Origin of the sequence: Shewanella sp. SR44-4, assembly GCF_014163715.1 — a bacterium.
In the GTDB taxonomy this organism is placed as follows: domain Bacteria; phylum Pseudomonadota; class Gammaproteobacteria; order Enterobacterales; family Shewanellaceae; genus Shewanella.
On the sequence record NZ_JACJDU010000007.1, the window covers coordinates 57,672 to 115,342 of the forward strand.

Annotated in this window: 52 protein-coding genes and 3 tRNA genes (2 of these 55 cut by a window edge); 34 read left to right on the top strand and 21 right to left on the bottom strand. The window is 40.9% G+C overall.

Annotated elements, in window-relative coordinates; genetic code table 11:
- The 6 genes from H5125_RS05380 to glnS form a co-directional block, all read left to right on the top strand.
- A protein-coding gene (locus tag H5125_RS05380) for a DUF885 family protein (RefSeq protein ID WP_182743728.1) crosses the window boundary here: on the top strand, window positions 1-879 show its 3' portion. The gene continues 951 nt to the left of window position 1, outside the view; only the last 879 of its 1,830 coding nucleotides appear in the window; its start codon lies off the left edge, out of view; it ends in the stop codon at window positions 877-879.
- Between the two features lie 95 nt (window positions 880-974).
- Window positions 975-1,253, top strand: coding sequence for a peptidylprolyl isomerase (locus H5125_RS05385; RefSeq protein WP_101087820.1), 279 nt, complete (start codon window positions 975-977; stop codon window positions 1,251-1,253).
- A 70-nt stretch (window positions 1,254-1,323) separates the two neighbouring features.
- The gene (locus H5125_RS05390) at window positions 1,324-1,860 is read left to right on the top strand and encodes a GNAT family N-acetyltransferase (RefSeq protein WP_162022717.1); all 537 of its coding nucleotides are present in this window, start codon (window positions 1,324-1,326) and stop codon (window positions 1,858-1,860) included.
- 199 nt (window positions 1,861-2,059) lie between these two features.
- On the top strand, window positions 2,060-2,299 hold the full coding sequence (locus tag H5125_RS05395; protein WP_011638067.1) for a FeoA family protein: 240 nt from the start codon (window positions 2,060-2,062) through the stop codon (window positions 2,297-2,299).
- Window positions 2,292-4,604 carry a Fe(2+) transporter permease subunit FeoB gene (gene feoB / locus H5125_RS05400; RefSeq protein ID WP_101087824.1) on the top strand — a complete coding sequence of 771 codons (2,313 nt, stop codon included), beginning with the start codon at window positions 2,292-2,294 and terminating at the stop codon, window positions 4,602-4,604. Before H5125_RS05395 ends, feoB begins: the two co-directional genes overlap by 8 nt.
- 159 nt (window positions 4,605-4,763) lie before the next feature.
- Window positions 4,764-6,434: a glutamine--tRNA ligase gene (gene glnS / locus H5125_RS05405; RefSeq protein ID WP_162022719.1), complete on the top strand. Its 1,671-nt coding sequence runs from the start codon at window positions 4,764-4,766 to the stop codon at window positions 6,432-6,434.
- Window positions 6,435-6,524: 90 nt separating this feature from the next.
- Here glnS and H5125_RS05410 read toward each other — a convergent pair whose 3' ends face one another.
- Window positions 6,525-7,121, bottom strand: coding sequence for a Yip1 family protein (locus tag H5125_RS05410; protein ID WP_011638064.1), 597 nt, complete (start codon window positions 7,119-7,121; stop codon window positions 6,525-6,527).
- Window positions 7,122-7,480: 359 nt separating this feature from the next.
- On the opposite strand from H5125_RS05410, the gene miaE reads away from it, so the two are divergent.
- Window positions 7,481-8,248, top strand: a complete 768-nt coding sequence (gene miaE / locus H5125_RS05415) for a tRNA isopentenyl-2-thiomethyl-A-37 hydroxylase MiaE (protein WP_182743729.1) — start codon at window positions 7,481-7,483, stop codon at window positions 8,246-8,248.
- Between the two features lie 65 nt (window positions 8,249-8,313).
- Here miaE and H5125_RS05420 read toward each other — a convergent pair whose 3' ends face one another.
- Together H5125_RS05420 and H5125_RS05425 are read right to left on the bottom strand one after the other, a co-directional pair.
- Complete coding sequence (locus H5125_RS05420; RefSeq protein ID WP_182743730.1) at window positions 8,314-9,039, bottom strand: UDP-2,3-diacylglucosamine diphosphatase; 726 nt, start codon at window positions 9,037-9,039, stop codon at window positions 8,314-8,316.
- A gap of 2 nt (window positions 9,040-9,041) precedes the next feature.
- Complete coding sequence (locus tag H5125_RS05425) at window positions 9,042-9,536, bottom strand: peptidylprolyl isomerase (protein WP_011638050.1); 495 nt, start codon at window positions 9,534-9,536, stop codon at window positions 9,042-9,044.
- 143 nt (window positions 9,537-9,679) lie between these two features.
- Between H5125_RS05425 and cysS the strand changes: the two genes are divergently transcribed.
- Window positions 9,680-11,062 carry a cysteine--tRNA ligase gene (gene cysS, locus H5125_RS05430; RefSeq protein ID WP_182743731.1) on the top strand — a complete coding sequence of 461 codons (1,383 nt, stop codon included), beginning with the start codon at window positions 9,680-9,682 and terminating at the stop codon, window positions 11,060-11,062.
- 98 nt (window positions 11,063-11,160) lie between these two features.
- Here the strand turns inward: cysS and folD are convergent, their stop codons facing one another.
- A complete protein-coding gene (folD, locus tag H5125_RS05435) occupies window positions 11,161-12,015 on the bottom strand; it encodes a bifunctional methylenetetrahydrofolate dehydrogenase/methenyltetrahydrofolate cyclohydrolase FolD (protein ID WP_162022723.1) in 855 nt (284 codons plus the stop codon).
- Between the two features lie 291 nt (window positions 12,016-12,306).
- Here folD and H5125_RS05440 point away from each other — a divergent pair.
- The 11 genes from H5125_RS05440 (at window position 12,307) to H5125_RS05490 (ending at window position 23,287) form a co-directional block, all read left to right on the top strand.
- Window positions 12,307-12,383: transfer RNA gene (locus tag H5125_RS05440), tRNA-Pro, on the top strand.
- Window positions 12,384-12,468: 85 nt separating this feature from the next.
- A tRNA-Arg gene (locus H5125_RS05445) sits at window positions 12,469-12,545 on the top strand.
- Between the two features lie 8 nt (window positions 12,546-12,553).
- Window positions 12,554-12,629, top strand: a tRNA-His gene (locus tag H5125_RS05450).
- 394 nt (window positions 12,630-13,023) lie between these two features.
- Window positions 13,024-14,328 (top strand): trigger factor, encoded by a 1,305-nt coding sequence (gene tig / locus H5125_RS05455; protein WP_162022724.1) that lies wholly within the window; start codon window positions 13,024-13,026, stop codon window positions 14,326-14,328.
- Window positions 14,329-14,420: 92 nt separating this feature from the next.
- On the top strand, window positions 14,421-15,032 hold the full coding sequence (clpP, locus tag H5125_RS05460; protein ID WP_101087838.1) for an ATP-dependent Clp endopeptidase proteolytic subunit ClpP: 612 nt from the start codon (window positions 14,421-14,423) through the stop codon (window positions 15,030-15,032).
- A 130-nt stretch (window positions 15,033-15,162) separates the two neighbouring features.
- Window positions 15,163-16,443 carry an ATP-dependent protease ATP-binding subunit ClpX gene (clpX, locus tag H5125_RS05465; RefSeq protein ID WP_101087840.1) on the top strand — a complete coding sequence of 427 codons (1,281 nt, stop codon included), beginning with the start codon at window positions 15,163-15,165 and terminating at the stop codon, window positions 16,441-16,443.
- A 131-nt stretch (window positions 16,444-16,574) separates the two neighbouring features.
- A complete protein-coding gene (lon, locus tag H5125_RS05470) occupies window positions 16,575-18,926 on the top strand; it encodes an endopeptidase La (RefSeq protein ID WP_101087842.1) in 2,352 nt (783 codons plus the stop codon).
- Between the two features lie 261 nt (window positions 18,927-19,187).
- Window positions 19,188-19,460, top strand: coding sequence for a nucleoid-associated protein HU-beta (hupB, locus tag H5125_RS05475; RefSeq protein ID WP_059745462.1), 273 nt, complete (start codon window positions 19,188-19,190; stop codon window positions 19,458-19,460).
- 220 nt (window positions 19,461-19,680) lie between these two features.
- On the top strand, window positions 19,681-21,558 hold the full coding sequence (locus tag H5125_RS05480) for a SurA N-terminal domain-containing protein (RefSeq protein ID WP_101087844.1): 1,878 nt from the start codon (window positions 19,681-19,683) through the stop codon (window positions 21,556-21,558).
- A gap of 78 nt (window positions 21,559-21,636) precedes the next feature.
- Window positions 21,637-22,260, top strand: a complete 624-nt coding sequence (locus H5125_RS05485; protein ID WP_182743732.1) for a pentapeptide repeat-containing protein — start codon at window positions 21,637-21,639, stop codon at window positions 22,258-22,260.
- Between the two features lie 121 nt (window positions 22,261-22,381).
- Window positions 22,382-23,287: a GyrI-like domain-containing protein gene (locus tag H5125_RS05490; protein WP_182743733.1), complete on the top strand. Its 906-nt coding sequence runs from the start codon at window positions 22,382-22,384 to the stop codon at window positions 23,285-23,287.
- Window positions 23,288-23,405: 118 nt separating this feature from the next.
- On the opposite strand, the gene H5125_RS05495 is transcribed toward H5125_RS05490, so the two are convergent.
- The 3 genes from H5125_RS05495 to H5125_RS05505 form a co-directional block, all read right to left on the bottom strand.
- On the bottom strand, window positions 23,406-24,638 hold the full coding sequence (locus tag H5125_RS05495) for a DUF819 domain-containing protein (RefSeq protein WP_101087850.1): 1,233 nt from the start codon (window positions 24,636-24,638) through the stop codon (window positions 23,406-23,408).
- 77 nt (window positions 24,639-24,715) lie between these two features.
- On the bottom strand, window positions 24,716-25,615 hold the full coding sequence (locus H5125_RS05500) for a LysR family transcriptional regulator (protein WP_101087852.1): 900 nt from the start codon (window positions 25,613-25,615) through the stop codon (window positions 24,716-24,718).
- A gap of 200 nt (window positions 25,616-25,815) precedes the next feature.
- On the bottom strand, window positions 25,816-26,871 hold the full coding sequence (locus tag H5125_RS05505; RefSeq protein ID WP_101087854.1) for a porin: 1,056 nt from the start codon (window positions 26,869-26,871) through the stop codon (window positions 25,816-25,818).
- Between the two features lie 270 nt (window positions 26,872-27,141).
- Between H5125_RS05505 and H5125_RS05510 the strand changes: the two genes are divergently transcribed.
- Window positions 27,142-28,911 (top strand): flavocytochrome c, encoded by a 1,770-nt coding sequence (locus H5125_RS05510; RefSeq protein ID WP_101087857.1) that lies wholly within the window; start codon window positions 27,142-27,144, stop codon window positions 28,909-28,911.
- Window positions 28,912-29,149: 238 nt separating this feature from the next.
- Here the strand turns inward: H5125_RS05510 and fabV are convergent, their stop codons facing one another.
- From fabV to pspF, 7 genes are all read right to left on the bottom strand, one after another.
- Complete coding sequence (gene fabV, locus H5125_RS05515; protein WP_182743734.1) at window positions 29,150-30,352, bottom strand: enoyl-ACP reductase FabV; 1,203 nt, start codon at window positions 30,350-30,352, stop codon at window positions 29,150-29,152.
- Window positions 30,353-30,457: 105 nt separating this feature from the next.
- Window positions 30,458-31,243, bottom strand: a complete 786-nt coding sequence (locus H5125_RS05520) for an ATP-binding cassette domain-containing protein (protein ID WP_011638034.1) — start codon at window positions 31,241-31,243, stop codon at window positions 30,458-30,460.
- The gene (locus tag H5125_RS05525; RefSeq protein WP_101087861.1) at window positions 31,224-32,231 is read right to left on the bottom strand and encodes an oligopeptide/dipeptide ABC transporter ATP-binding protein; all 1,008 of its coding nucleotides are present in this window, start codon (window positions 32,229-32,231) and stop codon (window positions 31,224-31,226) included. Before H5125_RS05525 ends, H5125_RS05520 begins: the two co-directional genes overlap by 20 nt.
- Before the next feature lie 3 nt (window positions 32,232-32,234).
- The gene (locus H5125_RS05530; protein WP_101087863.1) at window positions 32,235-33,125 is read right to left on the bottom strand and encodes an ABC transporter permease subunit; all 891 of its coding nucleotides are present in this window, start codon (window positions 33,123-33,125) and stop codon (window positions 32,235-32,237) included.
- Window positions 33,112-34,143 (bottom strand): ABC transporter permease subunit, encoded by a 1,032-nt coding sequence (locus H5125_RS05535; protein ID WP_101087865.1) that lies wholly within the window; start codon window positions 34,141-34,143, stop codon window positions 33,112-33,114. The genes H5125_RS05530 and H5125_RS05535 overlap by 14 nt, the downstream gene beginning before the upstream one ends.
- Window positions 34,144-35,769, bottom strand: a complete 1,626-nt coding sequence (locus H5125_RS05540; protein WP_182743735.1) for an ABC transporter substrate-binding protein — start codon at window positions 35,767-35,769, stop codon at window positions 34,144-34,146. It lies immediately after the preceding gene.
- Window positions 35,770-35,852: 83 nt separating this feature from the next.
- Complete coding sequence (gene pspF, locus H5125_RS05545; protein WP_101087869.1) at window positions 35,853-36,932, bottom strand: phage shock protein operon transcriptional activator; 1,080 nt, start codon at window positions 36,930-36,932, stop codon at window positions 35,853-35,855.
- 192 nt (window positions 36,933-37,124) lie between these two features.
- Here pspF and pspA point away from each other — a divergent pair, with 192 nt between their 5' ends.
- The 6 genes from pspA (at window position 37,125) to H5125_RS05575 (ending at window position 41,549) form a co-directional block, all read left to right on the top strand.
- Window positions 37,125-37,808 carry a phage shock protein PspA gene (gene pspA / locus H5125_RS05550; RefSeq protein ID WP_011638028.1) on the top strand — a complete coding sequence of 228 codons (684 nt, stop codon included), beginning with the start codon at window positions 37,125-37,127 and terminating at the stop codon, window positions 37,806-37,808.
- 19 nt (window positions 37,809-37,827) lie between these two features.
- The gene (gene pspB, locus H5125_RS05555) at window positions 37,828-38,067 is read left to right on the top strand and encodes an envelope stress response membrane protein PspB (protein WP_086019761.1); all 240 of its coding nucleotides are present in this window, start codon (window positions 37,828-37,830) and stop codon (window positions 38,065-38,067) included.
- Window positions 38,054-38,449 carry an envelope stress response membrane protein PspC gene (gene pspC / locus H5125_RS05560; RefSeq protein WP_101087871.1) on the top strand — a complete coding sequence of 132 codons (396 nt, stop codon included), beginning with the start codon at window positions 38,054-38,056 and terminating at the stop codon, window positions 38,447-38,449. Before pspB ends, pspC begins: the two co-directional genes overlap by 14 nt.
- 53 nt (window positions 38,450-38,502) lie before the next feature.
- A complete protein-coding gene (locus H5125_RS05565) occupies window positions 38,503-39,945 on the top strand; it encodes a YcjX family protein (protein ID WP_101088204.1) in 1,443 nt (480 codons plus the stop codon).
- 35 nt (window positions 39,946-39,980) lie between these two features.
- Window positions 39,981-41,072: a TIGR01620 family protein gene (locus H5125_RS05570; RefSeq protein ID WP_101087873.1), complete on the top strand. Its 1,092-nt coding sequence runs from the start codon at window positions 39,981-39,983 to the stop codon at window positions 41,070-41,072.
- 141 nt (window positions 41,073-41,213) lie between these two features.
- On the top strand, window positions 41,214-41,549 hold the full coding sequence (locus tag H5125_RS05575; RefSeq protein WP_101087875.1) for a helix-hairpin-helix domain-containing protein: 336 nt from the start codon (window positions 41,214-41,216) through the stop codon (window positions 41,547-41,549).
- Between the two features lie 103 nt (window positions 41,550-41,652).
- Here the strand turns inward: H5125_RS05575 and H5125_RS05580 are convergent, their stop codons facing one another.
- Window positions 41,653-42,390: a YciK family oxidoreductase gene (locus H5125_RS05580; protein ID WP_011638022.1), complete on the bottom strand. Its 738-nt coding sequence runs from the start codon at window positions 42,388-42,390 to the stop codon at window positions 41,653-41,655.
- A 259-nt stretch (window positions 42,391-42,649) separates the two neighbouring features.
- On the opposite strand from H5125_RS05580, the gene H5125_RS05585 reads away from it, so the two are divergent.
- A complete protein-coding gene (locus tag H5125_RS05585; protein WP_182743736.1) occupies window positions 42,650-45,139 on the top strand; it encodes a VolA/Pla-1 family phospholipase in 2,490 nt (829 codons plus the stop codon).
- A 122-nt stretch (window positions 45,140-45,261) separates the two neighbouring features.
- Window positions 45,262-46,272 (top strand): protease SohB, encoded by a 1,011-nt coding sequence (gene sohB / locus H5125_RS05590; protein ID WP_162022732.1) that lies wholly within the window; start codon window positions 45,262-45,264, stop codon window positions 46,270-46,272.
- An 87-nt stretch (window positions 46,273-46,359) separates the two neighbouring features.
- On the opposite strand, the gene H5125_RS05595 is transcribed toward sohB, so the two are convergent.
- Together H5125_RS05595 and H5125_RS05600 are read right to left on the bottom strand one after the other, a co-directional pair.
- Window positions 46,360-47,427 carry a DUF3083 family protein gene (locus H5125_RS05595; RefSeq protein ID WP_101087882.1) on the bottom strand — a complete coding sequence of 356 codons (1,068 nt, stop codon included), beginning with the start codon at window positions 47,425-47,427 and terminating at the stop codon, window positions 46,360-46,362.
- A 175-nt stretch (window positions 47,428-47,602) separates the two neighbouring features.
- Window positions 47,603-48,160 (bottom strand): arylesterase, encoded by a 558-nt coding sequence (locus H5125_RS05600; protein WP_162022733.1) that lies wholly within the window; start codon window positions 48,158-48,160, stop codon window positions 47,603-47,605.
- Window positions 48,161-48,221: 61 nt separating this feature from the next.
- Here H5125_RS05600 and H5125_RS05605 point away from each other — a divergent pair, with 61 nt between their 5' ends.
- Window positions 48,222-48,971 (top strand): ABC transporter ATP-binding protein, encoded by a 750-nt coding sequence (locus tag H5125_RS05605; RefSeq protein ID WP_162022734.1) that lies wholly within the window; start codon window positions 48,222-48,224, stop codon window positions 48,969-48,971.
- On the top strand, window positions 48,971-51,454 hold the full coding sequence (locus H5125_RS05610; RefSeq protein ID WP_182743737.1) for an ABC transporter permease: 2,484 nt from the start codon (window positions 48,971-48,973) through the stop codon (window positions 51,452-51,454). The genes H5125_RS05605 and H5125_RS05610 overlap by 1 nt, the downstream gene beginning before the upstream one ends.
- 82 nt (window positions 51,455-51,536) lie before the next feature.
- Here H5125_RS05610 and H5125_RS05615 read toward each other — a convergent pair whose 3' ends face one another.
- The gene (locus tag H5125_RS05615) at window positions 51,537-51,791 is read right to left on the bottom strand and encodes a TIGR03643 family protein (RefSeq protein ID WP_101087889.1); all 255 of its coding nucleotides are present in this window, start codon (window positions 51,789-51,791) and stop codon (window positions 51,537-51,539) included.
- Between the two features lie 499 nt (window positions 51,792-52,290).
- Here H5125_RS05615 and H5125_RS05620 point away from each other — a divergent pair, with 499 nt between their 5' ends.
- Both H5125_RS05620 and H5125_RS05625 read left to right on the top strand, forming a co-directional pair.
- The gene (locus H5125_RS05620) at window positions 52,291-53,154 is read left to right on the top strand and encodes a DUF4010 domain-containing protein (RefSeq protein WP_182743738.1); all 864 of its coding nucleotides are present in this window, start codon (window positions 52,291-52,293) and stop codon (window positions 53,152-53,154) included.
- 148 nt (window positions 53,155-53,302) lie between these two features.
- The gene (locus tag H5125_RS05625) at window positions 53,303-54,010 is read left to right on the top strand and encodes a pseudouridine synthase (protein ID WP_162022737.1); all 708 of its coding nucleotides are present in this window, start codon (window positions 53,303-53,305) and stop codon (window positions 54,008-54,010) included.
- Between the two features lie 42 nt (window positions 54,011-54,052).
- Here the strand turns inward: H5125_RS05625 and H5125_RS05630 are convergent, their stop codons facing one another.
- Window positions 54,053-54,502 carry a hypothetical protein gene (locus H5125_RS05630; RefSeq protein WP_101087898.1) on the bottom strand — a complete coding sequence of 150 codons (450 nt, stop codon included), beginning with the start codon at window positions 54,500-54,502 and terminating at the stop codon, window positions 54,053-54,055.
- Window positions 54,503-54,871: 369 nt separating this feature from the next.
- On the opposite strand from H5125_RS05630, the gene H5125_RS05635 reads away from it, so the two are divergent.
- Window positions 54,872-55,771, top strand: coding sequence for a LysR family transcriptional regulator (locus tag H5125_RS05635; RefSeq protein WP_101087901.1), 900 nt, complete (start codon window positions 54,872-54,874; stop codon window positions 55,769-55,771).
- Between the two features lie 45 nt (window positions 55,772-55,816).
- Here H5125_RS05635 and H5125_RS05640 read toward each other — a convergent pair whose 3' ends face one another.
- On the bottom strand, window positions 55,817-56,716 hold the full coding sequence (locus H5125_RS05640; RefSeq protein WP_101087904.1) for a TIGR01777 family oxidoreductase: 900 nt from the start codon (window positions 56,714-56,716) through the stop codon (window positions 55,817-55,819).
- A gap of 84 nt (window positions 56,717-56,800) precedes the next feature.
- Entirely contained in the window at window positions 56,801-57,166 is a 366-nt protein-coding gene (folX, locus tag H5125_RS05645; RefSeq protein ID WP_101087907.1) for a dihydroneopterin triphosphate 2'-epimerase, read from the bottom strand.
- A gap of 158 nt (window positions 57,167-57,324) precedes the next feature.
- Between folX and H5125_RS05650 the strand changes: the two genes are divergently transcribed.
- Window positions 57,325-57,671, top strand: partial view of an AI-2E family transporter gene (locus H5125_RS05650; protein WP_182743739.1) — the 5' end (the start) only. It continues 868 nt past the right edge of the window; the window shows 347 of its 1,215 coding nt (coding positions 1-347); it begins with the start codon at window positions 57,325-57,327; the stop codon falls past the right edge of the window.

Here is a 57,671-nt window from a genome sequence, read left to right on the forward strand (position 1 = left end):
CGCATTCTATCTGAGATGGACAAGGTCAGAGAACAAGTTGGTTTTAAAGGTGATTTAACTGCATTTTTTGCTTCTTTATCTTCAGAGCCGCAGTACTTTTTTACTGACCGACAAGATTTAATTGATGGCTATATGACGATTAAAGAACATATAAATCAAGTATTGCCTCAGTATTTTAATGTGATGCCCAAAGCTGATTATATTGTTAAGCCTGTAGAGAGTTTTCGTGAGAAATCTGCCGCTGGCGCATCGTATGAATCTCCAGCAGTTGACGGTTCACGCCCAGGTGTTTTTTATATCAATACTTACAACTTAAAAGCACAACCCAAATGGGGTATGACAACCTTGTCATTGCACGAAGCTGCTCCCGGTCATCATTTTCAGATTGCGATTAAGCAAGAGTTAACTGATGTTCCACAGTTTCAGCGCTTCCAGGGTTACACTGCATTTGAAGAAGGTTGGGCGTTGTATGCAGAGTACTTAGGGATTGAGATGGGCGTATTTAACGACCCATATCAGTATTTCGGCAAGTTATCTGATGAAATGTTAAGAGCAATGCGCTTAGTCGTAGATACAGGACTTCATGCGAAAGGCTGGAGTCGTGAACAAGCTATTCAATACATGAAAGACAATTCTCCAATGGCGGAGTCTGATATTGTTGCAGAAGTGGAGCGTTACATGGCCATACCAGGCCAAGCACTATCTTACAAAGTCGGTCAGTTAACTATTTTGCGCTTACGAGCGGATGCAGAAAAGGCCTTGGGTGAAAAATTTGATTTAAAAGGTTTTCATGATCAATTACTCACGTCAGGATCATTACCAATGGCGGTGATGGAAAACAAAATTGCTGATTGGATAAAAGCTGAACTAGCCAAATAAATGCCGTAAAAATGACGGTGACTTATGTATGTCATCGTTCTGTCATTATGTTAGTGTTACATTTTTATTTTATATTATATTTTAGGAGCCAAATTATGGTACAAGCAACTGCTAGACACTTACTCGTAAGCACTCAGGAACAATGCGAATCACTCAAGCAACAGATCGAAGCTGGTGCTGATTTTGCTGACGTAGCCAAGGCAAATTCTTCTTGCCCATCTGGTGCGCAGGGTGGCGAGTTAGGTTCTTTTGGACCAGGCATGATGGTTAAAGAATTTGACGAAGTGGTATTTAGTGCACCATTAAATGTTGTTCAAGGCCCAGTAAAAACTCAATTTGGTTTTCATTTACTTGAAGTGACCAGTCGCGGCTAGTCATTATTGAGTCCGTGATAAATAATGGCAGCTTAGGCTGCCATTTTTATTGAAAAAAACTAGAGGGTATATGGACATAAATCTTTATAGTGATCGGCTGAAATTACGAAATTTGCACAGTAGAGATTGGGCATTTTTTTTACGTTTACATCTTGATAAAGGTGTTAATCAGCATATTAGAAACATTGAATCTGAATCAGATATTGTCGCTAAATTTGAGCAGCGTAAAGCGGTATGGCTTTTTGAGTCAGGAGATTGGTTAACGCTTGTTATTGAGCGAATTGATAATAGTCAGGCCGTGGGACTTATTGGTTTTAGATGTGATGATGCACAGCTAAGGCGGGCAGAAGTAGGCTATCTCATTGCGCCAGAACAGCAAGGATTAGGGTTCGCTAGTGAAAGCTTACGCGCGGTAACTGATTGGGGTGCTCTACAATTCAGTATGCATAAATACATTGGCCTTTGTGCTCAAGAAAACATTGCTTCACGTAATGTATTAGAGAAGGTGGGGTTTGTTTTGGAAGGGGTGCTAAAACAGAATAACTGTATAGATGGTAAATGGACCGATGATTGTTACATGGGGTTGTTGACCGCACAGAGAACGTGACCAATTTTTAGTCCGTTTAGCCTCAAAACAAAATAAAATCTTTGTCGCACTATATTCTAACGGGCATTTGTCACATAATACGTAATACAACTGAAAACTATTCTCGTTAACAAGTGAAACTTTGATCTAGATTTGAGTTTAACTTGTTTAGTTCCGATAAAATTTTTAACGTTATTAATGTTGTTGAAGGTAGTGTTACATGAAGCTGAGTGAACTTAAGCCTGGTGATCAGGCGATTATCTCTGAAATAGGTCAATTAACGTTACCGCAAACTGTTAAACGTAAATTGTTATCCATGGGCATTACACCCAATACTCGTTTTCATTTTATACGAAGAGCCCCTATGGGCTCGGGTGTTGAATTAGATTTACGTGGCAGTAAATTATGTATGCGTTGTGATTTAGCCGATATCATCGAGGTAGTGCTCAAAAATGACTAAACAATTTCATTGTGTCACCGTGGGTAATCCCAATGCTGGTAAATCGACTCTTTTTAATGCACTTACTGGTGCAAGCCAGCAGGTTGGCAATTGGTCGGGTGTTACCGTCGAAAAGAAAACGGGTAAGATAAATTATTCAGGGACGGATATTTTTCTTACCGATCTCCCTGGCATCTACGATTTACTTCCCGCAGGCAATAGCTGCGATTGTTCATTAGACGAACAAATTGCTCAAGCTTATCTTTCTAATCAACAAGTCGATGCAATCATCAACCTAGTTGATGCCACAAATGTTGAACGTCATCTGTATTTAACCACCCAATTACGTGAGTTAGGTATTCCGATTATTGTTGTTATTAATAAAATTGATGCAGCTAAAAAGCTGGGGATCAACATTAATGTTGATGACATGTCAGTACGTTTAGGTTGTCCTGTTGTTGCAATTTGCTCACGAAATCAAGCAGATGTAGAACAACTACAAGCTGAATTAATGTCACTGTTGGAAAAAGGTGACTCTGTACAATCATTAATGTTGCAGTACCACACTGATATTGAAGCAAGTGTAACTGCACTGCAGATGCAAAATGATAGCCAAGGTCTTACTGAGCTGAGCCGTGGGCAGGCACTTGCTATTTTAGCCAATAGCCATGGAGATGGCTGTGGAACAAGTGAAGTACAATTACACGACACAGTAAAACAGTGCACTTTACGAGTAGAGCAAGCCGGCGAAGACATCGATATTATGATCGCCACAACCCGATACGATTTTGTGCAACAGGTGTTTGAAGCATCAGTAAATCAAGGTAAACACATAAGCGCCACAGATAGGCTTGATAAAGTAGTGTTACACCCGGTGTTGGGTATTCCTATTTTCTTATTTGTTATGTACCTAATGTTTTTATTCAGTATTAACGTGGGTAATTCTTTTATCGATTTCTTCGATATTACCGCAGGAGCTATTTTTGTTGACCATTTTGGCGCCTTGTTGTCATCAATTGGAGCGCCTGATTGGCTGGTGACTATTTTAGCTGGCGGTGTTGGACAGGGCATCCAAACTGTCGCGACGTTTATTCCTGTTGTCGCTGCATTATTTCTGGCCCTTTCAGTATTAGAAGCATCTGGATACATGGCTCGTGCAGCATTTGTGGTTGATGGCTTGATGCGCCGTATTGGCTTACCTGGTAAAGCCTTTGTGCCAATGATTGTTGGTTTTGGTTGTTCGGTTCCTGCCATTATGGCAACCAGAACATTAGGCAGTGAGCGTGAACGTATCGTTACCGGTATGATGGCGCCTTTCATGTCTTGTAGTGCTCGATTGCCTGTTTATGCCTTATTTGCAGCGGCCTTTTTCCCTCAATCAGGCCAGAATTTGGTGTTTTTACTGTACATCATTGGTATTTTTGCCGCTATTGGCACCGGTTTGCTACTGCGCAAAACGGTATTGCCGGGCACAAGCAGTGCCGTTGTTATGGAATTGCCAAGCTACGAAATGCCTAAGTCTAAAGCTGTGTTGTCTCGTACGACTAAACGAACTAAAAGCTTTATTATGGGCGCCGGTAAAACCATCATTATTGTGGTGACACTGCTTAACTTTGTTAATGCTATTGGCACAGATGGATCTTTCGGTCATGAAGACAGTAAAGAGTCTTTGCTCAGTGTTGCTAGCCAACAAATCACACCGCTGTTTTCTCCTATGGGAATAGAACAAGACAATTGGGCTGCAACGGTTGGTATTATTACCGGCATTTTTGCTAAAGAAGCCGTAGTCGGTACATTAAACAGTTTATACAGCACCTCAGCAGGTGATGATGAAGAGTTATTGTCTATTTGGGACAGTGTTAAAGTCGGCTTAGCGACAATTCCAACAAACTTATTAGGTATTGAACCTGGTGACCCATTATCAATTGCGATAGCAGGTATCACAGATTTAGATGAAGCAGCAATGGAGTTATCTGTTGATACCTCTACCTTCAGTGCGCTTCAAACAGGCTTTAAAAGCCAGATCGCCGCATTCTCATACTTGTTGTTCATCTTGCTTTATACGCCTTGTGTGGCAGCAATGGGAGCTTTGGTACATGAGTTTGGTGCTAAGTGGGCCCGTTTTGCTGCTATTTGGACATTTTCATTAGCCTATGGTTCTGCAACGGTGGTTTATCAGGGGGCTACATTTACTCAGCATCCGGTGCAGTCTGCTGGTTGGATCTGTTTCTTTGCCGCGGCCTTGGTTGTGTTTTATTTCTGGTTGAATAAGAAAGGTCGCAAAGCACAACAAATTATTCCTGGAATACGTATTGTCACGGAATAGTTAACCGTATTGATGATTGATTTAAACAATAAACCCGGCTTTGCTGGGTTTATTTGCTTTAACAAGCTAACTTTTTCAGTGCTAGCAGTTGTAACTACTTAAGATCTGTAGGATCATCTATTTTTATTCATATTGCCATTGTGCGCCAAGAGGAATTCCATGAGTCATGTGGACACCGAAGTACGTCCAAGTAACTTCATTCGTAATATCATAGACGAAGACCTAAAAAGCGGTAAGCACAGCCAAGTACATACACGTTTTCCACCAGAACCTAACGGGTATTTACATATTGGCCATGCTAAATCTATTTGCTTAAATTTTGGTATTGCAAAAGATTATCAAGGTCAATGTAACTTACGTTTTGATGATACAAACCCTGAAAAAGAAGACATCAATTATGTTAAGTCTATTCAGGAAGACGTGCGTTGGTTAGGCTTTGAATGGTCTGGCGATATCCGTTATTCATCAAACTATTTTGATCAACTACATCAATATGCAGTTGAGCTCATTACCAAAGGGTTGGCGTACGTTTGTTTCTTAAATGGCGAACAAACCAGAGAGTACCGAGGTTCATTAAAAGAGCCAGGTAAAAACAGCCCATACCGTGACACCAGTGTTGAGGAAAACCTCGCGTTATTTGAGAAAATGCGTAAAGGTGAGTTCAAAGAAGGTGAGTGTGCACTGCGTGCCAAAATTGATATGGCATCACCTTTCATGTGTATGCGCGATCCTATTATTTATCGTATTCGATTTGCTCATCATCATCAAACAGGCGACAAGTGGTGCATTTACCCAATGTACGATTTTACTCATTGTATCTCTGATGCTATTGAGAATATCACTCATTCGATTTGTACTTTAGAGTTTCAAGATAACCGTCGTTTATATGACTGGGTATTAGATCATTTAAATGATTTCCAAGCACCAAATCGCACTCGTCAATATGAGTTTTCACGCTTAAATCTTGAATACACCTTGATGTCTAAGCGTAAACTAAACGATTTAGTCACACGCAAACTGGTTGATGGCTGGGACGATCCCCGTATGCCAACTATCGCTGGGTTACGTCGTCGTGGTTACACATCAGCTTCTATTCGCGAGTTCTGCTTACGTATTGGTGTTACCAAGCAAGAAAACTTAATTGAAGTCGGCATGTTAGATGCGTGTATTCGTGAAGAATTAAACGAACATGCACCTCGTGCGATGGCCGTGTTAAGACCGATAAAAGTTATCATTGAGAACTATTCAGATACTGAAACCGAAACCATTATTGCTGCAGCTCATCCAAACAATGAAGCCATGGGCACTCGTGAGCTGACATTTGGACGTGAGTTATTCATTGATGTTGAAGATTTTAAAGAAGAAGCTAATAAGCACTTTAAACGACTTGTTTTAGGTAAAGAAGTCCGTTTACGTAATGCCTATATCATCAAAGCTGAACGTTGTGACAAAGATGCAGATGGTAATATTACCACCGTCTATTGTACTTACGATGCTGATACATTAGGTAAAAACCCTGCAGATGGACGTAAAGTTAAAGGGGTGATTCATTGGGTTGAAGCATCAACAGCGAAACCTGCTGAGTTTCGCTTGTATGATCGTTTATTTACCAGTGAAAATCCTGCAGCTTTTGAAACTGTTGATGAAGTGCTAAATCCCAATTCACTCACAGTAGTGAAGGGACTCGTTGAACCTGGCTTAGTCAATGCGCCGGCTGAGAAAGCGTTTCAATTTGAGCGAGAAGGTTATTTCTGTGCAGACAGTAAAGATTCAAGCGCTGAACATTTAGTGTTTAACTTAACGGTACCGTTAAGAGATACCTTTGCGTAATCAGCATTATGAATAACAAAAAGGCGCTGAATGCGCCTTTTTTGTTTTATTTTTTCAATAATCAATAATCAATAATCAATAATCAATAAATTATTGCATCATTGGCCCAAAACCAATGCTCCATAAAATAACACTACTGGCCATCAGCGCAACTAATAACACAAGTCCCGCAGTAACCACTGAGCTAGCGTAAATGAAACCCTTTTCTTCCGGGATATTCATAATAATAGGGACACCGGCATACAGCAGGTAAACCGAATAAGACAAGCCAATCAAGCCGACGATCATAATGAACCATAACACGGGGTAGAGTGCTGCCAAACCAACCATAAATAATGGGGTTGCAGTATAAGACGCTAATTCGAGAGCTTGAGTATAAGTTGGATCCGCATCAAATGTTTTGCCCATCCAATATGCTAAATACGCGAGAGCCATAACACCAATAATTAAGCCGAAATACATCCCAACTGACATGAATAGTGCGCTTTTTGAGGTTAGGAATAGAAGTTCTCCAGCTCCGGGATGCCATCCAATGTGTGCGGTTGCAAAATAAGCACAAATTGCAGGGATCAGTGCGATAAGCAATACATGACTCAAGCTGCTCTTTAGCGCTTCGTGATTCTTTTCAATTGTGTGCCACTCTTTTTTTGGATGAGTGTAAAGTCCCATTAAGTGATTCAATACCATTATAGTTATCCTTGTTTAGCATTTTTGACCTAGCTCGCCAAACAACGACGAACTGACTACAGCTTTTTACCAATCGCCTTAATCAGTCCACATCTACTTATCAACAGGGGAATGGTGTTGGCATAACACTGAGATCGTTCTATTGCCAACATCTATGTTGTTAAGTTATGACTCTATCCCAATTTAGAATCATCATTTAAGGTGATCGATGGCATCTGTTATTAAATCGTTAAATTAGATGCTCAGCTTATTTATTGAACATAAATAGACTTTCGTCAAGTTGTATTACGTTTTTGGTTTCAGAAAAGATCGCTCTAAAGGTAAAATGAACATAGATTTTTGAGAGGATTATCCATTTTATGCAGCAATTACTTGTCCCTATTTACGACTTTTTAGGTTGTGAGACACCAAACCGTTGGGTCGAACAAGCTAAACAACCTGAACAACTCACCGCGTTGCTGATTGACCATTGCAACTGTGAGCTTAAAGCTGCGCAAACTGCAATGTTAATGATCCGCAAATATGCGATTGACAAGAGTAGTTCACATCTATTGAAGACCTGGGCTAAGCCTTATGAAGATTTTGTTTATCAACAAGACCGTAATGCCCTCGAGTTTTTAGCCCGCGACAGTAAAAAGAACGACATCACTAGTGAATTAATAGCCAATAAAAACCTCACTAACAGCACTGATTTAATGAGTAAAATGGTTCGTTTGATTAAAGAAGAGTTTCATCACTTCGAACAAGTTTTACAGATTATGACGGCGCGTGGCATTGATTACAGTAATATTCGTGCCGGTCGTTACGCCAAACAGTTAATTATTCATATGCGGACTCATGAGCCACTTACGTTAATTGATAAGTTAATAATTGGCGCGTTTATTGAAGCGCGGTCATGTGAACGATTTGCCAAACTTGCGCCGCACTTAGATGATGAACTCGCTAAGTTTTATACTTCATTACTTCGATCAGAAGCGCGACATTTTCAAGATTATTTGGCTCTTGCTGAGGATATTGCCGGTGAAGATATCAGTGAACGCATTGATTATTTTCGCGAAAAAGAAATGGAATTAATTTTGACAGAAGATAGCGAGTTTCGTTTTCACAGTGGTTTACCGCCACAATAGCCAACAATTGCGAGATATAAACCAAGACTCACTGATGATATCAACGTTGATACTGTTTAGTGAGCCTAGTTTGTTTCGGAAAAGGGTAATGTTACTAACTCGCAACCTTTCTCGCTGACGTTTAGCACGCTGCCTTGAGTATACCAATCACCGACCACAACACGTTGTTCTTGTGCAGTGAGTTGATGTATAGCAGGGCGATGAGTATGACCATGGATCATTCTTTGACAATCAGTACGAGCCAGTAGCGCGGTTACCGCACTTGACTCAACATCCATGATTTCATAATGTTTTTGCTGATTACCTTGAACACTTTTTTGACGAATTTTTGCGGCAATGTTTAAGCGTGTTTTTTTAGGTAGGTGAGAGTAGACCCAACGCACTATATCAAGACTTCTAAAGCGCCTGAATCGCTGGTAAGCAATATCAAGGGTACAAAGGCTATCACCGTGTAAAATCACAGTATTAACACCGTACAAGTTGATACAATAGACTTCAGGTAATATTTTCATGCCTGCTCGTAGGCAAAATTGTTTGCCAACCATAAAATCACGATTACCATGAATAAAATATACAGGTATTGAGTTCGATACTGTTTTGATTGCTTCAGCAATGGCAATGGTAAAGGGTTCTGCAATATCATCACCCATCCAAACTTCGAATAGGTCACCGATGATATAAAGCGCTTCAGTATTGTCTAAACCATGGCTTAGAAAATAGATGAAGGCTTGTGTAATATCTGGGCGATCTGCACTTAAGTGCAAATCGCCTACGAAGATTGTTTTCTTCAAAATTACGCTTTAACGCTAACGCTTTTGATCACAATGGCTTCTAATGGTACATCTTGATGCATACCATTATTACCAGTGGCAACATTTTTGATTGTTTCAATAATGTCTAAACCTTCAACCACTTCACCAAATACACAGTAACCCCAGCCCTGTGAAGTTTCTGATTTAAAATCAAGGAAAGTATTGTCTTTCACGTTAACAAAAAACTGTGCTGTCGCTGAATGCGGATCAGAAGTACGTGCCATGGCAACAGTGCCTTTTCGGTTAGATAAACCATTGTTGGCTTCATTTTTGATTGATGCTTTAACACTTTTTTGGCTCATATCTTCAGTGAAACCACCACCTTGGATCATAAAGCCGTCAATAACACGGTGAAAAATAGTACCTTCAAAAAAACCATCTTCAACATACTGCATAAAGTTAGCCGCGGTAATTGGCGCTTTTTCTTCATTTAGCTGTAAAGTAATATCGCCCATATTGGTATGTAAAGTAATCATGTTGTCTCACTTGAAAATAATAATTTGCGCGATTCTAACTTATCTTAACTGCCGCATAAAGTGCAGTGTTCAAAACAGGTGACATCATGCTAAACTCAGCATTAACATTTCCCGTTATAAATTAGTGTAAAAGAGAACAATCGATGTTAAAGATTTACAATAGTATTAGCCGTGATAAACAAGAATTTAAACCAATAAATCCAGGTAAAATCGGAATGTACGTCTGTGGCGTGACCATTTACGATTTATGTCATATTGGTCACGGGCGTACCTTTGTTTCGTTTGACATGATAGTGCGTTATTTACGTTATATCGGTTATGAGGTGAATTTTCAGCGTAACATTACCGATGTTGATGACAAAATTATCAAACGGGCCGCTGAAAACAACGAATCTTGTGAGTCGCTCACTGAGCGTTTGATCGCCGAAATGCACCAAGACTTTGATGCCTTGAACATGAAACGTCCAGATTTTGAGCCTCGAGCAACGTTACATATTGAAGAAATTATCGATATGGTTCAGCGTTTACTCGATCGCGACCATGCCTATGTAGCCAGTAATGGCGATGTATTATTCAGTGTTGCCTCATTCCCAGAGTATGGACAGTTGTCAGGTCAAAACCTAGACCAGCTTCAAGCCGGTGCTCGCGTTGAGATAGATAATGCTAAACGCAATCCTATGGACTTTGTGTTATGGAAAATGTCTAAACCGGGTGAACCAACCTGGGAATCACCTTGGGGTCCTGGTCGTCCAGGTTGGCACATTGAATGTTCTGCCATGAACAGTAAGCATTTAGGCTTACATTTTGATATTCATGGTGGCGGCTCTGATTTACAGTTTCCACATCATGAAAATGAAATTGCACAGTCTTGCTGTGCTCACGATACTCCGTATGTGAATTACTGGATGCACACCGGAATGGTGATGGTTGACCGTGAAAAAATGTCTAAATCATTAGACAACTTTTTTACCATTCGAGATGTGCTTAAGCATTATGATGCTGAAACGGTACGTTACTTCTTATTATCCGGTCATTATCGTAGTCAGTTAAATTATTCTGAAGACAATTTAAAGCAAGCTCGTGCAGCACTAGAGCGTTTATATACAGCACTTAAAGGTTTAGACTTAACTGTTGATGCTGCGCCTGCTGAACCGTTTGTAGCCAAGTTTAAGTCGGCAATGGATGACGACTTTAACACTCCTGAAGCCTATTCCGTGTTATTTGAGATGGTACGTGAAATCAATCGTCTTAAAACAACCGATATGGCAGCAGCATCGGCATTAGGTGTCAGCTTGAAGCAATTAGCAGATGTGCTTGGCCTTATCAGCCAAACGCCAGAAGCTTTCTTTAAGGGGGAGGGCAGTGACGATGAAGTGGCAGAAATTGAAGCGCTTATCGTTGAGCGTACCCGCGCCCGTACTGAAAAAGATTGGCCTGCTGCGGATGTTGCTCGCGATCGCTTGAATGAGTTAGGCGTTGAGTTAGAAGATGGTGGCCCTAGCGGCACCACATGGCGTAAAAAGTAGTTTATTTAGCGCATAAAAACAAAAGCCTGCAATAGCAGGCTTTTTTGTTATTAATCAGCATAATTTACTTATCTGAGATTTACTTATCTGAGATTTAGTTAACTATGATATTGCTCGCATGCGTATAGGGTGTTCTCTAATAAACTTGCAATCGTCATTGGGCCAACTCCACCAGGAACCGGCGTAATAAATGCAGCCTTTTCAGCGGCAACATTAAATTCAACATCACCCACTAAACTGCCGTTCTCCAAACGATTGATACCAACATCAATAACAATCGCGCCTGGCTTGATCCAGTCACCAGGAATAAACCCAGGTTTGCCAACGGCAACGACTAATAAATCTGCTTGACGCACTTTTTGTTCTAAGTTTTTGGTAAAACGATGACAGGTTGTCGTTGTGCAACCTGCTAATAATAATTCTAGTGTCATTGGTCGGCCAACAATGTTTGATGCACCAACCACAGTTGCATCCAGGCCATAGGTATCTATACCGGTTGATTTGATTAACGTCATAATGCCCATCGGCGTGCAAGAACGAAGCACTGGGATACGTTGAGCTAAACGGCCGACATTATAGGGATGAAATCCATCAACATCTTTATCTGGGCGAATACGTTCAATGACTTTGGAGTCATCAATATGGGCGGGCAAAGGCAGCTGCACTAGAATCCCATCAATGCTTGGATTGGCATTACATTCATCGATTAACGCTAAAAGCTCTGCTTCAGTTGTATTGGTGTCAAGGTCAAAAGATTGAGATTCAAAACCGACTTCCTCACAAGCTTTGCGTTTACTGCCAACATAGACTTGAGATGCGGCATCACTGCCCACTAAAATAACTGCAAGTCCTGGTGCGCGAAATCCAGCTTGTCTACGTTGTGTTACTTTTTGTTTTAGTGTGGTGCGAATAGATTGTGCAATGGCTTTACCGTCAATAATTTGAGCAGTCATGGCTATAGAGTTTCCTTTGAGTGACACAGGTGTTGAAGTCAATGGTCGATCGGCCGTTATTCTAGCAGGCGTATTGAAGAGTGTCATTTGCTAGACGTGGAAAATACAGTGAATAAACTATTCGCGCTATGATGCTAATCACGATATTTGCTGCTAAATTCGTCATATAGTAATAAGGGTTAAAAAAATCGTTGACGATAGCTAGGTGACTCGTTAATATGCGCTCCGTTCTCGAGACAACATCGTTATTGTTTATAGATAATTTCTGCCTCGAAAACAAAGCAATATTTTCGGTGATTAGCGCAGCCCGGTAGCGCATCTCGTTTGGGACGAGAGGGTCAGAGGTTCGAATCCTCTATCACCGACCAAATTAATGTTATTTGCTCTTGCAGTGAGTAACGGAACAAGTAAACTTGTTCAGCCAGACAGGATGCAGTATCTAACTGTAACCATGCGCCCGTAGCTCAGTTGGATAGAGCACCCGCCTTCTAAGCGGGTGGTCGCAGGTTCGAATCCTGCCGGGTGTACCATTTCAATGGTGATTGTAGCTCAGTTGGTAGAGTCCCGGATTGTGATTCCGGTTGTCGTGGGTTCGAGCCCCATCAGTCACCCCATTTTCTGATTAAATCAAACTATCGTGTATAACCCTTTTAACGGGTACAGATAAGTTTGATTTGATCACGATAATTATTTTGCTCCTAGTCCTTTCGAGCGTAAGTCAAAAACTCATTTCGCACATTAAACGTGCAAACACGTCAAAATTGAACATAAGTCGGCGTTTTTATCATGTAAATCGACCTTTTCAGGCTCGACTCTGTTAAAAACGGTAGCTATAATGTCGCGTCTTGATAAATATCAAAAATAAGCTACCTGTACCAACAGCGTCTTCAGCATCAATAATATCGCTGTGCTGGGTTTCAGAGCTAAATCCATGGTCAAGAAACGAATATCTAATGGTTGAGTTGTCGACCATTACAAAGAACGTCAGACATATTTCGAGGTAAAACAATGCAAGTTTCTGTTGAAACAACTCAAGGCCTAGAGCGTCGCCTAACTATTTCTGTACCTGCTGAGCAAATCGAGAAATTGGTTAAAGACAATGTATTGCGCGAAGCTAAGCGTGCGCGTCTTCCTGGTTTCCGCCCAGGTAAAGTGCCTATCGGCGAAATCAACAAGCGTTATGGCAAAGCCATTCGTCAAGACATCACTGGTGAAGTGATGCAACGCAACTTTATTGAAGCAATCGTAGCTGAAAAGTTAAATCCTGCAGGTGCACCAGTATTTACTCCTGGTTCAACTGAAGGTGATTCTTTTGAATTCGTTGCAACATTTGAAATCTACCCAGAAGTTGTTCTAACGGGTTTAGATAGCATTGCAGTTGAACAGCCTAAAGCTGAAGTTAATGATGCTGACGTTGATGTTATGATTGAAACATTACGTAAGCAACATGCCACTTTTGCCGCTGTTGAACGTGCAGCAGTTGCTGACGATAAAGTTAAAATGAACTTTATCGGTTCTATTGACGGCGAAGAATTCGAAGGCGGAAAAGCTGATGATTTCGAACTTCAATTAGGCAGCAACCGTATGATCCCTGGTTTTGAAACCGGTATCGTAGGCCATAAAGCAGGTGATGAATTCGAAATCGAAGTGACTTTCCCTGAAGATTACCACGCTGAAAACTTGAAAGGTAAAGCGGCTAAGTTCGTTATTACTTTAACTGAAGTTCAAGCGGCTAATCTGCCAGAAGTGAATGATGAATTTGCTTCATTGTTTGGTATTGCTGAAGGTGGCTTAGATGCACTTAAAGCTGAAATCCGTAAAAACATGACTCGTGAACTAGAGCAAGCGTTAAAAGCGAATGTGAAAGAACAGGTTATTACTGGTTTACTTGCAGCAAACGACATCGCTATTCCTAAAGCGCTTATTGAGGGTGAAGTGAATGTACTTCGTCAACAAGCTATGCAGCGTTTTGGTGGTCAAACTGAAAATATGCCTGAACTTCCGGCTGAACTTTTCACTGAACAAGCTGAACGTCGTGTTAAAATCGGTTTGCTATTAGGCGAAGTGATCAAGACAAACGAACTAAAAGCAGAAGATGATCGTGTTAATACATTGATCGAATCTATGGCTTCAGCGTATGAAGATCCATCTGAAGTTGTTTCATACTACAACTCAAACAAAGAACTCATGCAAAACATGCGCAACGTAGCGCTTGAAGAGCAAGCGGTGGAAGCATTGTTAAAATCATCAAAAGTAACCGTTAAAGACGTCGCTTTTGAAGAATTTATGAACAAGGCTACCGGACGAGCGTAAGCTAAGCTTGACTTAACAAGCCGTTCGCCATTTATAATGGCTCGTATGAGGTTCCTCTCATGCGGGCCATTTTTATTTTAGGGAAATGAATAATGCATAAAGCACCAGAATCAGTACTCAATGCTCTTGTACCTATGGTTGTTGAACAAACAGCTAAAGGTGAACGTTCTTATGATATCTACTCTCGTCTATTAAAAGAGCGAGTCATCTTTTTAGTTGGTCAAGTTGAAGAACACATGGCTAACCTTATTGTTGCTCAATTATTATTCCTTGAGTCAGAAAGCCCAGATAAAGATATTTATTTGTACATTAACTCTCCTGGTGGCTCTGTCACAGCAGGTATGGCTATTTATGACACTATGCAGTTCATTAAGCCTAATGTGAGTACCGTATGTATGGGCCAAGCCGCGAGTATGGGCGCATTCTTGTTAGCCGGTGGCGCTAAAGGTAAACGTCATTGTTTACCGAACTCTCGAGTGATGATCCATCAGCCATTAGGCGGTTTCCAAGGTCAAGCATCCGACATCGCCATTCATGCTCAAGAAATTCTTGGTATTAAGAATAAATTAAACCAAATGTTAGCGGACCATACTGGTCAACCGTTAGAGGTTGTTGAACGTGATACCGACCGTGATAACTTCATGAGTGCTACTCAAGCTGTTGAATATGGTATTGTCGATTCATTACTCACGAGTCGCGGCTAAAACTGGTAGCTGATTTTCTAGATACTTTCAGGTATTCTGTATTGAAAGGCGTTCAGTCATCAATGTGGTTATGATAAGTATCTACAAGCAGAGCTTAGGTTCAACCTAAGTTGTAAACAGAGGTAGAATAATGGGCGATAACAAAAATAACGGTGACAGCGGCAAACTGCTGTACTGCTCTTTTTGCGGAAAAAGTCAGCATGAAGTCAGAAAACTCATTGCTGGTCCATCAGTTTATGTATGTGACGAATGTGTTGATTTATGTAATGACATTATCCGTGAAGAAATCAAAGAGATTTCACCCAAACGTGATGAAGACAAATTGCCGACACCGCATGAATTACGCAAACATCTTGATGACTACGTAATCGGTCAGGATCAGGCTAAGAAAGTGTTAGCCGTAGCGGTATACAATCATTATAAGCGTTTACGTAATGGCGCTATTAAAGATGGCGTTGAACTAGGTAAAAGTAACATTTTACTATTAGGTCCAACCGGTAGCGGTAAAACTTTATTGGCTGAAACGTTAGCTCGCTCACTTAATGTCCCTTTTGCTATGGCAGATGCAACCACATTAACCGAAGCTGGTTATGTGGGTGAAGATGTTGAAAACATCATTCAGAAGCTACTGCAAAAATGTGATTACGACGTTGAGAAAGCGGAACGCGGTATCGTCTATATTGATGAAATTGACAAAATCAGTCGTAAATCTGACAATCCTTCAATTACTCGTGATGTATCGGGTGAAGGTGTTCAGCAAGCGTTGCTTAAGTTAATTGAAGGCACCGTTGCTTCTGTTCCTCCACAGGGCGGACGTAAGCATCCACAACAAGAATTCTTGCAAGTGGATACGTCTAAAATTCTGTTTATCTGTGGTGGTGCGTTTGCTGGACTTGAAAAAGTCATTGAGCAACGTGCACACACCGGAACCGGAATTGGCTTTGGTGCCGAAGTAAAAGGCGAAGCGGATAAAGCGACTATTTCACAAATCCTTAGCCAAGTAGAGCCTGGTGATTTAGTGAAATTTGGTTTAATTCCTGAGTTTATTGGTCGTTTACCTGTTGTTGCTACGCTAACTGAGTTAGATGAAGCTGCATTAGTACAGATTCTGTCTGAGCCAAAGAATGCATTAACTAAACAATATAGTGCATTATTTGAGATGGAAAATGTCGAACTTGAATTCCGTGACGATGCATTACAAGCCATCGCTCAAAAAGCAATGTCACGTAAAACCGGTGCACGTGGGTTACGTTCTATTGTTGAAAGCATCTTGCTCGATACAATGTATGATATTCCGTCGACACAAGGCGTGATTAAAGCCGTTGTTGATGAATCAGTAGTGAAAGGCGAGTCAGCCCCTATTTTGATTTATGAAAACACTGAGACACAGGCTGCTTCAGGCGAGCAATAATTGCACTGATAGTCAGGAAGTTGAAAAATAAGGAGTCCATTGGGCTCCTTTTTTCGTATTAGCCATTGAAACTGATAACATCACCCCAATATACTCAGTAATAAGTCAATTTCATTAAACGGAATCGAGCCATGACTAAAGAGCGTGAAGCGCATATCGAACTCCCCGTGTTACCACTTAGAGACGTGGTAGTTTACCCGCATATGGTAATTCCGCTATTCGTGGGACGGGAAAAATCTATTCGTTGCCTAGAATCGGCAATGGAACAAGACAAGCAAATTTTATTAGTCGCTCAGCGAGATGCAGATCTTGATGAGCCTACCAAAGACGATATTTTCGATATTGGTACTGTTGCCTCTATTTTACAGTTGCTTAAATTACCAGATGGCACGGTAAAAGTATTAGTTGAAGGTGGCCAGCGTGCCAAAATCAAGCAATACACCCAAGAAGAAGAATTCTTTGCCGCAACAGCTGAATACCTCGAGTCTGAAGAATTAAGTGATAAAGAAGAAGAGGTGTTAGTTCGCAGTGCTATCGGTCAATTTGAAGGCTACATCAAGTTAAATAAAAAAATCCCACCTGAAGTATTAACTTCATTGTCGGGGATTGATGAAGCCGCTCGTTTAGCAGATACCATGGCTGCACATATGCCATTGAAGCTTGAAGACAAACAATCTGTCCTTGAGATGATCAATGTCGGTGAGCGTCTGGAATATTTAATGGCGATGATGGAATCGGAAATTGACTTGCTTCATGTCGAAAAACGAATCCGTACTCGTGTTAAAAAACAGATGGAAAAAAGTCAACGCGAATACTATTTGAATGAGCAAATGAAAGCCATTCAAAAAGAGTTAGGCGATATTGACGAAAGCCACGACGAATTTGAAGTATTGGCGCGTAAGATTGAAGAAGCTGGCATGCCAGTTGAAGCCAAAGAAAAAGCCACTGCTGAGTTAAACAAACTCAAAATGATGTCACCTATGTCAGCTGAAGCCACAGTTGTGCGCAGCTATGTTGACTGGATGACTGCGGTACCTTGGAAGCAGCGCTCAAAAATAAAGCGTGACTTAGCCAAGGCGCAAGAAGTACTCGATACCGATCACCATGGGCTTGAAAAAGTCAAAGAACGTATTCTTGAGTATTTAGCGGTTCAAAGCCGAGTTAAGCAGCTTAAAGGGCCTATTTTGTGTTTAGTCGGACCTCCAGGTGTGGGTAAAACCTCATTGGGCCAGTCGATTGCCAAAGCAACCGGCCGTAAGTATGTTCGTGTTGCTTTAGGCGGCGTACGTGATGAAGCGGAAATTCGTGGTCATCGTCGTACCTACATTGGTTCTATGCCAGGTAAAGTCATTCAAAAGATGGCTAAAGTAGGGGTTAAAAACCCATTATTCTTGCTCGATGAAATCGATAAGATGAGTTCTGATATGCGTGGCGACCCATCGTCAGCGTTATTAGAAGTGCTCGATCCTGAACAGAATGCGACCTTTAACGATCACTATCTTGAAGTTGATTATGACTTATCAGATGTGATGTTCGTTGCTACGTCAAACTCAATGGATATTCCTGGCCCTTTACTTGACCGTATGGAAGTTATCCGTTTATCGGGTTACACCGAAGATGAAAAACTCAATATTGCTAAGAAGCATTTACTGACTAAGCAAATTGAGCGTAACGGCCTTAAAGAAAAAGAAATCAAGGTTGATGACAGCGCTATTTTAGGCATTATTCGCTATTACACTCGTGAAGCGGGTGTGCGTTCATTAGAACGTGAATTGTCGAAGATTTGTCGCAAAGTGGTTAAGCATATCTTGCTTGATAAAACGGTCAAAATGGTTGAAGTTAACCAGGAAAATTTAAAGTCATTCCTTGGTGTGCAACGTTTTGACTTCGGTAAAGCTGAATCGAATAACCAAATCGGTCAAGTAACCGGTCTTGCATGGACTCAAGTTGGTGGCGATTTATTAACAATCGAAGCCACCTCAGTAGCAGGTAAAGGTAAATTAACCTATACCGGTTCGCTGGGTGATGTGATGAAAGAGTCGATTCAAGCGGCAATGACCGTAGTACGTGCTCGTGCTGAAAATCTTGGCATTAACAATGATTTTTATGAAAAACGAGATATTCATGTGCATGTACCAGAAGGTGCGACGCCAAAAGATGGTCCATCTGCGGGTGCGGCAATGTGTACAGCGTTAGTGTCTAGTTTAACCGGTAACCCTGTACGTAGTGATGTAGCTATGACAGGTGAAATTACTCTACGTGGCGAAGTATTGCCTATTGGTGGTTTAAAAGAAAAGCTATTAGCAGCCCATCGCGGTGGAATTAAGCATGTATTAATTCCTCAAGAAAATGAACGCGATCTGGAAGAAATTCCTGCAAATGTGATTGCTGATTTAATCATTCATCCAGTGCGTTGGATAGATGAAGTGTTGAAATTGGCGCTTGAGCGACCAGTTGAAGGCTTTGAAGTGGTTAAAAAATAGCTTGTTAGTTAAAAAATTGCTGTAGAGCATGAAAAAAATGAAAAAAGGGGCTTAACAAAACGCTGACCTGTGGTAGCCTAGGTTTGTGGATAGTCAGACGCACCAAGCCCTTGGGGCATCTGGCGTTGAGCAGTATCCAATTTCATTTTTTGGTTTTCGTACTAAGTTTGGTGTGTTATCAAGCTTATAAAATAAAGCCTCCGCAGACCGCTCTAAACATAGATTTGGTTGCGGCGCGACAATAACATTCAAGGGGATGACATGAACAAATCTGAACTAATCGAGAAAATCGCATCTGGTGCTGATATTTCTAAAGCTGCTGCTGGCCGCGCACTAGATTCTTTTATCGCTGCGGTAACGGAAGGTCTTAAAGATGGCGATAAGATTTCTCTAGTTGGTTTTGGTACATTTGAAGTACGTCAACGTGCTGAACGTACTGGCCGTAACCCACAAACGGGTAAAGAAATTAAAATTGCTGCTGCGAACATTCCAGCGTTCAAAGCTGGCAAAGCGCTAAAAGACGCTGTTAACTAAATAGTTAATAACGTGGCCTTTGTAAGGCATTCGTAATACAAGCACTGCTTAGGCGGTGCTTTTTACGAAAAGCAATATTGTTATGCAAAGCATAATACATATTGGGAGTATTGGGTCATACCCGTGGTAGCGTCTGATAACTCCATATAATTTACAATAAGGCGCATCCACAAGGTGATGCGCCTTTTTATTTTATTAATCGCAACAAGCGAGAATTCAGATGTTAGAAAAAATTCGTGAAGGATCACAGGGGATTGTTGCTAAAACAATTCTAGTACTTGTGATACTTTCTTTTGCTTTTGCCGGTGTGAGCAGTTATTTAGGCTCAAACACGGGTGTACCTGCTGCAGTTGTTAATGGTGACGAAATTGGCGCCAACGAACTTGAACAGGCTTTTCAAAATGAACGCTCGCGTATTGAGCAACAGCTAGGCGAAATGTTTACTGCATTAGCGGCTGACGACTCCTACATGAACGGAATTAAGCAAGGTGTATTGGATCGTTTAATTGCCGATAAGCTCATTGATCAAGCTGCCAACAAGTTGGGCTTACGTGTATCAGATGAGCAAATCAAGAAAGCGATTATCGAAGAGCCTGCATTTCAAACCGACGGTCAATTTGATAACGAACGCTACCTAGCAGTATTGCGTCAACTAGGTTATCAAACCACAAGCTTTAGAAACATGATGCGTGTAGATATGACCCGTCGTCAGTTATTAAATGCGCTTGTTGGTAGTGAGTTTGTGCTGGACGGTGAAGCTAAACAGCTTGCAGAAGTTCAAGGCCAAACCCGTGATATTCGCTACTTAGTCGTCGACTCAACACCGTTTTTATCAACTGTTTCTGTCGCTGATGAAGAAGCTCAAACTTATTACGATGCTAATGTTTCGCAATACATGAGCCCTGAAAAAGTCAGCCTTGAGTATGTTGAATTGAATGTTGCCGACATGGCTAAAAACAGCGAAACCTCTGATGAAGAAGTGAAAACTTATTACCAAGAGAATCAAAAGCAATATCAAACGGCTGAAAAACGTCTTGCTGCGCATATTTTTGTCGCCGCAACTGACGATGACAGCGCAGATAAAGCCAAAGCTGATGCTATTGAAGCCAAGTTAACCGCGGGTGAAGATTTTGCTGAGTTAGCAAAAACTGATTCTGACGATCAGCTTAGTGCTCAACAGGGCGGTAAGTTAGATTGGTTTGAACAAGGCGTAATGGACCCTGCATTTGATGAAGCACTTTTTGGATTACAAAAAGATCAAGTCTCGTCAATTGTGAAAAGTGAATTTGGTTACCACATTATTAAGCTGCTTGATTTACAAGCTAGCCAAGCAACCGCTTTTGAAAACGTTAAAGCGAAAATTGTTGCTCAGCTACAAGAAAAGAAAGCCTTAGATGTGTTTTATAGCTTACAAACTAAGTTGGCTGATACCAGTTACGAAATTCCTGATACTTTAGCTGAAACTGCGCAAGCGGTTAATGCAAAAGTACAATCAACGCAGTTATTCTCGCGTGATGACGTACCGGCTAAATTTAACAATCCTGAATTTATCAAAGCCGCATTTTCTGACCAAGTGTTAGCAAGTGGTTTAAACAGCGATGTGATTGAACTTGCGCCAAACCATGTAGTGGTTATTCGCATGAAAAAACATCAGACAGCTGGCGTTATGGGATTTGCTGAAGTAAAAGCTGGTATTGTTGAACGTTTACAGCAAGATAAAGCGAATGACGGTGCTCGTGACAAAGCTGCGGAATATATGGCACAGTTAAAAGCGGGTAATAACACGCTAACAGGTGCTTCATTGACGACATTAGCTAAACTAGGTCGCTTTAATCAGGATATTGATCAAGCTATCACCAATAAAGCCTTCAAAATTGCCGCTCCTGCTGAAAATAGTGTCACAATTGATACTGCAGCGTTAGCGACAGGTTATGCGGTTATTGTGGTTGATAAAGTCAATAAAGCAGAAGGCATTAATGACAACCTCATCAATACGCTTAAACAACGTATTGCGCCTCAATACAGCGAAGCTGATTATCGAGCAGTGGTTGCCTCACTAAAAGCTGATGCTGAAATTGAGTATCCAGTTGCCGACTAGTTAAGTCGTCGCAACAGATGAAATACAAAAAGACCTAGGCTCACGTCTAGGTCTTTTTGTTTATAAGGTGCTTAAGGCATGAAAACTATCTCAAATATACAACCTAGTGAATTGTTTGGGTTATCAAATTACAGTGATGACTTATTCGAATCGATCAAGGGCGTTGCTTTACAGTTCAAACATATTACTTTTGAACGCTGTCATTTTACCCAATGTGATTTTAGTCAAACTGATTTCTATCATTGCCATTTTATTGAGTGTGTTTTTAGTCAATGTAATTTAAGCGTAATGTCAGTTGTTGCTACAGAGTTTGATGATGTGACTTTTAGCGACAGTAAAGCCATAGGTATTGATTGGACTAAAGCTCAGTGGCCACAGTTTATGGCTCAAACCACAATTAAGTTTGAACGATGTTTGCTCGATGGCAGTAATTTTTATGCGCTGCATTTACCCGAGTTTTCACTTGTTGATTGCCGCGCTCATGATGTCGACTTTAGAGAAGCTAATTTAAACAAAGCAGATTTGCGTATGACCGATTTTAATTTAAGCCAATTTAGTCATACAAATTTAACGAAGGCGAATTTTACCGATGCGTTGAATTACCAAATTGATATTACTGCTAATAACGTTAAGCAAGCCAAATTCAGTCGGTTCGAAGCCTTAAGTTTACTAGAAGGTTTAGATATTCAATTAGTCGACTAGTGTACATTGCCACATTGTTAGCACAAAATTGTGTTTTATTGCATGTGTTTAAATAACCCGTTAATTTATATTAGTTATGATAAATAATTGGCTGTAATAATTTAATCCATAAGGAGAGGGCATGAGCCACAGACTTGATCAGGCATTTGAACGTGCATTAGCCTATTTAGATCAACACTTAAATGAGCCTTTTGATCGACAAGTGTTGGCCGATATTGCCCACATCCCGTTATGTCATTTCGACCCATTATTTACTGCGCTGTACCATATGTCTATTGACGCTTATGTTGAATTGCTCAAAAGCCTAGAAGCTGCCCATTTATTAGGTTTTGGCAAGCAAGTTTCTCTGGCCACAATAGCGGCTAAATTAGCGTATCGTAACGAACAGCACTTTATCGAATCGTTTACTCGCAGTATAGGTCAAAGCCCTGAATCGTTTCAGCAAGCACCTGATTGGGGCAATTTTTTTGCGAAGCAACAACCGCTTAAATCATTTCGAGTAGATGCTAATCAGCAAGATAAGCAATCTTACTCTGTTGATATTGTATCGTTTGATGCGCAGGCATTAGCGGTGATGGAACATCATGGTGATCCGGCTTTATTACCTCAAACCATTGCGAGATTTATTGAATGGCGTCGACAGTTTGGCTTATTTCCTACAAGTTGCAGAACCTTTAACCTGCTTTACTCAACCCCTGAGTTATCTGTTAAAATGCAATATCGAATTGATCTTGGTGTATCGTTAAATGCCGAGACACAAGCTATAGTGTCTGAGTCGAGTCAGATTAAGCTCAAATCAATCCCTCAGGGACGATGTGCGATGATTAAATACAGTGGTGATGACAATGGTCTAACAGCGGCAATAGATTACCTGTATCGCGATTGGGTTAATGCAAATGATATTACACTACGAAATTACCCGGTATATTTAGAACGACTCGATATTGGCAGAACTGCCTCCGTTGAACAACAATCCGGATCACCACTCGATGCGCAACAGGTATTAATTTGTTTACCGATTGTTTAATGACAAACTGAAAAGTTAGGATGTGGACAGTAATCGGTTATTTTTTATCGTGATAAGACGCTACTGCGGTATTCATCTAGATGAAACGTAAGTGCTTTAAACCCTTATATATTGAGTGTTATGGCCTTATGTGTTTCATCATTTCAGCACAAATCCATACCATATAATTTGCCCAAGCATATCCAAAAACTGAAAACATCACTGCAACTGGGGCTAAGTGACGATTAAAAGCCATAGCGACAACCGGCGAAGATGCAGCGCCACCAATACAGCATTGGCTGCTTATCGCCATGTAAGCCACTGGCGCTTTCATCAGCACACCAGCAATAATCACCAATAGTGCATGTATTGTTAACCAAACAAACCCTATTGCAAAGTATATAGGGAAATCATTAATCATGGTTAAGTCCATTTTTAACCCCATGGTAGCAATAAGGAAATACAATAATACCGTAGATATTTTAGAAGCACCCAGTTGTTCCAAATGTCTTATTTTTGTATATGACAAACCAATGCTGGTGCTGGTGACTATTATCACTATCCAAAAAAAATGCGAGGTACAACTCCATTTCCCTGACTCTGGATAATGCAGGCTGAAAAAAGGGACTAACTCGTCAGCCCCCCAATGGGCTAAGCCTGTCACACCAAAAGCAACAGCAAAAATAAAGATATAACCTTTAAGACTGGGTAATGATGTTGGTTTTGTATTACGTAAATGGATCCCATCGACCAATAAACGGATACCATTTACATCAGCGCCTATTTTGTTATCTATTTTTTCAGCATGGGGAGCACACATGAGCAAAAATGCCATCCAAAGTGCTGAGAACACTACATTAACCGATATCATTATGGCGAACACATCATCTTCAACATTGTAGATTTCTTTCATGGCAAATTGGTTTGCAGTCCCGCCAACCCAATTACCTGCTAATGTTGCCATTGCTCGCCAAGTCGAGCCATTACCATCCCAGTTAAGCTGCTCGGGCGAAATGATTGAAAAGAGATATAAAGCCAGTGGTGCACCTAAAATAATCCCCAAAGTACCGATGAAGAATAAAATGATGATCTTAGGGCCGAGTAATAACATTGATTTAATATCAACACTGATAATCAATAATGTTAAACAAGCTGGCATAATATAACGAGAGGCAATGACATTGAGCTGGCTATTTGCCATATCGATAATATGAAAAGTGTTAAATATAGAGGGCACTACATAGCACATCACCATAACAGGTACAAAGTGATATAGGATTTTCCATGGTCTACTTGGTAATTCACTCGTATAGAAAATTAACCCTAAGGTAAGAGCTAATAATCCTAAAATAACAGGATCTTGATCAATCAACTGGTTATTCTCATGTGCTGCCTAATGTCATAAATCAATATTGCTGAAGATCTAAAATGCTTGAAGAACTAAACGAGTTAATCGTTTTCATTTAGCAGTGTAGCCGGCCGGCTAAATTCTAAAAACTCACGCGCGAGCGAACTGAGTGGATTATCGTTTCGGTATATTGCCCAGTAACGACGTGAATAATCCCAGTCTGTTAGTAATAATTCGACTAACTCTCCTCGTGCCACTTCCTCTTCTACCGCTAACAAAGGCAATACACTAATGCCTATTCCAGTACCAACGGCTCTTTTAATTGCGCCCATAGTGTTCATGGATAACTCTTGCTTAATATTTACATGTGCACTTTTTAGTAATTGAGTATTGCGGATTCTCGATACCGAAATCGTTTCATCCATTACCCAAAGTTGTTCAGATAACAACTCGGGAGTAATCATTTCTGTTACTAGTGGGTTGTCTTTGCCAGTAATAATACACAATCGGTCTTGTAACCAAGGTTCATGTAATAGATTCTTATGTCCAGGTTTTGCATCGACAAAGCCGAGATCAAGTTCTTTTTCAGCCACCATTTTCTCAATGCTGAGGCTGTTGTTAATAAATAGTTTGATATCAACAGAAGGGTGTTGTTGTTTAAATAATGGAATTTTGCGAGATAAAACATAGTTGCCCGCTGTTTTACTGCAACCCACTTTTATACTGCCTCTAATGGGGCTACCTTGAGAAAAAACATGTTCTAATTCCATGCCTTTAGACAGCATCTCATTGGCATAAGGTAATATGACAGCGCCATTATCATTAATGGTAAGCCCTGTGCTACTTCTTTCAAAAAGGCGACTGCCAAGCGAATCTTCTAAATCACGTAGGGCCATGCTCACCGCTGGCACTGACATATGTAGTTCTATCGCTGCTTTTGAAATTTGGCCGCAGGTATGAATCGCTTTAAAAATAGATAATTGTTTTAAGGTTATTCGCATAAGTAGATCAACGATGGCTGTTTTATAGAGTATATCGTGCCAAAAGGAAGCCAGCACAAAAGGGTAAGTCTAAATGTTAAAAACGTTAACAAGCGCAACTTTTATCTATATGTTTAACCAGACAAAAGCCAAGTTAGTGTATTGATAACAGCTAACTTGGCTTGGCAGTTGTTGCTTTATACTGTTTGTATAAAGTATTTTTAGAAGTTAAATCTTATGCCGACAGTTGCAATATTATCGTCTTCAAGATCGATAACGACACCTGAGTTAGCGATTTGATATTCGCCGTCATACATAGCGTAATGTGCTTGAAGCATGGTTGATTTTGATAACTGGTAATCAGCACCGAAAACAAGTGAGGTAATGTCAACGTCAGTGGCTTGATTGTAATCACCAGATGATGCTACCGCTGAATTGTATTTGAGGAACTTACCAAAGCCTGCTTCATCCTTACCGTATTCAACTTTTAAGTTTACGCCATTTAAATCATAGTTAACGGCGACAAAATAAGAATTTCCTTCTTTATCATCATAACTTTGGCTTTCAGAATGTTGATAAAGACCACCCACTTCAAATTTGCCCATTTTGATTTGGCCAACACCACGATAGGCATCAACACCACCAATTGTGTTGTATGCGCCTGCTATATAATAACGAGTGTTTTTCAATTTCTTATCACCGGCAACAACAGACAACGCATATTGTGTTTCATCATTACCTTCATAGTTGTCATCCATTAGGTAAGTACCATTAACAGTAAATAAACCGGCAATGGTGGGTGAATAATATGTAATACCGTCTGCTTTTCTGTCTTGACCGGCAATCATACGGTTATAAGCAGCGTTGGTAAGATCAAACGCTTCAACATCCCCTTTAGATGATTTCATGACGGTATCGTTACGACCAACTAACAGAGTACCAGCATCAGACGATACCCCTAAATAGGTACTTCTTGCGCTAAAAAGTTCATCGTCACCTTCGTTTGTTGCCCCATTTACCTGTACTTCCATTTGATAAACTAGTTGAAAATCATCATTGATTTTCTCGCTCCCTTTAACGCCAATTCGACTAAAGTTGTTCTCAAGTACCGTGCCTTCTTTTTTATTTTGGGTGGTGAAACCGTGCTCTGAATTAGTTAATGTGATATCTAAACGGCCATAAGCAGTGGGTGAATCAGCTAATGCATTGAGTGATGTTACCGATAATGCAGAAAGTAATACTATGGAAACTAAGTTTTTATTTGTGTTCATGATCATCTCTTCTCATTAATTATTATTACCTAAATTAGTTGCTTTCTGTATTGGGGTGAAAGCATAAATTAATGTTAATGATTAACTGACAGACGAATATTAACGTGGGTCACAGCACTCAAGTTTTTAGAGCGTTTTAAGAAAGTCTGAATAGGGTTTCACTATAACTTAACCAAAAGACAAGTTTGATATATGTCTAAGTTTTACTATCTCTTTATGAGTAACCTTTCGCTTAACAAAAGTAAGTCAATATTCAAATAAGAAAGGAATGAACAAATGAAACTAAAATATCTGGTATCAGCGATGGCATTAGTGTTGCTCTCTTCTGGTACTGCAATGGCTAAAACTCCTGACATGGGTTCATTCCATGCTGACATGGGTAGTTGCCAGTCTTGTCACACCGATCCTATTAAAGTGAGTGATAGTGAAACTCATGAAAATGCTCAGTGTAAATCATGTCACGGAGATTACGCTGAACTGGCTAATGACAAATTGCAATTTGATCCACATGCTTCACATTTAGGTGATATTAACTGTACTAGTTGCCATAAAGGCCATGAAGCACCTCAATTTTACTGTAATGAATGTCATTCATTTGATATCAAGCCAATGCCATTTTCTGATGCCAAGAAGAAAAAACCTTGGGACAACGGATGGAATCAAGAAAAAATCCAAAAAGCGATTGCTGCTGGTCCACGCGAAACAACACAAGTATTAGTTGTGGGTGCGGGTAGCGCAGGTTTCAATGCTTCTTTATCTGCTAAAAAAGCGGGTGCCAATGTTATTTTGGTAGAAAAAGCGCCATTCAGTGGTGGTAATTCTATGATTTCAGCTGGTGGTATTAATGCTGTTGGGACTCCTCAACAAGCCGCTCATGGTGTTGATGATAAAGTTGAATGGTTTATCGAAGATACGATGAAAGGCGGGCGTCAGAAAAATGATATTAAATTAGTGACAATTCTTGCTGAAGAGTCAGCTAGTGCCGTTAAATGGTTAGAAGACTTAGGCGCGAACTTAGAAGACTTAAAACGCTCCGGTGGTGCTCGTGTTGACCGAACCCACCGTCCACATGGTGGTAAAAGCTCTGGTCCAGAAATTATTGATACTTTACGCCAAGCGGCTAAAGATCAGGGCATTGATACTCGCCTAAACTCTCGGGTTGTGAAACTTGTTATCAATGATGAACGCAATGTTGTCGGTGCGGTTGTTCATGGTAAACATACTGGCTATTACATGATTGGTGCTAAATCAGTTGTGTTAGCAACAGGTGGTTACGGCATGAATAAAGAAATGATTGCTTATTACCGTCCAACAATGAAAGACATGACCAGCTCAAACAACATTACAGCCACTGGTGATGGTGTGTTGATGGCAAAAGATATTGGCGCTAGCATGACAGATATCGATTGGGTTCAAGCTCACCCAACCATAGGTAAAGACAGTCGTATTCTGATTTCAGAAACGGTACGTGGTGTGGGCGCTGTGATGGTGAACAAAGATGGTAACCGTTTTGTTAGCGAGTTAACAACTCGTGATAAAGCATCTGATGCCATCTTAAAACAACCAGGTAAGTTTGCTTGGATTATTTTTGATAACCAGTTATACAAAAAAGCCAAAATGGTACGCGGCTACGACCATTTAGAAATGCTTTATAAAGGCGATACTATTGAACAGTTAGCTAAGAGCACAGGTATGAAAGTCGCTGATTTAGCGAAAACAGTATCTGACTACAATGGTTATGTCAAAACAGGTGAAGACACTGCGTTTGGTCGTAAGGATATGCCATTAAATATGACACAAAGCCCTTATTACGCTGTAAAAGTAGCTCCAGGTATACATCACACTATGGGCGGAGTTGCTATTGACACTGATGCTTCAGTGCTTGATCTTCAAAGTAAGCCAATTGTTGGTTTGTTTGCTGCAGGTGAAGTTACTGGTGGTGTACATGGGTTTAACCGTTTAGGTGGTAATGCGATAGCTGATACTGTGGTATTTGGTCGAATTGCAGGAGATAACGCCGCCAAACATGCTCTAGAGACAAAATAGTTTAACTACATCTTTTTATCCCTTGCGTTACTTTTGGGTTAAGCCATATGGCTTAACCCTTTTTTTACGCCAAATTTGTACCAGTAGTGACAGTGAGTATCGCAATTATAATCACTATAATGGCAATAACATTAGCTATGATAATAACGCAATAAAAAAGCCGTAATGCTGGGCATTACGGCTTTTACTTGTGTAACTTAGCTTATTGTTTTCTAAAGTTTAAGCTCAGGTTCAATTGTTATAATTCAATTACATCAAATGTCACATTAGGATTCACGTCTGCTTCATAATCGATACCATCAATACCAAAACCGAACAGCTTTAAAAACTCTTGTTTGTATTCATCATAGTCAGTGAGTTCGCTTAAATTTTCTGTGGTCACTAACGGCCATAAATCACGACAATGCTGCTGGATTTCTTCGCGAAGTTCCCAGTCATCAAGGCGTAAGCGATTTTCGCCATCAACAGCTGGTGCTTGGCCATCAACACGGTATAGGCGTTCACTGAATAAACGGTATATTTGTTCAATACAGTCTTCATGTAAGCCTTCTTGGCGCATTTTCTTAAATACCATGGCGATGTAAAGTGGCATTACTGGAATTGCTGAGCTCGCTTGAGTCACTACACTTTTTAACACTGCAACGTTAGCTGAGCCACCAGTAGCTGATAATTTGCTATCAAGGGCGTGAGCTGCACGATCTAAATCCATTTTGGCTTTGCCTAAAGCGCCATGCCAATAAATAGGCCAAGTCAATTCGGTACCAATGTAACTATAAGCAACCGTTTTGCAATTGTCAGCTAATACGCCAGCGTCGCTTAGCGCACTCATCCATAATTCCCAATCTTGGCCGCCCATTACAGTGACGGTATCAGCAATTTCTTGCTCAGTCGCAGGCTCTACCGAAGTGTCGATAATGGTGTTTTTATTGGTATCAACAGCCGTGGCAGTATACGTTTGGCCAATTGGCTTAAGTGATGAACGGATAACTTCACCGGTGTCAGGCATTTTACGTACTGGAGAAGCCAGTGAGTAAACCACCATGTCGATTTGACCTAAATCTTGCTTGATAAGCTCAATCACCTGTTGCTTTGCTTGATGGCTGAATGCATCACAGTTAATGCTTTTTGAATACAAGCCTTCTGCTTTAGCAAACTTATCAAATGCCGCGGTGTTGTACCAACCCGCTGTACCGGGTTTGGTTTCAGAGCTTGGTTTTTCGAAAAACACACCAATAGTGGCAGCGTCGCTACCAAATGCTGAGGTGATACGAGATGAAAGGCCATAGCCACTTGAAGAACCGACCACTAATACTTTTTTAGGCCCATTAGCAATTTTGCCTTTGGCCTTAATGAGTTGGATTTGTTCTTTAACGTTGGCTTCACAACCTACTGGATGAGTAGTGGTACAAATAAAGCCCCGAATTTTAGGTTTAATAATCATATTTAAGCTTCTTCCTTTAACATTGGCTCTAGGATAAATAGTTCGACGGCCAAATGGCACTGATTTTTTCTAAAACGCCCTCAAAACCACAGTGGTTGGAGCAGTTTAGCGCTTTTGCATAAATTGACTTTGTTCTTGAATGAGTCGTTGGGTGTATTCATGTTGTGGTGAAGTAAATAAGGCCTCAGTAGTTGATTTCTCGACCATATGACCATTTTGCAACACCATAATTTTATCGCTTACATGACGAATAATATTCAGATTATGTGATACAAAAATATACGATAATCCCATCTCTTTTTGCAGCTTTAATAGCAAATTAATAATCTGAGACCGGACCGATAAATCTAAAGCCGTTAGTGCTTCATCTGCAATAATAATTTTAGGGTTAAGCATTAAGGCACGTGCAACAGCGACACGCTGTTTTTGGCCTTCGGAAATCATGTGTGGATAAAACTCTGCGTGTTCAGGTAATAAGCCGACTTTTCTTAAGGTTTCAATCACCAATGTTTTTCGTTCAGTTGAACTTAATTGGGTATTAAACCGTAACGGTTCTTTAAGTAAGTTACCAATCGATAAACGTGGATTAAGCGAGGTTGTCGGATCTTGGAAAATCATCCGGATCAACCGACACCGTTGTTTTAAATTACGTGTTTCTAAAGCTTCACCTTCAAAAAATATGTCGCCGCCACTGCGTTGTTCAGCACCCACTAGAATTCGGGCGAGGGTACTTTTACCCGAGCCGACCGACCCCACAATAGCCAAGGTTTCACCACGACCGAGTTCAAATGAAACCGGAGAGAGAGCCTGATAATATTGAGGTTTAAAATGCTTATAACCGGTTAAGTATTGTTTACTTAAGTCGGTTACTTTAAGCAATGGCATCGTCATCTTCTTGCTCACTTTTATAAGGGAAATGGCAGGCAAAATAGCGGTCTTTAATATGTTCAAGATTAGGCTGTTTTACACATTGGCGTTGGGCTTCTGGGCAACGTGGACCAAGCCGACAACCGGCAGGTAAATGCTGCATCGACGGCGAAGAGCCTTGCAGTGTGGGTAAGTTAGCTTTATGACGCATTTTTTCAGTATGGTCAGGTAGATTTTTTAATAATGCCCGTGTGTAAGGATGATAAGGCATTGCTACCATTTCGCTAACAGGGCCTGATTCCATAACTTGACCACTGTACAAAATCGTTAAGTTATCACACCAGTGCACCATGGTTTCTAGCTCATGGCTAACCAATAAAATAGACACGTTTTGCAGTTGATTGAGTTGCGACAATAGTCTGAAAATTTGCGCTTGGGTGTTGAGCTCCATTGAGTTGGTTGGCTCATCGGCAATCAGCAATTTAGGATGATTCGCCACAGCCATCGCAATCATCACTTTTTGGCATTCGCCCTCAGACAATTCCCATGGATAGCACTTCATCAGTTGTTTTGGTTTTTTTATACCGACTTTGTGGAGCCATTTCTGCGCGTTTAAATAGGTCGCCTTTCCACGTCGCCAAAAAGGAATATTTTTGTTGGGTACCATAGCTTCAATCAATTGACTGCCAATGGTTTTAACCGGATCTAAACTGCCAGAAGGGTCTTGGAAAATCATCGCCATTTCACTGCCCATCAGGCAGCGTCGTTGCTTGGAACTCATTTCTAATAAGTTTTTTCCATCCCACATCATACGGTCAGCAATAATATGCCAATTAGGACCTAGTACGCCTAGAATCGCTTTGGCCAATAAACTGCGCCCAGAGCCAGATTCGCCAACAAGTCCATGGATTTCACCTGGATTAATAGTCAAACTGACTTTTTCGAGCACTTTCACAGTGCCCTCAGGTGTATCTAATTCAATGGTGAGATTACGAATATCGAGTAAAGGCATAGGTTAATTTCTTATCGGTGCAAGCGCAGAACGTAAACCATCGCCGACTAAGTTGACCGATAATACAGTAAACAAAATCGCGACACCTGGGATAGTAACGGTCCAAGGCGCAAGCAGTAAATTATCAAGCCCTTGTGCGACCATTGCACCCCATTCTGGACTCGGTGCTTGTGCACCAAGGTTTAAAAAACCGAGAGCGGCAATATCGAGTATTGCGGCAGATATTGCCATAGTGACCTGAATAATCACCACATCCCATACATTGGGCATGATGACATACCAAAAAACTTGTAACGAGTTGGCACCGTCTAATTTGGCTGCGGTAACATACTCTTTTTGAAGCTCTTCATGAACCGCTAGATGGATAGCACGCACAAATTGTGGAACCATCGCAATCCCAACGCCCCAAAACACATTATTAAGCCCAGGTCCCATGACAGCAACCACTAGAATAGCCATTAATAACGATGGGATAGACAGTAATGCATCGAGCAAGTGGCTTAACACACTCGACTTTATGCCGTGCATCATTCCTGAAAGAGAACCAATAATAAAACCAAATATCAGCGATGCAGTAACAATTAATAATGACATGCCAAAGGTTAATTGTACGCCGTGTAAGATTCGACTAAAAATATCTCGTCCTAGATCGTCGGTTCCAAGGAAGTGTTCTACAGTACCAGCTGGATCCCATGATGGCGGTAAAAGTAATACTTGTTGGTCTTGCATCTCTGCTGAATAAGGCGCTATAAACGGGGCGAAAATAGTTAATATTAATAAAAAAATCACTGCCCATAGACCGATCACCGCAAATGGGTTAGCAGAAAATGTTTGCCACATTCGCCACATAGGCGAGGCTATATGGTCTTCTTGGTATATTTTAATTCGAGGCATACAATTCCTTTCTGCTCATTGGATTGATTGCGGTATGCAGTAAATCAATCAAAATGCTTAAGAAAATAATTAATAATGAAACAGATAAGATACCCGCTTGAATAACAGTATAGTCACGCTGATAAATGCCCGACACTAACCAACTGCCAACCCCTGGCCACGAAAATATCACTTCAACCACAATGCCATAGCTGGCAAATGATCCCAGCATTAAACCAATACTTTTTATTACCGGAATTAAGGCATTGGGCAAAACATGACGGAGTAGAATTTTAGCCGTGTGTAAACCGCGAGCTTCAGCGGCGCGGATATAGGTTTGATTCATCACATTTAAAATGGCTTGCCGGGTGATCCTCACTACCAAGGTAAAAGGAAGTACCGCTAAAGTGACCGCCGGTAAAATCAAGTGTAATAAAGCATCATGAAACGCCGGAATGCGATAACTAGAATCGGATAATAAAGTGTCGACCAGCATAAAACCTGTCACAGGTTCAATTTCATAAAGTAAATTGATTTGGCCTGAAATAGGCAGCCAGCCGAGATTCACCCCAAACCACATAGATAAGGTCAAGCCGAGCCAAAATACCGGAATAGAATAGCCTGTTAAGGTGATGGCTAAAATACTGCGTTGCAGTGCTTTGTTATTACCTAATGCGGCTAGCACGCCAATGGGCACGCCAAAAAACACGGCAATAAAACCAGAAAATAATGATAATTCAAAAGACGCAGGTAGTACTGCTTCAAGCTCCTCCAATACCTCTTGCTGTGAGTTACTGGAAATACCAAAGTTACCCGATAAGCGCTGGCGCAAGTAGGCGGTAAACTGCAGTAATTGGTTATCATTTAGTTGATAGTCTTGCTCTATTTGCTGTTGTTGTTCAAGCGTGGGATATTGAACCCCAGACAGAGAATATGCTTTACTGACAGGAAACTGTCCTGATGCCATAAAGAGTACGGCCACCATGACTAGCGACGTGGCCATAAACAGGGTTATGCGACTAAAAAGATAACGCCACATTTATTCAGTTCCCTCTATTGCTTGAGTTGTTTTGGCGAAGGAAATACCGCCATAAGGCCTAATTTGCATGGCGGTAATATTGCTCTTTTTCAACACCACTTTTTTGGCATGTGCGATTGTTACTAGCGGAACTTGATCGCTAATAATGGCTTCTGCGGATTGATAAAATGCTTTGCGTTCAGGTTGAGTCGATACGCTCTGAGCTTGGGTTAACAGATGTTCAAAGTCTTTGTTGCACCAACGAGAGCGATTATTATTAGAAGCTAATGCGGCGCAGCTTAATAGTGGAGTGAAAAAGTTATCAGGATCGCTATTATCCGCATTCCAACCAATAAGCACTGAATCATAATTGGAACTGGCTAACTTCTGAGTGAATACACTCCAATCATAGCTAATGATATTCAGTTTTACGCCAATACGGGCTAGATCGGCTTGAATGAGCTCCGCTGTTTTCAATGCACTCGGATTATAAATTCGCGCCACTGGCATGGCCCACACATTAATGGATAAGTTAGATACACCTGCTTGGTGCAGTAATACTTTGGCTTTTTCAGGGTTATATTCATTTGGAGATAAGTTTTTGCTGTAAGCCCAAGATGCCGGAGGTAAAACGCCTGTCGCTTCGACAGCGGTATCGTTATATACCACGTCTAGAATATTATTTTTATCGATAGCATGCGCAAGTGCGCGTCTTACACGAACATCATCTAATGGCGGTTTTTGAGTGTTAAAGGCCCAAAATGCGACGTTCAATCCAGGTTTTGCATCGATAATAATATCTTTATGTTGGTCAAGCACTGCCAGTTCACCAGCTTTAGGTAATGCTGAAACGCTGCAGTCTCCGGTAATTAATTTAGCAATACGTGCAGTGCTTCTGGGGGTGATATCAAACACTAATTGATCAAGCTCGACCTTAGGGCCCCAATAAACTGGATTCTTTTTGTAGCGAATATATTCATTTTTCACATACTGGCTAAGCTGAAAAGGTCCTGTGCCTACCGCGTAATAATCGATATCTTCAGGTGTGCCTTGCGCTAACAGTTGATAACCATATTCTGCCGACAACACTACGGCAAAGTCAGTGGCCAAATTAGATAAAAAAGAAGCGTCTTTCCGAGTTAAATGAAACATAACCTGGTAGTCGTTTACTTTTTCAATGTAGCCAATTAAATCAGCAAAACCAATGCTTTGAAAAAATGGATAACCGGTTCTACTGACTAAGTGATAGGGATGCAGTGGATCAATAATCCGATTAAACGAAAACAACACATCATCTGCATTAAAGTCTCTTGCTGGAGTAAAATTGCGGGTCTTATGAAAACTCACATGTTGACGTAAAGTAAATAGATAATTTAAACCATCATCGGACACCTGCCATGATGTCGCCAAACCAGGTGTGATTTCGGCTTTTTCTTGGCTGTAATTGACGAGTCTACTGTAAATTTGATGTGAAGTTGCATCAATAGTGGTGCCTGATGTAACAAGCTGAGGGTTAAAGCTTTCAGGGTTACCTTCACTGCAATACACAAGGCCAGAAGGCAATTGCACTTGTCCGCATGCAGCCAGCATGATGCTGGAGAGACATAAAGACATCTGCTGATACCAGCGTTTTACTATAACAGGCATAGTGTGATCATTTTTTATCGACTTTGAGTGGGTATTTTAACAGTGTTCATTGCATTGGGGCAATGAGCATATCCAAGCTTGATTCAGCTCTTGTCGAGTAAATTGTACTTTTTCAAAATACCTCGAAGCTGATGGTAGCTTAAGCCCAACAAATCGGCGGTTTTTTTCTGATTATATTGGCCTTCAGCTAATGCTCGTTGCAATAGTTCTATTTCGCTGTTTTCGGTGTATTCTTTAAAATCTATCGGGAATTCGATGCTATTAAGCACCACAGATGTTTCCGTTTTAATATTTAACTCAGCCGATTCCGTCACTGGTGTTGGTGCATGTTCTATTTGATTTAATTGACGTTCGCGGGTTTTGACGCGATTTACAGGACGATAGGGAGATGCAAAAGGATCTAAAATAATATGATCAATCTCTTGGCCATCAGCGCCTTCACGGTAAACACTTCGCTCGACGACATTCTTTAATTCCCGGATATTTCCTGGCCAGCTGTGCATCATTAATTGTTCTACCGCCAACGGACTAAAACCACTAAAATATTCCAGTGATAGTTGCCTTGCCATGCTAATAGCAAAATGTTCGGCCAATGGCATAATGTCTTCGGTTCTATGTCTTAATGGTGGCAAGGTGATCACATCAAAGGCTAAACGATCGAGTAAGTCCGCTCGGAATTCACCATTGTCAGCCAAGGTAGGTAAATCTTCATTGGCGGCACAAATCAGTCGCACATCAGATTGAACCGTTTTACTGCCACCGACTCGTTCAAATTCACCATATTCGATGACACGTAACAACTTTTCTTGGATTAATCCAGAAGTGTTGGCTAATTCATCTAAAAACAGTGTTCCGCCATCGGCGCGTTCAAAACGGCCTTCGTGTCGTCCTTTCGCACCCGTAAATGCACCAGATTCATGGCCAAAGAGTTCACTTTCGAGTAAGTTTTCACTTAATGAAGAACAATTGAGTTTAATAAAGCTTTGATCCCAACGAGGGGATAAGTAATGTAGTCGTTCGGCAATTAATTCTTTACCCGTACCGCGTTCACCAATAATGAGCACCGGCTTAGATAATGGCGCGACTTTAGACACATGTTCTAATACTTCAAGCAGTGCATTAGATTGGCCGATGAGATTGTCTTGCTGGAATTGTTTGCTCACAGTTAGCTTACTCGCAAAATTGTTAGTGAATTAGACTAATAATTGGTGAAAATCATAATAAATGGCTTGAGTGTTAAAAGAAAGCAAAAGTTAAATATTTGTTTAAGTATATGATGTTGTTGCATTTGTAAATGTTGGCACGTAATGTGTAATACCAACTGCGACATCCACGTTAATTTTGAGGAACACATTATGGGAATTTTCTCTCGCTTCGCAGATATCGTTAATTCAAATATCAGCGCAATACTTGATAAAGCCGAAGATCCAGAAAAAATGGTCCGTCTTATCATTCAAGAAATGGAAGACACACTTGTTGAAGTACGTTCAACCTCCGCTAAAGTATTGGCAGAGAAAAAAGAATTACTTCGCCGGATTGCTCGTGTTCAAGAGCAAGTTCAAGATTGGCAGAATAAAGCTGAGTTAGCGTTATCCAAAGATCGTGAAGACTTAGCCAAAGCCGCGTTGAGTGAAAAGCAAAAAACGGTTGGTTTATTGCAAACACTTGAGATGGAACTGCAAGTTGTTGAAGAGCATGTCGCTCGTTTAAAAGATGAAATCGCTCAACTTCAAGAAAAATTGAATGATGCTCGTGCTCGTCAAAAAACCATCATTATGCGTAAGCAAACTGCCACTTCACGTTTAGAAGTCAAAAAGCAGCTTGATTCAAGCAAAATCGATGATGCAATGATGAAGTTTGAACAATACGAGCGCCGAGTTGAAGGACTTGAGGCACAAGTAGAATCATATGATTTAGGTAAAAAGAACGTTCTAGCTGACGAGTTTGCAGCATTAGAAGCAGAAGATTCTGTCAATGATGAATTAGCAGCATTAAAAGCAAAAATGAGTGCGAAAGCACAACCTAAATCTAAAGCGTAAATTTATTCAGAGGTGAGTTATGGATATGGATCTTCTTATTGCACCAATTATCATCTTTATGGTTGTTGTGGCACCTATCTGGTTGGTTCTTCATTATCGCAGTAAGCGACAAGTGAGCCAGGGGCTCACCGAGGAAGAATTTAACCAGCTTAATGGTCTCATTGCGAAAGCTGAAAAAATGAGCGGTCGCATTGAAACATTAGAAGCGATTTTAGATACTGAATCACCAGAATGGAGAGCAAAACATGGTCCCATCTAATGGTCGTACTCTATACCGCAACCCAAAAAATGGTAAAGTGGCTGGGGTGTGTTCAGGTATTGCAGATTACTTTAACTTTGAAACATGGCTAGTGCGAGTCATTGCTGTGTCGATATTCTTACTCGGTGGAACAGGGATTGTGTTTGTTGTTTATATTGCCTTATGGATGATATTAGACATCAAACCACAAAACTTAGACAACAAAGAAAATCACAAAGATATTGAAATTAAAAAGAAAATTTGGCAAGCAGGTGAACCTGCAAAGCAAGCATTGTTTGATGTTAATCGTCAATTTAACGGATTAGAACTCCGTTTAAGACGACTCGAAGAACATGTCACCTCAGACAACTTTGATCTTAAACGCCAAATCAATAGTCTTTAATCCTTCTAATGGGCGGTTATCCGCCCGTGTTTTTTGGGGAGCCATCAGCCATCATGAGATTTTTAGATCGTTCCTTGTTTAAAGTCAGCCAAACCGCTCAGTCTATTGTTAACCGCAGTACCGATCGTCATGTCAGATTAGCCGTCACTGGGTTATCCGGTGCAGGTAAAACCGCTTTTATTAGTGGCTTAGTAAATCAGTTATTGCATGCAGGAAAAGGCGCCAAGCACAATCCTTTACCATTATGGCAAGTGGCACGCGAAGGTCGGTTAATTGCTGTCAATCGCGCTATGCAACCTGATTTAGACATTGCCAGTTTTGATTATCAAGGTGCAATGAATGCATTATGTTCGTCGCCTCCTTATTGGCCTGCTTCAACCAAAAACATTACCGAATTACGTTTAGCCATTAAGTATCAGCCTCAACAAGGTTTGTTAGCTAAATTAACAGATACCGCAACCTTGTACGTAGATATTGTTGATTATCCAGGTGAGTGGTTACTTGATTTACCGATGCTTAAACAAGATTTTACTCAATGGTGTTTATCACAACAGGTTAATGTGGCATGTTTACGTCACTCGCCCTTATTTAGCGCATTCAATCAAGCTGTAGAGACATTAGAGTTAAGCCAATTAGCTGATGAACAGCACCTTAAGCACATTGCTGACTTGTATCAAACTTTATTGGTCGACTTGGTTAGACAACAGGGATTTTATCACGCTCAACCAGGGCGTATGTTGTTACCGGGCGAATACGAAAATACCCCGTTATTGACATTTTTCCCATTGCTTACCTTAAGCCCAATTCAGCACTCAGAATTATCAGCAAGCCCAAGCGATTCAAATTATCATGTCCTTAAGCGCCGTTATGAGCAGTACGTATCACAAGTTGTTAAGCCATTTTACCGCGACTACTTTTCTCGATTTGATCGCCAACTAGTGTTGGTTGATTGTTTAAACGCACTTAATCATGGTCAGGCACAGTTTAATGACATGGGGCGCGCATTAAACAGCATTATGGAAAGTTTTCAGTTTGGCCAGTCGAGCTTAATTAAACGTTTATTTTCACCGCGGATAGACAAAGTGTTATTTGCTGCCAGCCAAGTAGACAGAGTGACCCGTGATCAGCAAAGCCATGTGCTTAGTTTGTTAACCGCAATGCTGCAACAAAGCCAGCATTATGCCAACTTTGAAGGCAGTGAAGTTGAAACCATGGCGATAAGTGCTATTAAGGCTACTCAACACGGGATGGTTAATATAGAGGGTGTTCAACAAGAAGTGGTAAAAGGCACTGGGCTTGATGGTAAGCAAGTCACCGTATACCCAGGAGATGTGCCCACATCATTACCCGATGCAGAGTTTTGGCAACAACAAGGGTTTAGCTTTAGTGCTTTTCTACCGCCCAATTTGAGCCATATCCACGATAATAATCCGCAATTCGAACACATTCGTCTCGACCATCTCTTGGAGTTTCTATTAGGCGATAAATTGTCTTAATGGTTTTATTTTGAGAATAAATGTGAGCATTAGTTATGAATGAACCTACACGTAATTCGCCGATAAAAAAATCGCAAATATTTACCGAGTCAGATCTTATTGTGACAGATGAGATTCAATCGGCTGAAGAAGCAATTAAGCCGACTAAATCATTTGAAGAAGTTGACTTTATTTGTGAGCAATCGCTAACAGAATTGCCAGCAGCAATGGAAGACAGCATTAAACCTGCAAAGGCTAAGCGTTGGTCGTTATTGGCTATATTATCGGTAATTGGTTTGGTGTTATTGGTTATCGTACAAACCGTGATGGGGTTACTTGACTCTTTTCAACAAAGTCCGTGGTTATTTGGTTTTTATGCTTCTGTGTTATCCATTGTTAGCTTATGGGCCACGGTCATTACGATTAAAGAATGGCGTAAGTTGGTTAATCTTAAACAAGTCAGTGATCATCAAAGCACAGCTGAACGATTATCCCAAAGCATGCAAATGGGCGAAGCCAAAACGTTTTTGGCACCAATATTAGCCAAATACCCAAATAATCAGGCTAAACAACAATATTTACAAGCTTGTAGCCATGAACATAATGATGCAGAAATCGTGTTGTTATTCGAAGATATCGTGTTATCCGAGCGCGATTTACTGGCCAAGAAACGCGTTAACCGCTTTGCTGCTGAGTCGGCATTATTATTAGCCGCAAGCCCTTTAGCTGCGCTGGATATGGCTATTATCTTGTGGCGAAATCAAAAAATGATTAATGAAGTCGCTGCCATTTATGCCGTGGAGCTGGGTTACTGGAGCCGCATAAAACTGATTCGTAGTATTGTGACGAATATTATTTATGCTGGCAGTACCGAGGTGATTACCGATTTAGGTACCCAATTATTATCAGTAGAAATGACCGGCAAGGTGTCTGCTCGGATTGCACAAGGACTTGGTGGTGGTTTACTTACCGCAAGGTTAGGTTATCAAGCCATGAGCTTGTGCCGGCCGATTGCATTTAACAAACACAACAAGCCTAAATTATCCCACGTTCATCAACATTTACTCGGTGAATTAAAGCAGTTTACTTCGTCAATGATGTCTAAAAATAAACAGAAACAAACTCAGTCAGCTGATAATAGCGAATAAATTAGTGTTTTTTTTGTACAATTCAATTTTGTTGACTACAGTTAGCCTCCGATTCGGAAAACGTATAGCGTTCTGAATCGTTCGAGCTTGGTAATGGAGAAGGACGCATACCAGCAAACTAAGGAAAGAAAGGAGAATCTAATGAAATCATTGTCATTAACTGCATTATTAATGGGTTTATGTTGCTTGCTAAGTAGTCATTCTTACGCCGCTGAAACGGTAAAGACAATGGCAGAGCCCACAAAACAAGCCACAAAATCGATGGAGAAAAAGTCAACGGCTATGCAAAAGGTCAATATCAATAAAGCCAGCGCTGAAGAATTACAAGCGCTGAAAGGTATTGGGCAAGCCAAAGCAAAAGCGATTGTTGACTATCGAACCAAAAACGGCAAATTTACCGATCTGAAACAGTTAACCATGGTGACAGGAATTGGTGAAAAGTTAGTCAGCCAGAATACCGAGAATATGAGTTTCTAACTGAGACGCTTATTAATACAAAAACGGAAGCAATTGCTTCCGTTTTCTATTTCAGCGAACCCAAATGCAGGTTAACTAATCCAGGTTAACCAATCCAGGTTAACTATTGTGCATTAAGTGCTTGGCCATTGGTGTCGATAGATTCATTACCCATTAAGAATAAATAAGTCGGCATAATTTGTTCAGCTGTTTTTAGTGTTTGTGGATCTTCAGCAGGATAAGCTTTTGCACGCATTTCTGTACGAGTCGCGCCTGGGTTAATACTATTAACCCTTACAGAGGTATTGTCACATTCATCAGCTAATACTTGCATCATGCCTTCGGTGGCAAATTTAGAAAATGCATAAGGTCCCCAATAAGCACGACCTTTACGTCCAACACCGCTAGAAGTAAACACAATTGAAGCATGCTCGGCTTTACGCATAATAGGCAATAATGACTTGGTCATGATGGCTTGAGCCGTGACATTGACCTTCAAAATGGTTTCAAGCGAGGTTAAATCGATATGCTCAAATGGACCTAATGCCCCCAACTGAGATGCGTTATGCAATAAACCATCTAAATGACCAAACTGCTCGGCAATGGTGTCTGCCATATCAATATAATTCTGTTCGGTCGCGCCTTTCATATCTAACGGTACAATGGCTGGCTTTGGATAACCGGCATTAACAATTTCATCGTATACGTTTTCGAGTTTTTTAACGGTCTTACCGAGCAAAATTACCGTTGCGCCGTGTTTGGCAAATTCGATTGATGCTGCACGACCAATACCGTCTCCAGCGCCCGTAACCAAGATTGTTTTGTTATTGAGTAAATCTTTTGCAGCTTGATATTCCAACATGATTGATTATTTCCTCTTAGCGCAATCGCCCGTCAAATCTAGTACCGGATAAAAAATAAACGACCGTTTGAAACAAATGATTAATAATTGTATGAGAATAGGTCATTTGCATGTAACAAACTTGTAGCTAACTCAATAATTTTACGTTAACTTGAGAATAGTTAAGGACTAACATAAGTCCTTATGGTCGCATGATAGGACTATTGTGACCAATTCTTGGGGAAAACAAAATTATTAAAACAAGATTTGGGGAAAAAAGATGAAAAGACTCATTTTGGGTGTTGCAATAACATCTGCTCTTGGCTTGACAGCATGTGGTGGTGACAGTTTTAACGAAGCAGTAGATAATGCTGAGCCGTTAGTGCCTGTTTCACATATGCAGTTTGATCCTGCTAATAGCAAAGTACCATTACCAAACGACTTACTCTTCAGTGGAACCACTGATGGCACATTATCTATCCCTGGCGAAGCCAGCGGTAACTATACTGATCCTCAAATTGCATTAGGTGCATTAGATGGATGGTCAACTAGTTCACCAATTTCAATTACTGTCGAACTTGCTAATGATTTACAGGGCAATGCATTAACGTTAGATGCAGCTTCTGTGTTTCAACCTGGTGCGGTGCGTATGTTTGAAGCGACGGTGGGCGGAGCATTATCAAGTGATGCTGAGTGTAAATCAGCACCTTCAGTTTCAGCTTGTAAAGTAGGTGAAGAGCTTCAATTTGGTGTTGATTTTGTATCAAAAGCATCAGGCAATAAAGTTGCCATAGTACCGATTAAACCATTAAAAGCGGGTCAGTCTTATATCTATGTGACTACAGATCTTATTCAAGACTCGCTAGGCCGTGCTATTGCTCCGTCAACAACTTATGGTCTGTTAAAGTTAGATTTTGAAACACAGCAGCTTGAAACAGAACAACAAAAAATGCTGCAGTATCTGGTCAACAGTTATGAAAAAGGTGTTGCTGAAACACACGGTGTTGATCCTGAATCGATTAGTTTTTCAGGTTTATTTACCACTCAGTCAGTCGCTGATGTGTATGAAACCACTAAATTATTGATGGCTTCTAATCCTGCTTACACACCTTCATTTGTGCAAGCACCTACGCCAACTGGATTGACAGTTGCTCAGGCTGCTGGGTTAACGCCAGCATCGGGTGCAGCCTATGTAGTCGCCGATATGGCTGATCTTTATACTGCCAAAATTAAACTGCCAATCTACGGTGATTGTTCATCAGCTGGCTGTGTGATCCCAATCGTCGATGGTGCTCCAACAGCACCTAATGGCCGTTGGTTTGCTCAAGGTGACAGCCCTGTGTCGGTATTGCTAGCTTTACAGGCGGGTACATTAAGCCAAGCTAACTTTTTTGCACAAGCATCTGATAACGGTGTAGATCCTCAAGCAGCGTTGGGTAATCCTGCATTACTTGCAGGTAAACAGTGGAAACTTGACGATGGTACTGCTGCAGATAAAACGAAACATTTAACCAAGTTTAACCCTATTCCGGCTATCAAAGGTTATGAAACTGTTTCAGTTCAAATTACCTTACCGAATGCGGCTAAGCTTGCAGCATTTACCGCTGCGCAAGGTGGAACTTTTGTGCCTCCAACAAGTGGTTGGCCAACCACAATCGCAATGCATGGTTTAGGTGGTGGTAAAGAAATGGCACTAGCTTATGCGGGTACATACGCTGCAGCTGGTGTTGCCACTATTGCGATTGATATGCCATTGCACGGTGCTCGTTCATTTGATTTAGACAAAGACGGCACTTATGAGATATCTGCAACAGCCCCAGCTTTTGGTCCTGTAGTCGGTAAGCCTAATGCGTTCACCAATGGTAACCCATTAGTGTTTGTTAACATCGCCAGCACATTGACAGTGCGTGACAATTTCCGTCAAGCAACCTTAGACCAATTAGGGTTAAGATTATTATTGACTGGAATGGCGCAACAACTCGCTGCGGCAAATCAACCTCAAGTATTTGATGTGTCTAAAATCAGTGCACAAGGTTTGAGTTTAGGTGGCATTGTTGGCACTACATTCTCTACTTATGCTAGTACTGGATTAGTTAATCCTATGACGGGTGATGCTTTACCTAACGCTTATGCTATTAATGCAACATCGTTAGTGGCGCCTGCTGGTGGTTTAGCTGGTGCATTTGCGGGTTCTGCTGCATTTGGTCCACAGTTATTCGCCAATGTCACCGCGTCTAGTACGTTTGCCGCTCTCGTTACTGCTGCAAATACTGCAGGTTATGAGGAAGGTAGTGCCGAGTATGCTGCTTTAGTTCAAGCAGTGTATGCTGAGTTTATACCAACATTTGCTTTTGCAGTGCAAACAGCTGTCGATTCTGCTGACCCAATTAACCATGGCGAAAAATTAGCGGCTACTGGTTTACCAGTGCATTTAATTGAAGTGGTTGGCGATGGGGCAGGCAACTTAGGTGACCAAACATTACCTAACAGCGTTGAAGGTTTCCCATTATCGGGTACTGAACCGTTAATTACCTCGCTAGCGCTAGGATGTGTTGATACTACAACGCCAGGTTCTGGTGCTGTACGCTTCTCTAAAGGCCATCACAGTTCGATTGTTAGCCCAGGTGAAGTAGATGGTGTAACAGACGGAATGGCTCTTGCTGCGACTGTTGAAATGCAGTCTCAAGTTGCTGGTTTTGCAAAAACAGCAGGTTTAGGACAAGCTACGATTGTTGTGAGTAACAGCGATGTGATCCAAAGCTGTAACTAATGTTTACTATTTAGTACGCAATATCTTAAGAAACCCAGCAATTAGCTGGGTTTTTTATTGTCTACTTGTCGGTTATTACTGTTAAAATACCGCAAGATTGTCATCCCTGTATGGAGCGAGTTTTGGAATTTTTATATGAATACGGCCTGTTTTTAGCAAAAGCGGTAACCATTGTTGTCGCTATTTTAGCGGTAGTAATATTTGTGCTGGCAGCAAGCATGAAAAACAAATCTGATAAAGGTGAGCTAAGACTGACTGATATTTCAGATGAGCTTATGCAGTTAAAGCATCAGTTGAAAGAAGAGTTACTGCCTAAAAAGCAATTTAAAGCCTATGAAAAGCAAGTAAAAGCAGCCGAAAAAGCGGCTGAGAAACAAAACTTAACCAAAGGCAAAGTATTCGTTATTGATTTTAAAGGCAGTATAGATGCCAATGAAGTCGCGTCATTACGCGAAGAAGTGACCGCTATTATAACCATCGCAGATAAAGATGACCAAGTATTGGTCAATGTTGAAAGTGGTGGCGGTATGGTTCATGGGTATGGCCTAGCGTCAAGTCAGTTAGATCGTTTGCGTCAAGCTAATATCCCATTATCGATTTGCGTGGATAAAGTGGCTGCAAGTGGTGGCTATATGATGGCGTGTGTGGCTAATAAGGTTTACGCCGCACCGTTTGCGATAGTGGGCTCAATTGGGGTGATTGCGCAAATACCAAACTTTAATCGTTTGTTAAAAAATCATGATATTGATTATGAACAGCACACCGCAGGTAACTTTAAACGTACTTTAACCGTTTTTGGTGAAAACACTGATGAAGGCAGAGCTAAGTTCCAACAGGAATTAGAAGAAACTCACGTGCTTTTTAAAGAATTTGTCGGCCGTTATCGTCCTAATATGGACATTGCTAAAGTTGCCACTGGCGAACATTGGTATGGCCAGCAAGCAATTGACTTAGGGCTTATCGATGCGGTTTCTACCAGCGATGATGTAATTTTAGACTTGGTTAACACCCATCAAGTGATTAAAATTCAATATCAAATGAAGAAAAAGCTAGCGGATAAAATTGCTCATGGCGTTTCACTATCAGTGACCACTATGATGAATCGTTTTGCGGAGCGTAATCAATCGGTGTAGTACATCAACATCACTACAACGCAATTGATTAAAAACAAAAACGACAGCCTAGGCTGTCGTTTTTTATACTGTAAAGCTTATGAGTGACTAAGCTTTGTAACTGATGTGTTGATGGAAACGTAAAATGACATCGGCGTGTTCTTTATCAATGTCGAACTCATTGGTAAATACACGTATAGCTTCTTCAACTTGATTCATAAAACGACCATAGCCTTCGTCTGTTTCATCGCTTTTACCTGCGACAATCACAAATCGGAAAACGTCTACAAGCTTGTTCGCATCCCAGTGGCAAATCGGCTCTGGTGATTCTGCATGAGGATCAAACCCAACCATCTGAAATTCGTTAGTACTGGTTAATTGCTCATACTTACTGTTACGTACAAGTGGTATTTTGCCGTTGGCAACCACCGCAACACGATTAAGCTGTTTGCTTTTAGTCGCTTCGATAAACTTGTCACATACCTTTTGATAAACACTGGTAAAGTCGGTGGTATCATTTGCGAGTAACTGCTTTTTGATGCGGCGGTCAACTGGAATGTTTATGGTGACATAATTGAGCGTGCTGACATTTTCTGGTAGCTCGCAATGACGTCGGTGATAGCGACTATCAACAGCGCGTAATTTATAACCGTAGGTTTCTTTTAGTCCTTTTGCTTTAGCAAAGAAATCATAAGAAATATGCTGGTGGTCACGGACTTTAATTGGCACATTTTTAACGGGTAATAATGGTTTTAGTTCAGCTATAAATTTTTGTACATGAGAGTGAAACTCAGCTGAATTACTGCGAAGGTCATTGCCAGTGGCTAAAAATACAATTCTAAGTTTTCTAGCTCTAAAGCCTGCAACGCTGTGTAAACGGTTAGCCTCATGGTGGGCTGGGTTATAGAAAAAACGTAATTGCTCATCTGTGGTTAAGCAATAAGCTTCACTGTGGAAGCGTACCATAGGCAATTTATCGGTAGTGACAACGTGCACGTTGTACAATTCTTGCTTTTCGGCTAGTTGATAGACGAGTTTGCTAAATTCATCGTAACAAGTTTCTAAATCACTGTATGCATTAAGATATTCATCAGTTAACGGAAAACCAATGGTAATGTATTGATTTTTACGTGTTGCTGTTGGCAAGTATACTTTTTTTTGACGACTGACGGACATATTATTTCCTTATTGCCTTAGTTGTTGTCTAAAGTTTATCGTTATATGTTTATGCTTATTTAATGCGCTTGCTGAGTGTCCATTTTAAACATTGATGCTTAAATTAAAATGACTTTCGATCACTTTATTAAAATGTTTTTAACATGTCGAACAAAACTTGTTCAAATTTAAGTGTTTACTCGGATAAAACTTGTGTGATCCAAGGTAACATTAACTGCGTAATAGTGTCTTGAGCTTGTTCATTCGGATGAATGCCATCGCGCTGCATAAGCGTTTTGTCGGTGGCAATATCTTGCATGAAAAAAGGGATTAACTTAATAGTATATTGTTCGGCTAACTGATGATAAATCTGAGTAAAAGATTTGGCATACCTCGGGCCGTAATTCGGTGGTACCATAATCTCAGTTAATAACACCTTGGCGCCTTGTTGCTGCGATAGGGTAATGATTTTTGTAAGATTTGATTTCAGTTTATTTGGTGGAAAACCTCTCAACCCATCATTACCACCTAGCTCAATGACAATCAGGTCTGGCTGGCTTGAAGCCAGTAAACTCGGGAGTCTACGTAATCCTCCCGCCGTTGTTTCACCACTAACAGAACCATTAATTATCTGATGCTGAGGCAACTGGTTACGTAATAATTGTACCCATCCCTGATCTTCTGGCATGCCATAGCCTGCACTTAAGCTATCACCTAATATCAAAATCGTGGCAGCATAGGTCGGTACACTCATAACTATCAGTATAAACACGCTGGTAAGCACGCGTTTCAGTGACGAATATAAGAAGGATTGTATGTCTAATAATATCGATCGAAATACCAGTGCCATTACTGTAACTAACCTCAATAAAACTGTCGTGACCCAAGAGGGAGAGTTGACTATCCTCAACGGCATTAATATAGAAGTCAAGCAAGGAGACAGTATCGCCATTTTGGGACCATCAGGTTCAGGTAAGTCGACACTATTGGGTTTACTTGCAGCATTAGATACACCTACCTCTGGTGAGATAGTGTTGGATGGGGTGGCATTATCCGGATTAAATGAAGAGCAAAAAGCAGCGCTTCGTAAGCAAAAAGTCAGTTTTATCTTTCAGTCATTTATGCTGGTTGATACCTTAACAGCGCTTGAAAACGTTATGCTACCCGCAGAGCTTGCAGGGGTGAAAGATGCCAAGCAGAAAGCCCAAACCATGCTCAATCGCGTTGGTTTATCTCATCGATTAAATCATTTGCCTAAACAATTATCGGGTGGTGAACAGCAACGTGTGGCTATTGCCAGAGCTTTTATTTGTGAACCCAAAGTGCTGTTTGCAGATGAACCAACAGGCAACTTAGACAGTGTGAATGGTGATAAAATTGCTGATATGTTGTTTGAGTTAAACCAAGAAAGTGACACCACGTTGGTGTTAGTGACGCATGATTTACATTTAGCAAAACGTTGCGCACGCCAATTAGTGATGGAAAATGGCCATTTATCAGAACCATACGCAGATAATCTTAAGGCTGCCCATGTGAGCGCGGAACCTGTTGCGGAGGTTAATTAATGGAGTGGCAAATTGCGTGGAGATTGTTTAAACGTGAACTCGCTCAAGGACAATTAATTCTTATCGTGTTGGCTATTACGTTAGCGGTGTTATCCGTGACCGGGCTAGCGCGGGTTAGTGAGCGTTTACAAGTGGCCATTAATGGCGAAGCCTCTAACTTTATTGCCGCCGACCGTATTATCGACTCACCGGTTGAACTTGATGCACAAGTCCTTACTGTTGCCAATGAGTTAGGCCTTGCCCACGTCACTAACATGCAATTTAACTCGATGGTGTATTCGGGCGATAAATTTCAATTAGTGACCGTTAAAGCGGTAGGTGATGGCTATCCGTTAAAAGGCGATATAGAACTGAGTAACGGTGTCACTCGAGCATTACCAAGCAAGGGGCAAGCATGGTTTGAAAATCGTTTAGGTGGTTTGCTTGGCTACCCAAAAAGCATTGAGTTGGGCAATAGTGAGTTATCGCTAACCGAAGAGATTAGTCGTTTACCGGATGCAGGGTTTAATCCGTTTGCGTCCTCACCAGTATTACTCATACGTTTAGATGATGTGGCGGCGACAGGTATTATTCAACCTGGTAGTCGGGTGACGTATTTATACCAATTTACTGGTGATGCAGAGCAGCTAACGGCCTTTGAACTGCAAGCTAAACCTTTGCTCAATAACAGCCAGCGTTGGGTAGATGTGCAATCGGGAGATTCCCCGATAGCTTCAGCTGTGCAACGTGCGGAGCGCTTTTTGCTGCTAGCCAGTTTACTCGGTATTGCATTAGCGTGCGCCGCGATTGGTATTGCAGCGCAGCGTTACTGTCAACGCCACTATGATGTTGTGGCCATGCTGAAAACCTTTGGCGCTTCAGGCAAGCAAATTCGGGTGTTATTCGGACTGCATTTGTCGTTAGTGACCTTATTGGGTATTGCACTGGGTTTATTGGGCGGGTTATTGCTCGACATTGGCATTACGGCATTTTTACCACCAGAGATAGCCGCTTATTCTCCACCGTATTTACGCCCTATTTTATTAGGTGTAAGCACGGGGCTAATCAGTGCATTTATGTTTTCTGCTTATCCGTTAATGCGGCTGTTAGCCATTCCGCCGTTAAGAGTATTGCAGCGCCAATTAGAAGGCCTGCAGCTGGGCATGTGGCTCCATTTACTATTAAGCTTGGCCGCGATGGCCTTGTTGGGGTATTTGTATTCAAGAAGTTTAGCATTGACGATGACAGTGGTACTTGCGGTGCTGTTGTTAGGTTTTTTACTCAGTGTGCTGGGCTTTGTGATGATCCGTTTCGGTCATGGCATTGGCATGAAAACCACCAATCCTTTCCAACTAGCATTAGCTGGGCTTCGCCGTCGTGCTCGTCAAAATGCTGTGCAATTGGTTGGATTTAGCAGTGCATTGGTATTATTGCTCACCATCTTGGCCTTGCGTCAAGATTTACTTAATGAATGGCAAAAGCAGTTACCTGAAAATGCACCTAACTACTTTCTAGTGAATATAGCCCCTGAGGATGCTAAGCCATTAAATGACTTTTTAAGCCTAAATCATATTAACGCTACCGATATTTATCCTGTGGTGCGTGGTCGACTCACTCATATTAACGACGAGGAGTTGATTTCGGGCAAACAAGCTGAAAGCGGAGCTGAAGGGCGAGTGGGGATTTCTCGCGAACTAAACTTAACCTATCGAGATACTTTACCGCCAAATAATAAGCTGCTTGAGGGCAAGTTTAATCAAGCTGCGGATGATGTTTCGGTTGAGTCCGGTGTCGCAGATAGACTAGGCGTTATACTTGGCGACAAGCTCACTTATAGCATCGATAATCAATCCTTTTCGGTGAAAGTTGCCAGTATTAGACAGGTTCAGTGGGAAACCCTACAACCTAACTTTTTCATGATTTTTACCCCTGAAGCGTTGGCGCCATTTGCCTATACCTCGATGGCTAGTTTTCACCTTAATGATGCGCAATTAGCGGCTGATGGTAGCTTGCTGAGCGCCAATCAAGTGGTATTGCAACTGATCCAACAATTTCCAACGATATCGATTATTGATGTTGGGGCGATGGTTGAGCAGCTACGGCAAATAATCGATCAAGTGTCATTATCACTAGCACTAGTGTTGGCATTAGTGTTGTTGGCCAGTGCCTTGGTGTTGATTGCGCAAACTGAGGCTGGCATGGCGACTCGACAACGAGAACTCGCGGTGTTGCGAACTTTTGGCGCATCCGGTTGGTTACTTCGTGCTTCTACTGGAATTGAGTTTGCTTTGCTTGGTGCAATTGCTGGTTTATTAGCGGTGATAGTGGCTGAGTTTGCTTTATACATGCTAAAAACTCAAGTGTTTGAGTTAGTGGTATACATGCATTGGCCATGGTGGGGCATCACTCCAATCGCAGGCGCGCTAATTGTGGCAATCTTAGGGATTTGGCGTTGTCGTCAGTTACTCAATAAGTCGTGCAGTGACATGTTAAAAGAGGGCTAAAGTACTTACAAATATTAAGGGAGATGCATTGTCATCTCCCTTTTTTATGTTGCCTTTTTACCTTAGTTGATCACTGATGTGATTACTTTTGACGCATTTTATATTGGGTTGGACAATACGCTCTATCAATACCTTCAGGTCGCAATTTAAGGTGCTTGGTTTTACGGCCACTAACACGGGCTCGCCAAGACTTAAAGCTATTGGGTTTGAGTGATGAGCGCATGAGTTTAATCACATTTGATTCGTTTAAGCCATAAAGATGTTCAATAGCTTCAAATGGCGTGCGGTCTTCCCATGCCATTTCAATGATCCTTGAGGTATCGTGCGGTGATAGCATTGAGGTTGATAATGTTTATTGGGTTTGCGCTCTAATACGTTAGTTATCAGCGTTTAGATTAGTGTATTAAGGATTTGTGTTTAAGGCAGATGAATACGTTAAAATATAGAGACAAGCTTTATTGGCCTATATTTTTTTTCATTAGTGGATGCTGAACAATTATCAGATCATCCTATTGGCGGACGGTTAAATGCCGGCACCACAGGGTGAGTGCTCATTACCAATGATGAGTGCGGTACATTTAATATTATTTCCCCCTGCCAAGTCGTGCTATAAAATTTATCAAGCCACCTTAGCTGTCGATTACGAGATTGGACAAGCATTTGTCTACTCTCTAAATCGTTTTAAGTTGGCTTGCTGTATAATTAAGCTATATTAAAAAGTGCTCGGTGCCGATCACGATAAATGTAGTGGTTAATGTTGTGATGAAAAGTGTTAGTTCTGAATAATTTATGATTTAGTCCACCAGGATACATAGTTATAGAGGCAAATATTGTCGATGGAGCATAAAACACCACTCTCATATCATTTTAAAGACAAACATATATGGTTTGACATGACCATGCTTGTAGCATTGTTTGTTGTTGCAGCCTACGTTCCTCTATTAAAAATTGTGCCTTTAGTTGCCTGTCTAGAGTTATTCAGCTTTTTTAGTTTTCACTTACTAGCAAAACGCAGTCGATTCCAGTTACAGGGCTTTCTGGGAGGATTTATTTCCAGTACGGCAGTTTTTTTACAAATATTAAATGATAAAAAATTTGCATCAACAAGTGAACGTGATTTGCTACTGACATTGTTGTTTGCTTTATGTTCTATGTTACTGGAATGTCTATTTATTATCTTTTTTTTGGCAGACCAATTAGCCTTTATTTTTTATATCCCCTTTGTCACACAATTATTGTTTTTTATTACGGCGATAATATATGTGCAGATGCAATCCAATTTACTTTTTTTAAGTAACCAGTCAGGGCAACCAACAGTTGATATTGAGCTATTAATTGATCACCCGATAAATTGGAAAAATGTTGCTAAGCTATCTATTTTTATCCTCGGACTTGTATATGCCATGCATTTTATCGGCAGTGAACTTGGTTTATCGCGAGGGATCAGTACTTTGCTGGTATCATTTTTTGAAGCTCATGCCATTCTTGTATCGGTGATGAGCGAATGGTCTATGAATCCACAGGATATTGATTTAATAAATTTATTGTTGTTAATTTTACTCGGTAACACCATCAGTAAATCGTACTTGATGTTTAAAGGAAGCAATTTTTCTCACAAATGGATTTTTATTGCGATGATGTTTGTGGGGTTTGCATTAAGTGTCGGTGCTACGTTTTTTTGCTCTTTTTTGCTTGAGTAATGTGTTTGCTATTCTCTCTAATAATACAAACTGCACTTTACGTCTGTGGCATAATATCCCCCACCATTGACTGCATATCTGACGAGACAAAGCATAATATCCGCTTAAGTAGCCAATAATAAATGATTATCCCAAGTTAAGGTTATTTATGCGTCTTGATCGATTTGTTTGTAAAAGTACTGAATTATTAAAGTATGAGGTTATTCAACATATCCATAACGGGGCTGTGCTCGTTAATGGTGTAGTTGTCAGGGATGAAGCTGTTCAAGTTCATGAAAATAATGACATCAGCTTAAACGGTCAAAATCTTGCTGCTCGAGCGTTTCGTTATATGTTAATCAATAAACCTGCCAATACCCTTTGTTCGAATGTCGATGGTGTCTATCCGTCGCTATTCTCATTAATTGACGCCGAACGACCATCTGAGTTGCATATTGCCGGACGATTAGATGCCGACACAACCGGATTAGTGCTTATTACCGATGATGGTCGTTGGACATTTGCTATCACGTCCCCGTCTGGACAATGCCATAAAGTTTACCGGGTTAAATTAGCTAAGCCGATAGCAGCAGATGCCGGAGAGTCTTTTTTACAAGGCATTGCTTTGCAAGGGGAGCAAGAGCTGACATTACCGGCACAGTTGCAAATTATCACACCACAAGAAGTATTACTGACCTTAACTGAAGGTAAGTTCCATCAAGTTAAACGCATGTTTGCTGCCGTAGGTAATAAAGTGGTGTCGCTGCATCGAGAAAGTATTGGTGCGGTTAAACTGGATGTAGCAATAGGTGAATGGCGTTATTTAACCGATGTAGAAATTGGTTCATTTAGTCATATACTTTTAAATAAGCTTTAAATTCAGCGCCCCTTAGTATTTGTGTAAAAAGCGCTTTATTGATTATTTTATCATGACCTCACGCATGCGATATTCACCCGTTAATGTCCTTACTTCAGGGTATTTGGCTGAAATTTCATTAGACATTTTTTTATCAGCCTCGCTCCACTTTTTCATGAACGCTTCATACTTCTTTTTGTTAGGCTCCATGTCTGCGCCATTAGCCATAGTAACGACTAATAACATGTTAAAATCACCACTCACTGGTAAATCACTTGCATAGATTTTCCAGTCTTTGATATAACCAAGTTCCTTTTCAATTTTAACCGCTTTAACCCAGCTATTACTCAAACCTGCCAAATATATATCCGCCATATTAGGATCTACTTTAACGGTAGTCATTACCATTATTTCAGTACCGAGATCGTAATCTTGGTAAATCTCCAATCTATCTTTGGCAAATAATGCGGAGCTAAATACAACGCAAGCTAATGTAATTAATAATTTTTTCATTTTATTATCCTTTTTAATAATTAATTATTTTGTTCGTTTTTTGTACAATTTAATCATGGTAAGGAATCAGGTAGAGTCAAGTCACTCTACAATGCGGCATGTTAACCTGGCCGTTCTACGGGAGTGTATGAGGATGGCAAAAAGTAAATCGTATTAACCACGGGTTTGAGCTGGAATCACACCTTTCTGGTTATATTGTCCTTTTAGCTAACGTTAGTGGGTAAGGTTATTAAAAACACATAAAACAATAACTTTTTGTTATCATTGTGCCATTATCGGCGGTGACGTTAGTATCCCCATAATCGATGTCGTATAAGAGATGTTCATTGTCGATGCAATGAAGTGTTCAGTGCATAATAGAGGCGCAGCATGTTAAATCAACAATGGTTAACCACATTTATTAAACTTGTCGAAGTAGGGCATTTTACTCACACGGCAGAGCAGCTTTTTATGACGCAACCTGGCGTGAGTCAACACATTAAAAAGCTTGAGCTGCAAGTGGGCGTTGATTTACTGATTCGAATAGGAAAAAGCTTTGAGCTAACTGAAGCTGGAATTGTGTTATATCAACAAGCATTAGTTTGGCAGCAGCAACAGCAACAAGTTTTGTCGCAATTAGCGGTTGATGATGAGCATGTAGGCGTTTGTCGTTTAGCGTGTTCGGGATCGATGGCGTTGCTTTTATATCCTCACCTTATTGACTATCAGTTGCCATATAGTCAATTACAAATCCATCTGGAAGCGGCGCCTAATAAACGCATTATTGATAGTGTTATGGCCAATACCGTTGATGTGGGCATCATTACGCAGCCGATTAACATGGATGAGCTGGTGGTGACCCCATTAGCTGCACAGTCTCTGTGTCTGGTGTTACCGCAGTCGTACCCACATCAATCGGTTACATTTGAACAACTCATGGAACTTGGAATGGTGAGCCATCCAGATGCGATGCATTATTGGTCGCAAATAGTCGGCCAGTATTTTATTGAAAAACAGGTGTTAGCGTTGCAGGTGCCTATTCGCAGTTACGTTAACCAATTGAACCAAATTCTTGTTCCCGTGGCTAAAGGGCTGGCATTTGCTGTGCTACCACAATTTGCAGTTGATAATTTTGCCCAACAACAGCATATCCGCATAGCATCTTTTGCCACCGAGCAAGCCAACAATGTGGTGGTCAGTGAGCCCTTGTTTATCATTTACAAAAAACATCGGCCACTTGCACGTCGTTATGGACCGATAATCAATAAAATTAAACAGTTGGTGAAGTGATGCCCGTTAGCCCGGTGAATTTTCTCGGTGGTTTAGTGCTCTGAGTTAGCTCTTAGAATTAATAATGTGTTGTAATGCACTGTTGATATCAGTGTATTGAAACTCAAAGCCAGCCGCTAAAGTCCTTGTGGGTAGTACAAATTGGCCGGTAGTGAGCAACTCTGACATTTCACCCATTGCCAGTCTTAGCGCTAATGGTGGCGTGGTTATTTTGGCCGGACGATTTAACGCACTGCCTAATGCTTTAGCAAATGTTGCATTGCTAACAGGCTGAGGTGCAGTAGCATTGTAAATACCTTGTAAGTTGGTGTTGTTCAGCAAATAGTTAATCAGTCCAATTAAATCATCAACATGGATCCAACTCATACCTTGCTCGCCACTGCCTATTGGGCCGCCTAAACCAAGTTTGAATGGAGGTAGCATTTTTGCTAATGCGCCGCCATTCTTCCCGAGCACAATACCTATTCGAGTAATACACACTCGGGTCTGTTGTGACTGGGCTTGAAGTGCGAGGTCTTCCCATTTCTGGCATATATCATGGCTAAATTCAGTATGAAATCCACTTGTCTCATCGACTGGACTCTGGTCTTGTCGACCATAGTAACCCACCGCTGAGGCGCTAATAAACGTATGTGGCGGCGTAGTACTTTTACTAATAAGCTGAGTTAATTCCGTGGTGATGTCCCAACGGCTGTCGCATATTAGTTTTTTTTGTTTGTTGCTCCAACGTTTACTGACTATCGGTTCGCCTGCAAGGTTAATTACGGCATCTATGTCGTTAAGGTGTGGTTTATCAGTAAGGGTTTGCCAGTATTGATGGTGACTGCCAAGATTATTTTTTGCGTTATTAATATTTCGCGTCAATATGATCAGTTGGTGTTCGCTAAGCGATTTAACTAAGCGTTTGCCAACAAACCCCGTTGCACCAGTGATTAATATTCTCATCTAAACTCCCTTCTACTCAGTAGAACAATATACGATGGTAACCTTAAGAAATGATCACAAATTCTGCACGCAACATACTTGTTATTACGGCTTTTGATAGCATAATTCCATCGACACAGAGTCTGCAAAGCGAAGTGCATGGGGTTTATCAATTTCGACACTGGCAAATTCAACCCAATCATGTTCACTGGCAATGGCGAGAGTTTGATTGGTTAGGTTTTCGAGTAATGAAAAACGATTATTTTCAATCAAAGCAATGATATTTTTAGTAATGGTGCGATAATTCAACGCATCAGTGACATTGTTGCTGTTTCGCGCTTTGTCGGCACAATAATGGATCACCACATTGACGATGACATCTTGTTGGTTATTGATTTCATCTTCTTTAATGCCGATATAGGTGCGTAAACGTAAGTTTTTAATGCGTATAATAGCGGTTTCTGGTTTCATATTGAGTGAGTGGATCCCTAAAAGTTGTTGTAAGCCAATATTGTCATCAACTTATATGTGAATCGACAAAAATATTTAACTTAGTTTGCAATATGTTACTGAGTTTAGCTTAGCATACAGAATCATTTTAATAAGCAATAATAAGGATTTTTAGTTCTATGAAAGGATTACAACAATCGCCTATGGCTGTCCGTAGTTTTGTGGTGATGGCCTGTGTGGTGATCATTCTAGCGGGAATCAAAACGGCCAGCCCAATTGTGGTGCCTTTTGTATTATCTGCATTTTTAGCGGTAATTTGCAATCCAGCCATTGTATTGATGACGCGCTATCGTATTCCTAAATGGTTATCGATCATCTTATTGATGGGATTTATTGTGTTAATGGGCTTGTGGCTGGCCAGTTTAGTGGGTAGTTCGGTAACTGAGTTTTCCAAAGAAATGCCCAAGTATCGGGAGCAATTGATTGAACAATTTGCGTGGATCCTTGAAAAACTGCAAGATTTTAA

Excerpts from the sequence above, each read along its gene's own strand:
- H5125_RS05520 (WP_011638034.1), bottom strand. The coding sequence starts at position 31,243 with ATGACGATGCCATTGCTTAAAGTAACCGACTTAAGTAAACAATACTTA.
- lon (WP_101087842.1), top strand. The coding sequence starts at position 16,575 with ATGACTAAAGAGCGTGAAGCGCATATCGAACTCCCCGTGTTACCACTT.
- H5125_RS05385 (WP_101087820.1), top strand. The coding sequence starts at position 975 with ATGGTACAAGCAACTGCTAGACACTTACTCGTAAGCACTCAGGAACAA.
- H5125_RS05425 (WP_011638050.1), bottom strand. The coding sequence starts at position 9,536 with ATGATTACTTTACATACCAATATGGGCGATATTACTTTACAGCTAAAT.
- H5125_RS05580 (WP_011638022.1), bottom strand. The coding sequence starts at position 42,390 with ATGTTGGAATATCAAGCTGCAAAAGATTTACTCAATAACAAAACAATC.
- H5125_RS05535 (WP_101087865.1), bottom strand. The coding sequence starts at position 34,143 with ATGTGGCGTTATCTTTTTAGTCGCATAACCCTGTTTATGGCCACGTCG.
- H5125_RS05510 (WP_101087857.1), top strand. The coding sequence starts at position 27,142 with ATGAAACTAAAATATCTGGTATCAGCGATGGCATTAGTGTTGCTCTCT.
- pspA (WP_011638028.1), top strand. The coding sequence starts at position 37,125 with ATGGGAATTTTCTCTCGCTTCGCAGATATCGTTAATTCAAATATCAGC.
- H5125_RS05410 (WP_011638064.1), bottom strand. The coding sequence starts at position 7,121 with ATGGTATTGAATCACTTAATGGGACTTTACACTCATCCAAAAAAAGAG.
- H5125_RS05565 (WP_101088204.1), top strand. The coding sequence starts at position 38,503 with ATGAGATTTTTAGATCGTTCCTTGTTTAAAGTCAGCCAAACCGCTCAG.
- hupB (WP_059745462.1), top strand. The coding sequence starts at position 19,188 with ATGAACAAATCTGAACTAATCGAGAAAATCGCATCTGGTGCTGATATT.
- H5125_RS05485 (WP_182743732.1), top strand. The coding sequence starts at position 21,637 with ATGAAAACTATCTCAAATATACAACCTAGTGAATTGTTTGGGTTATCA.
- H5125_RS05525 (WP_101087861.1), bottom strand. The coding sequence starts at position 32,231 with ATGCCTTTACTCGATATTCGTAATCTCACCATTGAATTAGATACACCT.
- glnS (WP_162022719.1), top strand. The coding sequence starts at position 4,764 with ATGAGTCATGTGGACACCGAAGTACGTCCAAGTAACTTCATTCGTAAT.
- folD (WP_162022723.1), bottom strand. The coding sequence starts at position 12,015 with ATGACTGCTCAAATTATTGACGGTAAAGCCATTGCACAATCTATTCGC.
- H5125_RS05575 (WP_101087875.1), top strand. The coding sequence starts at position 41,214 with ATGAAATCATTGTCATTAACTGCATTATTAATGGGTTTATGTTGCTTG.
- H5125_RS05570 (WP_101087873.1), top strand. The coding sequence starts at position 39,981 with ATGAATGAACCTACACGTAATTCGCCGATAAAAAAATCGCAAATATTT.
- H5125_RS05620 (WP_182743738.1), top strand. The coding sequence starts at position 52,291 with ATGGAGCATAAAACACCACTCTCATATCATTTTAAAGACAAACATATA.
- pspB (WP_086019761.1), top strand. The coding sequence starts at position 37,828 with ATGGATATGGATCTTCTTATTGCACCAATTATCATCTTTATGGTTGTT.
- H5125_RS05530 (WP_101087863.1), bottom strand. The coding sequence starts at position 33,125 with ATGCCTCGAATTAAAATATACCAAGAAGACCATATAGCCTCGCCTATG.
- H5125_RS05480 (WP_101087844.1), top strand. The coding sequence starts at position 19,681 with ATGTTAGAAAAAATTCGTGAAGGATCACAGGGGATTGTTGCTAAAACA.
- tig (WP_162022724.1), top strand. The coding sequence starts at position 13,024 with ATGCAAGTTTCTGTTGAAACAACTCAAGGCCTAGAGCGTCGCCTAACT.
- fabV (WP_182743734.1), bottom strand. The coding sequence starts at position 30,352 with ATGATTATTAAACCTAAAATTCGGGGCTTTATTTGTACCACTACTCAT.
- H5125_RS05640 (WP_101087904.1), bottom strand. The coding sequence starts at position 56,716 with ATGAGAATATTAATCACTGGTGCAACGGGGTTTGTTGGCAAACGCTTA.
- miaE (WP_182743729.1), top strand. The coding sequence starts at position 7,481 with ATGCAGCAATTACTTGTCCCTATTTACGACTTTTTAGGTTGTGAGACA.
- feoB (WP_101087824.1), top strand. The coding sequence starts at position 2,292 with ATGACTAAACAATTTCATTGTGTCACCGTGGGTAATCCCAATGCTGGT.
- H5125_RS05600 (WP_162022733.1), bottom strand. The coding sequence starts at position 48,160 with ATGAGTGTACCGACCTATGCTGCCACGATTTTGATATTAGGTGATAGC.
- H5125_RS05635 (WP_101087901.1), top strand. The coding sequence starts at position 54,872 with ATGTTAAATCAACAATGGTTAACCACATTTATTAAACTTGTCGAAGTA.
- H5125_RS05540 (WP_182743735.1), bottom strand. The coding sequence starts at position 35,769 with ATGCCTGTTATAGTAAAACGCTGGTATCAGCAGATGTCTTTATGTCTC.
- H5125_RS05505 (WP_101087854.1), bottom strand. The coding sequence starts at position 26,871 with ATGATCATGAACACAAATAAAAACTTAGTTTCCATAGTATTACTTTCT.
- folX (WP_101087907.1), bottom strand. The coding sequence starts at position 57,166 with ATGAAACCAGAAACCGCTATTATACGCATTAAAAACTTACGTTTACGC.
- H5125_RS05625 (WP_162022737.1), top strand. The coding sequence starts at position 53,303 with ATGCGTCTTGATCGATTTGTTTGTAAAAGTACTGAATTATTAAAGTAT.
- H5125_RS05605 (WP_162022734.1), top strand. The coding sequence starts at position 48,222 with ATGTCTAATAATATCGATCGAAATACCAGTGCCATTACTGTAACTAAC.
- H5125_RS05585 (WP_182743736.1), top strand. The coding sequence starts at position 42,650 with ATGAAAAGACTCATTTTGGGTGTTGCAATAACATCTGCTCTTGGCTTG.
- H5125_RS05395 (WP_011638067.1), top strand. The coding sequence starts at position 2,060 with ATGAAGCTGAGTGAACTTAAGCCTGGTGATCAGGCGATTATCTCTGAA.
- H5125_RS05615 (WP_101087889.1), bottom strand. The coding sequence starts at position 51,791 with ATGCTATCACCGCACGATACCTCAAGGATCATTGAAATGGCATGGGAA.
- H5125_RS05610 (WP_182743737.1), top strand. The coding sequence starts at position 48,971 with ATGGAGTGGCAAATTGCGTGGAGATTGTTTAAACGTGAACTCGCTCAA.
- clpX (WP_101087840.1), top strand. The coding sequence starts at position 15,163 with ATGGGCGATAACAAAAATAACGGTGACAGCGGCAAACTGCTGTACTGC.
- H5125_RS05595 (WP_101087882.1), bottom strand. The coding sequence starts at position 47,427 with ATGTCCGTCAGTCGTCAAAAAAAAGTATACTTGCCAACAGCAACACGT.
- clpP (WP_101087838.1), top strand. The coding sequence starts at position 14,421 with ATGCATAAAGCACCAGAATCAGTACTCAATGCTCTTGTACCTATGGTT.
- cysS (WP_182743731.1), top strand. The coding sequence starts at position 9,680 with ATGTTAAAGATTTACAATAGTATTAGCCGTGATAAACAAGAATTTAAA.
- H5125_RS05490 (WP_182743733.1), top strand. The coding sequence starts at position 22,382 with ATGAGCCACAGACTTGATCAGGCATTTGAACGTGCATTAGCCTATTTA.
- H5125_RS05390 (WP_162022717.1), top strand. The coding sequence starts at position 1,324 with ATGGACATAAATCTTTATAGTGATCGGCTGAAATTACGAAATTTGCAC.
- H5125_RS05630 (WP_101087898.1), bottom strand. The coding sequence starts at position 54,502 with ATGAAAAAATTATTAATTACATTAGCTTGCGTTGTATTTAGCTCCGCA.
- H5125_RS05500 (WP_101087852.1), bottom strand. The coding sequence starts at position 25,615 with ATGCGAATAACCTTAAAACAATTATCTATTTTTAAAGCGATTCATACC.
- pspC (WP_101087871.1), top strand. The coding sequence starts at position 38,054 with ATGGTCCCATCTAATGGTCGTACTCTATACCGCAACCCAAAAAATGGT.